Genomic DNA, 57,671 nt, shown 5'->3' with positions numbered 1-57,671 from the left:
GCGCAACATCGAACGCTACGAGTTCCTCAAATGGGGTTCAAAGGCACTCGACAATTTCCAGGTCGTGCCGCCGGGGACGGGCATCTGCCACCAGGTGAACCTGGAATATATCGGCCAGGCGGTCTGGTCGTCGGTGTCTTCGGGCGAGCACGGCGACGGCGGACTCGTCGCCTATCCCGACACCCTCGTCGGCACCGACAGCCACACGACAATGATCAACGGCCTGGGCGTCCTCGGTTGGGGCGTCGGTGGGATTGAGGCGGAAGCGGCGATGCTGGGGCAGCCCGTCAGCATGCTGATTCCCGAGGTCGTCGGCTTCAAGCTGACCGGCGCGCTTGCCGAAGGCATCACCGCGACCGACCTGGTGCTGACCGTCACCCAGATGCTGCGCGCGCGCGGGGTGGTCGGGCGGTTCGTCGAGTTCTACGGCCCCGGCCTGTCTGCGATGACGCTGGCCGATCGCGCGACGATCGCCAACATGGCCCCCGAATATGGCGCGACCTGCGGCTTCTTCCCGGTCGACGGCAAGACGATCGAATACATGCGCCTCACCGCGCGCTCGGAGGAGAATATCGCACTGGTCGAGGCCTATGCGAAGGCCAACGGCTTCTGGCGGCACGACGACGCGCCCGACCCGATCTTCACCGACACGCTCGAACTCGACATGGGGTCCGTCACCGCCAGCCTCGCCGGTCCCAAGCGCCCGCAGGACCGCGTTTCGCTCGGCAAGGTCGACGAGGTGTTCAACGCCGACCTGTTCAAGATCTATCACAAGGAACGCGCAGTCCGGGCTAACATCGCCGAGCTCGGCCACGACATCGGCGACGGCGACGTGGTGGTCGCGGCGATCACCAGTTGCACCAACACCTCCAACCCGTCGGTGCTGGTCGCCGCGGGCCTCGTCGCGCGCAAGGCGCGGGCACTGGGTCTGAAGCCCAAGCCCTGGGTCAAGACCAGCCTCGCGCCGGGCAGCCAGGTCGTCACCGACTATCTCGACAAGGCGGGCCTGAGCGCCGATCTCGACGCGATCGGCTTCAATCTCGTCGGCTATGGCTGCACCACCTGTATCGGCAATTCGGGCCCGCTCGCGCCCGCGATCAGCCAGGCGATCGCCGACAACGACCTGGTCGCCGCCTCCGTCCTGTCGGGCAACCGCAATTTCGAGGGCCGCATCAGCCCCGACGTCCGCGCCAATTTCCTCGCCTCGCCACCGCTGGTCGTCGCCTATGCGCTAAAGGGCAGCGTCACCAGCGACATGGTTCACACGCCTCTGGGCCAGGGAACCGACGGACAGGACGTGTACCTGAAGGACATATGGCCGACCAACGAAGAGGTCCACACGTTGATGGATTCGAGCATCGACGCGTCGATGTTCGGCAACCGCTACGGCAACGTCTACGAAGGCGACGCCAAGTGGCGCGGCATCGACGTGACCGGCTCGGACACCTACCAGTGGCGCGCGGGTTCGACCTACGTCGCCAACCCGCCCTACTTCGATGGCATGACGATGACCCCGGCCCCGACCGCCGACATCATCGAGGCCAAGCCATTGGCGATCCTCGGCGATTCGATCACCACCGACCACATCAGCCCGGCGGGCTCGATCAAGGCGGACAGCCCGGCAGGTGCCTTCCTGATGGAGCATCAGGTCGCCCGCCGCGATTTCAACAGCTACGGCGCGCGCCGTGGCAACCACGACGTGATGATGCGCGGCACCTTCGCCAACATCCGCATCCGCAACGAAATGGTCCCCGGGGTCGAGGGCGGCATGTCGCGCTACGGCGGCGAGATCATGCCGATCTACGACGCCGCGATGCGCTTCAAGGCCGACGGCGTTCCGCTGGTCGTCGTCGCGGGCAAGGAGTACGGCACCGGATCGTCGCGCGATTGGGCGGCGAAGGGCACCAACCTCTTGGGCGTCCGTGCGGTGATCGCCGAGAGCTTCGAGCGCATTCACCGGTCGAACCTGGTCGGGATGGGCGTCCTGCCGCTGCAATTCGCGGAAGGCGTCACGCGCCAGACTCTGGCGCTGACCGGCGACGAGACTTTTACGATCACCGACGTCGCCGCGCTCCGTCCGCGCCAGACGGTCACCGTCGAGCTGACGCGCGCAGATGGGTCTAAGGAGACGTTCGAGACCCGCTGCCGCATCGACACGGTCAACGAGCTCGAATACTTCCTCCACGGCGGCATCCTGCAATACGTGCTGCGCAACCTGGCAGCTTGAACCTCGGCGTCGAGGCGGCGGGATGGGCTGGCTCGGCCCTCGTCCTCGCCGCCTATCTGCTGGTCACGATCAAGAGGCTCTCGCCCGAGTCGGCGGTGTTCCAGGCGATGAACATGGCCGGGGGCGTCGGGCTGACGGTCAACGCCATCTGGCACGGCGCGATGACACCCGCGTTCCTTGACGCCGCGTGGGCGCTGATCGGGCTGGCGGCGCTGGTCCGCCTCTACTGGACCAAGCGCGCAAGCTCATAGTTAGCCGGTCGCAACCGCGCGCCGCCGTGCGTAGACGAAATAGACCAGCAACCCGAACGCGTTCCAGGCCAGAAAGTAGAGCTCGGTCCTCAGCGGCAGGCTGAGGAACAGGTAGAGGCAGCCAAGGATTCCTGCCGGGCCCACGAACCACGCCGCCGGTGTGCGGAAGGTGCGCGGGGCGTCCGGCGCGCGGCGGCGCATGATCAGCATGCATGCGCACACGGCGACGAAGGCGGCGAGCGTGCCCGCATTGGCGAGCGCGGCGATCTCTCCCAGCGGCAGCAGCCCGGCCAGCACCGCGACGATCGCGGCGGTGATGAGGGTGATGCGGACCGGCGCGCCCCGCTTCGACACGGTGGCCAGGCTCTGCGGCAGCAGCCCGTCGCGCGCCATCGTGAAGAAGATGCGGCTCTGGCCGAACAGGAACGCCAGCAGCACCGTCGGCAGCGCGATGACCGCCGACGCGCCCAGGAATACCGCGACCTTCGGACTGCCGATCTCGCGCAGGATCAGCGCCAGCGGCTCGGCGGACCCCGCGAAGCGGGTGTAGGACAAGGCCCCGACCGCGGTGACCGCGACGAGAATGTAGATCGCGACGCACGCAACCATCGACCCGACGATCCCGATCGCCAGGTCGCGGCCCGGATTCTTCGTCTCCTCCGCCGCGGTCGAGATCGCGTCGAAGCCGTAGAAAGCGAAGAAGATGATCGCCGCCGCCGCCATCACCCCGCGATCGACCCCGTCGGCACCCGGCGCCTTGGGGAAGCCGTAGGGCATGAACGGGTGGAGGTTGGCGGCGTCGAACGCCGGCAGCGCGACCGCGACGAAGACCGCCAGCGCGACGATCTTGACGACGACCAGGACGGCGTTCAGCGTCGCGCTCTCCTTGGTCCCCGCCGACAGCAGCAGCGCGACGACGCCGATGATGAAGACCGCGGGCGCGTTGACGACACCGCCGAGCGCGGGGCCCGCGGTGAACGCGACCGGGAAGCCGTATTGCGTCAGCAGCGGCGCGGCATAGCCCGACCAGCCGACCGCGACGGTCGAGACGACGAGCGAATATTCGAGGATCAGGCTCCAGCCGATCACCCAGGCGATCAGTTCGCCGATGACGACGTAGCTGTAGGTATAGGCGCTGCCGCTCGCAGGGATCATCGTCGCCATCTCGGCATAGGCGAGCGCGGCGCAGGCGCAGATCGCACCCGCGATGGCGAAGGACAGGATCACCGAGGGGCCGGCGAGGCCCGCTCCGACGCCGATCAGGGTCAGGATGCCGGTGCCGACGATCGCGCCGACTCCGAGCGCGACTAGGTGCGGCCAGGACAGGGTGCGAGCGAGCGCGTTGGCTTGCGGGGTGAGGTCGACGATCTTCTTGCGGAACAGACTGGCCATGCTTCCCCCGTGAACCCCTGCGGATGTCGTGGTCATGGGTGCCACAAGGACTCGCTGTAGGACAGCCCGAGATCGCGAACAGCGACGCCAGCCCCGCCTTCGTCACCCCGGGGCTTGACCCGGTGCCCGGCTTCTTTTCTCAGGCGTGCAGAAGAAGCGGGGCCTCGGCTCAAGGCCGCGACGAGGAAGGGCGACAGGGTGCGGCTACACCGTGAAGCTCTCGCCGCAGCCGCAGGCGCCCTTGGCGTTAGGGTTGGCGAAGACGAAACCCGCGGTGAAATCGTCCTCGACCCAGTCCATCGTCGATCCGATCAGGTAGAGGATCGACCCGCCGTCGACGAACAACGTGCCGCCCGGCGTGTCGATGCGCTCGTCGAACGGCTTGGCTTCGGTGACGTAGTCGACCGAATAGGCCAGCCCCGAGCACCCGCGGCGCGGGGTGGAAAGCTTGACCCCGATCGCGTCCGATGGCGCACGTGCCATCAGGTCCGCGATGCGGGCGTGCGCGGACGGGGTGAGGTTCAGCGCGGCGGGACGGGTGCGCAGAGTCGTGGCCATAATGAAACTCCAAACCGTTCGTGGTGAGTAGCCGCTGAGCTTGTCGAAGCGGCGTATCGACCCCCCCTGTCCTTCGATACACGCCTTCGACTTCGCTCAGTCGCTACTCAGGACGAACGGAGTTCTATAACATGCCCAATTCGAGCTTCGCGTCGTCGGACATCTTCTGCGGGTCCCAGGGCGGATCCCAGATCAGGTTGACGTCGGCGGTGGCGATGCCGGGGACCGAGGCGACGCGGAGCTCGACCTCCCCGGGCATCGACTCGGCGACCGGGCAGTTCGGGGTGGTCAGCGTCATCATCACGACCGCATGGCCGTCATCGATCTCGACACCGTAGATGAGGCCCAGGTCGTAGATGTTGACCGGGATTTCGGGATCGAAGATGTCCTTCAGCGCATCGATGACCGCCTCGTACAGCGCGCCGCCGGGTTCGCCCGGAGAGTCGCCCGCGGGTTTCTGCGCGAGGAAGCCGGATAGGTAATCGCGCTCGCGGGGCGCGTCCTCGACGCGGGCCTTTGCGGGCGGCGCGACGCCCTCCACTTCCTCGACGTCGTAGCTCATCCGAAAATCCTCGTTACTCTCTCGATACCCCGGACCAAAGCCTCGACGTCCTGCGCTCCGTTGTACACCCCGAAGCTCGCCCGCGCAGTCGCCTCTACCCCCAGCGCATCCATCAGCGGCTGCGCGCAGTGATGGCCCGCGCGGATCGCGACCTTCGCTTCGTCCAATATGGTGCCGACGTCGTGGGGATGCACCCCCTCGACCGCGAAGCTGACGATGCCCGCACTGTCCTCGGGACCGAACAGGCGGACGCTGTTGAGCGTCCCGAGCGCCGCGCGGGTCTGCGCGACGAGCGCGGTCTCGTGCACGTGGATGCGGTCCAGCCCGATGCCTTCGACGTAGTCGATTGCCGCCGCGAGCCCCAACGTGCCGACGATGTGCGGCGTGCCCGCCTCGAACCGGCCGGGCGGCTTGGCGTAGGTCGTCTTCGCGAAGGTCACCCGGTCGATCATCGCGCCGCCGCCCTGATAGGGCGGCATCGCGTCGAGCAGCTCGGCCCGGCCCCAGAGCACGCCGATGCCGGTCGGACCGTAGAGCTTGTGGCCCGAGAAGACGTAGAAGTCGCAGCCGAGATCGGCCACGTCGACGGGGAGCCGCGCGACCGCTTGGCAGCCGTCGAGCAGGATCTTCGCGCCGACCGCATGCGCCAGCTTCACCGCGCGGTGCGCGTCGAGGACCGAGCCGAGGACGTTGGACACATGGCTGAGCGCGACGAGCTTGTGCGCGGGGGTGAGCATCGCCTCGGCGGCGTCGAGGTCTATGCGGCCATCGGCGGTGAGCGGCACGACGTCGATCGCAGCGCCGACGCGCTCGGCTACCATCTGCCAAGGCACGATGTTGGCGTGGTGCTCCAGCATCGATAGGAGGATGCGGTCGCCGGGCTTGAGCGTCTTGCCTGCCCAGCACGTTGCGACGAGGTTGATCGCCTCGGTCGCGCCGCGGACGAAGACGCATTCGTCGGGCTTGCCGCCGATGAAGCGCGCGACCTTGGCGCGTGCGACCTCATAGGCGAGCGTCATGTCGGCGGAGCGCGCGTAGACGCCGCGGTGGACGGTCGCGTAGTCCTGCGCATAGCCGCGGGTGATCGCGTCGATGACAGGTTGCGGCTTTTGCGCGGTGGCGGCGGTGTCGAGGTAGGCCCAGCCTTGCGGGACCGCAGGGAAGTCGGCGAGCGTGTCGAGCGGACGGGCTGCGGCGAGGACGGTCATGCGGCGGTCCTCGGGTGAGTCGCGGGCGACGTGACGCACATGTCGCGCCCGTTCGGCAATTGCGTTGCGCGTGTTGGAAACTTTGTTGCGCGGGCCGAGACGGTGGAAGCAGGCGGCGTGACGTGCATGAACGCGTCGTGGCAGATCGCCGACGTGTAGGACAGCATGCCATTCGCCCCTTCCTGGAAGGCAGAGGCCTGGGCTTGCATACGGACCACGAGCATTTTCGCGTGCGGTATCGCGAGCAGTCCACCCACCCCCAGCCCCTCCCTTGCAGGGAGGGGAGCGTACCGCGCATCGTTCACAGTGCCGTCTCCAGCCACGCGTCGGCGTTCGCGACGAACGCCTCCCGCACGGCTTCGTTCGCGATCCGATCCAGCGAGTCGGCGACGAACGCCCGCGTCAGCAGCGCCTGCGCCCGCGCGTAGGGGATGCCGCGGCTTTGCATGTAGAATAGCGCGCGCGCGTCGAGTTCGCCGACGGTCGCGCCGTGGGCGCACTTCACGTCGTCGGCGAAGATTTCGAGCTCGGGCTTGAGGTTGACGGTCGCGGTACGCTTGAGGAGGAGGCCGCGCAGCGACTGCTCGCCGTCGGTCTTTTGCGCGTCGCGCGCGACCTCGACCGCGGCGGCGAGGCTGGCGGTGGAGCGGTCGGCGGCGACCGCGCGCCATAGCTGGTGCGACTGGCCGTTGGGTTCGGCGTGGCGGATGCGGACCGCGCATTCCTGCCGCTGCTCGCCCGCGGTGAGGAGGGCGCCGCCGTATTCGGCGAAGGCTCCGTTGCCTGCCGTGATCTGGGCGTCGATCCGGGTGCCGGCCTGGCCTGCGCCGAGGAAGGTGGTGACGAGGCTGGCACCGGTGCCGAGCGTGGCGTCCTCTCGCAGCGAGGTGAAGCCGCCGGACTGGAGGAGGCGCACGCTGCGCATCAGGCGGGCGGCCTTGCCCAGCGTGACCGACAAATGGCGGTTGGACCAGCCTGCGCCGACGTAGGTCTCGACGACCTGCGCGACCGCATCGTCGGCGAGGACGATCTCGGACGGCAGATGGTTCTCCGCGCCGGTGGCGACGTGGACGATCTGGACCGGATCGGCAGCGGCGTCCGCGGCGAGGCGGAGCGACCAGCCGCGGCCTTGCGCGTGGCGACCTAGGGGGTGGTCGCTTGCGGTGAGATCGGCGAGGGTTACGGGGCCGAGATCGCTGCGTGCCTCATCAAGGACGCCGTCGACGAACAGCAGGCGTGCGCCTGGGAGGTCAAGGAAGTCGACATGCGGCGCAGCGACTGGCGCAAGCGCGGCGGCGGCGGACAGCGCGCCGAGATCGGCCCAGCGCCACGCCTCGGCGCGGGTGGAGGGGAGATCGAGGAGGGTCATCTCCCTTCTCCCCTTGTGGGAGCAGGTGGCGCGGAGCGCCGGATGAGGGGTGCGAGCCGGAGGCTCGCGCGGTCGCTGCGCGACCGCCCCCTCACCCTCCCATCGCTGACGCGACGGGCCCCTTCTCCCACAAGAGGAGAGGGGCTACATACCCCGCTCACGCCGCCGTCACCTGGCCGTAGCCTTCACGCTCCAGCTCATGCGCCAGTTCCGCCCCGCCCGTTCGCGTGATACGGCCGTCGGCGAGGACGTGGACGAAATCGGGCTCCACATAATCGAGCAGCCGCTGGTAGTGCGTGATCAGCAGCACCGCCTTGTCGGCACGCCGCATGATCCGGTTGATGCCGTCGCCGACGATGCGCAGCGCGTCGATGTCGAGGCCGCTGTCGGTCTCGTCGAGGATCGCGAACCTGGGATCGATGACGCCCATCTGGACCATCTCGTTGCGCTTCTTCTCGCCGCCCGAGAAGCCGACGTTGACCGGGCGCTTGAGCATCTCGGCATCCATGTCGAGCTTGCGGGCCTCCTCGCGAGCGAGCTTGAGGAACTCGGCGCCCGAGAGCGGCTTTTCGTCGCGATGCCCGCGCTGGGCGTTGAGCGCCTCGCGCAGGAACTGGACGTTGGAGACGCCCGGGATTTCGACCGGGTATTGGAAGCCGAGGAACACCCCCGCAGCGGCGCGTTCGTTGGGGGCAAGTTCGAGCAGGTCCTGGCCGTCGAACGTCACCGATCCCGCGGTGACCTCATAGCCGGGTCGCCCGCCGAGCACATAGCCAAGCGTCGACTTGCCCGCGCCGTTGGGCCCCATGATCGCATGGATCTCTCCCACGTTTACGGTGAGGGTCAGGCCCTTGAGGATCGGCTTACCGTCTATCTCGGCGTGGAGGTTCTGGATAATCAGCATTAGTTATGTCCACGCATTTCTGGCCACCACTCGTCCCGGATACATTCGTCCACAGGAAATGGCGACAATTCCGGAAGGTGTTCTGGCATGCAAAGTTCGACCAGCTTATCGTCGCTGAAGTGACGCAGAGCATCCGTATAGCCTTCTTTAATCGCCTCGCTCAGCCGCGGCTTCAATGAGGGACTCTCACGGAGCAGCCTTGCTACTCGCGGGCGATGTCCCCGCACAGAAGACTTCCAGACATTCTCGCAGTCGAGGTGAGTCGAATAATGAAGTTTCAACAGATGAATCGCGATCTCCTCCAGCCGGCTAACGAGCTGGTGATAGTTGCTGCGACCCAAGCTATCGATCTCCTCCGCGATGTTTTCGATGTCGACGTCCAGGTTAGTGCGCTCGGCCATCAGTGCCCGCAGCTTAGCCGCTTGTTCCTGCGTCCAGCCGTAGAAATCGGTTTCGTATCGCGTCGCCATTAGCGCCTCCGTTCCGCCTTGCCGCGCTTCGACTTGCCCGCGCCGTTCGACCCCATGATTGCGTGCATTTCGCCCGCGTTCACCGTCAGGATCAGGCCTTTGAGCATCGGCTTGCCGTCGATCTCGGCGTATAAGCTTTCGTTTTGCAGCGTCACTTGGCTACTTCAGCCTTAATTTCCATCCAGTCCAAAGGCTGCAGGCGATCACCGGCGTCTTTCACATGATGAAGAATGTGGGTAACTCGGAAGATAGCTTCACGACCAAGTGCGCCTATAGTGAAACATTCACCCACGCGTGGCACGACCTCAAACTCATACCGGCCCTCCACGACCGGCTCGGATTCACCATTTTCAACTAGTATGAATATCCGGTGCACTATCCCACACTCCCCTCAAGGCTGATCCCCAGCAACTTCTGCGCCTCGACCGCGAACTCCATCGGGAGCTGTTGCAGCACCTCGCGGGCGAAGCCGTTGACGATCAGGGCTACCGCGGCTTCCGAGTCCAGCCCGCGGGACATCGCGTAGAACATCTGGTCTTCGCTGATCTTGGAGGTGGTCGCTTCGTGCTCGATCTGCGCGGAGGGGTTGCGGACCTCGATGTAGGGGATGGTGTGGGCGCCGCACTGGTCGCCGAGCAGGAGCGAATCGCATTGGGTGAAGTTGCGCACGCCCTCCGCGGTCGGGGCGACGCGCACCAGGCCGCGGTAAGTGTTGTCCGAGCGGCCGGCCGAGATGCCCTTCGACACGATCGTCGAGCGTGTGTTCTTGCCCAAGTGGATCATCTTGGTGCCGGTGTCGGCCTGCTGGCGGTTGTTGGTGACCGCGACCGAGTAGAATTCGCCGACGCTGCCGTCACCCGCCAGCACGCAGGACGGGTATTTCCAGGTGATCGCGCTGCCGGTCTCGACCTGGGTCCACGACACCTTGCTGTTCCGCCCCTGGCACAAAGCGCGCTTGGTGACGAAATTGTAGATGCCGCCGAGGCCGTTCTCGTCGCCGGGATACCAGTTCTGGACGGTGCTGTACTTGATCTCGGCGTCGTCCATCGCGACCAGTTCGACGACTGCGGCGTGGAGCTGGTTCTCGTCGCGCATCGGGGCGGTGCAGCCCTCCAGGTACGACACATAACTGCCCTTGTCGACGACGATCAGCGTGCGTTCGAACTGGCCGGTGTTCTCGGCGTTGATGCGGAAATAGGTCGACAATTCCATCGGGCAGCGCACGCCTTCGGGGATGTAGACGAAGGTGCCGTCGCTGAAGACCGCGCTGTTGAGCGTCGCGAAGTAATTGTCGCGCTGCGGCACGACCTTGCCGAGCCATTTGCGGACGAGGTCGGGATATTCCTTGATCGCCTCGCTGATCGAGCGGAAGATGACGCCCGCGGCCTCCAGCTCCTTGCGGAAGGTGGTCGCGACCGACACACTGTCGAACACCGCATCCACCGCAACGCGGCGCTGCGGCGTGGTCCCATCGTCGACGTTGGCCAGCATCTTCTGCTCGCCGATCGGGATACCGAGCTTTTCGTAGACGCGCAGGATCTCGGGATCGACCTCATCCAACGAGCCTAGCTTGGGCTTCGCCTTGGGCTCGGCGTAATAATAAGCGTTCTGATAGTCGATCGGCGGCACGTTCAGCTTGGCCCAGTCCGGCGCCTCCATCGTCTGCCACAGCGCGAACGCCTTCAGCCGCCAGTCGAGCATCCACTGGGGCTCGCCCTTCTTGGCGCTGATGTAGCGGACGGTGTCCTCGCTCAGCCCCTTGGGCGCGAATTCCTGCTCGATGTCCGAGCTGAAACCCCACTCGTAGGTCTTGGCGACCGCGGCATAGGCTTCGGCGTTCTTGGTGGCCATTATGCGAGTACCTCTGCACGCGTCGTGGCGCGCGGTGCCGGATTCAAAACCGGAGTGGTGGTGGCGAGGCGCGCGAGGCTGACCCCGGCGAGCGCGCCGCGGACGGCTTCGTTGACGATGCCCCAATGCGGCTTGACCGCGCAGTGGCCGTCGAGCGCGCAATCGTGGCGGGTGTCGTCGACACAGGTGGTGAGCGCGATCCTGCCCTCGACCGCCTCGATCACGTCCGCCAGGCTGATAGCGGAAGGAGAACGGGCGAGGCGGAAGCCGCCGCCGGTGCCGCGGGCGCTTTCGAGCAGACCGGCGGCGGCGAGGCGGCTGACCAGCTTCTGCGCGGTGGGCAGTGGCACGCCGGTTTCCTCCGACAGCTGGGTCGCGTTAAGGCGCGCCGCAAATCCTTGCTGCGACGTCGGGCAAAGCCCCGCCTGGGTACCGTGACGCGCGGCGGCGGTCATCATCACGACGGCATAATCGGCCAGGCTGGACAGGCGCATCTGCGAACGATTCTCAAATCGGACCGCTTTGGTCCGATTGGCAGATGGTGCGCTACGCGTCTCTCGTCAAGCGGTTAGGTATCGCTGATGATCGGCGCCACCTGACCTTCGAGAGCCCGGCGTTGCGCGATCGTCAGCTTGGCGAGCACCCCCGGATCGCGCATCCGGCGCGGGGTGAGGCCGGTGAACTGCTTGATCTCGCGAATCATGTGACTCTGGTCGTAGAAGCCGTCGTGCGGATCGTGCCCGTCGGCCAACGCGACCGCGGCGCGCAGGGCGCGGTATTTGCGCGCGAGCAGCTTGGGCGGGGCGCCGTACAGCGCGTTGCAGCGGCGTTCGACCTGGCGGCGCGACAGACCGGTGGCGGCGGCTAGCGCATCGATCTCGGGCGACGGTCCGTCGACCAGCCAGGCATCGACCGCGCGGACGAAGCGCAGCGTCGCCGCGTGGCCCGCACCGATCAGCGCGGCCAGCCGGGGCTCGGCGACCGCCGCCATCTCCTCGGCCGTGGTGCAGGCGTCGAGCGCAACCGCGATGTCGGCCGCGACCAGCCCCAGACGGTCGGCTGCGTCGACGATCCGATTCAGCGCGGAGGCCGCATCGATGCCGGTCAGCGCCTCCCACCCCGCCGGGGTCAGCCCCATGCCGAATACGCGCAGCGGCCCGTCGGCGCGGGTGCGGACCGCGCTGCTGGTCGCGCCGACGAAATGGTTCGGCGTCGCCGACACGCAGCGGCCGTCGGCAAAGCGATAGTCCGACGTGCCGCCCGACAGGCGGAACCGGAGCTGCGCATGATCGGCGCGTTCGACATCGTCGAATTCGGGAATGTCGGCGCGAAAGAGATAGAACAGGGTGACGTACGGTGCGAGCGCGGCGCTTGGCACCACATAGTCCAGCGATACGTCGGTCATCGCGTCGCACCCCCATGCGTCGACGACACGACTATCATGGTGCACCCGCGAAGCACAGGCGTGCCCGCGTGCAAGGTACGTAAACGACACCGAAAGGCGGGGCCGGCCGATCGCTCGTCCAGCCCCGAGTTGAGCGGTCATCCCTCAAAGAGACATCCGCCCTGGGTCGCGGGGCTGTTCAACCACGTCCCGGCTACGCGCGTATTGCATGGATACGACGTCTTTGACGCGGACGCTGCGGGATGCGAAGGCGGCACCGATGGCTAACCTCTTGTCTTCGCTTGTTCGTGCGCCGCTGTTCGCGGTGGATGCGGAGCGTGCGCATACGCTGACGATTTCGGCGTTGGCGGCGTGGGGGCGGGTTGGCACGCCGCTGGCGCGCGATGCGGCGGTGTCACCGCGGCTGCGAGCCCGAGTCGCGGGGATCGACTTCGCCAATCCGGTCGGGCTGGCGGCGGGGGTCGACAAGGATGGGCGGGCGATTGCAGGCTTGTTCGGGCTCGGCTTCGGCGCGGTCGAGATCGGGACGCTCACCCCCCTGCCCCAGCCCGGCAACCCGCGCCCGCGGCTGTTCCGGCTGGTCGCGGACCGGGCGGTGGTGAACCGGATGGGGTTCAACAACGGCGGGGTCGCGGCGGCGCTGGCGCGGGTAGCGGCACTGGGAGCGCGGCCCGGGGTGCTCGGTATCAACGTCGGGGCGAACAAGGACTCGGTCGACCGGGTGGCCGATTACGTCGCCGGGGTGACCGCGGCGGCGGCGCTCGCGGACTATTTGACGATCAACATCAGCTCGCCCAACACCCCCGGCGTGCGCGACCTCCAGCACGGCGCGGCGCTCGCCGAGCTGCTCGCCGCGTGCATGGCGGCGCGCGGGACGACGCCGTTGTTCCTGAAGGTCGCGCCCGACCTCGACGCGGCGGCAGTGGACGATGTCGCGCGCGCAGCGATCGAGGCGCGGGTCGATGCGCTGATCGTCGGCAACACGACCGTAACGCGCGACGGGCTGCGCTCGGCGAATGCCGCGGAAAGCGGCGGACTGTCAGGGGCGCCGCTTGCCGGTCTGGCGCGCGCGCGGCTGGCGGATTTCCGGCAAGCGACGGGCGGCGCGATGCCGCTGATCGCGGTGGGCGGCATCGCGAGCGGAGCGGAGGCGTATGCGCGATTCCGTGCGGGGGCGAGCCTGGTGCAGCTCTACACCGGGCTGGTCTACGAAGGACCGGGACTGCCGGCGCGAATGCTGCGGGACCTCGACGCGCTGCTGGCGCGCGACGGTTTCGAATGCGTGGGGGACGCGGTCGGCGCTTGATTCCTGGTTCACGCGAAAGACGTTTGTTCGCGCGGAGAAGACGATGACGAACGATGCCTGCGGCGCTTGGATACCCGGAGCCCGTCAGTGCTTTCCCGACATCGCGAGCGGCTGACAGGACGACCGTCGTCCCAGGCACAACACCGCCGCGTCTCCGCGCCTCCGCGTGAACCCTCTTCTTCGCGGCTTCGCGCCTTCGCGTGAACACCTTTCCGGACCGGCCGACCGGTGCAGACGCTTGCACGCATCACGTCAGCCGTTACGGTTGGTACGACATGATCCGGTTGCTGCTCGCGCTTGCTGCGCTCACCCTTCCCGTCACCGTCTCGGCCCGGACCAAGGGGCCGTCGCCCCGGCCTGCGAAGGCTCAGGGCGTGGTCAGCGCCGCCGACCGCCGCGCCGCCGCCGCCGGGGTCGAGATGCTGCGCGCCGGCGGCAGCGCGACCGACGCGGCGATCGCGACGATGCTGGCGCTGAACGTCGTCGAGCCGCAGAGCTCGGGTATTGGCGGCGGCAGCTTTTGGGTGAACCACGCTAGCGGGGGCAAGCTGACGACGATCGACGCGCGTGAGGCGGCGCCCGCGGCGGCGGACGCGCACTGGTTCTACGCCGCCGACGGCACGCCGCTACGTCACTCGGACGCGGTGCCGGGCGGGCGCAGTGTCGGCGTGCCGGGGGCGCTGCGCGGGATGGCGCTGGCGCACCGGCAGTCGGGCAGGCTGCCCTGGGCGCGGCTGTTCGTGCCCGCGATCCGGCTGGCGCGCGACGGCTTCCAGCTGACCCCGCGGCTGATCGACGGGATGGCCGCTTACGGCAGGCACGTCACACCCGAGACACGGGCGCTCTACAGCGACGCGCAGGGCAATCTGCTGAGCGTCGGCGCAACCGTGCGCAATCCCGCTCAAGCGGCGCTATTGGAGCGGATCGCCGCCCAGGGGCCCGACAGCTTCTACGTCGGCCCGCAGGCGGCGAAGATCGTCGCGGCGGTCAACGGCGCCGCGCGCAACCCGTCGCGGATGACGACCGGGGACCTGGCGAGCTACGACGCCAAGCCGCGCCCGCCGGTGTGCCTGATGTACCGGGTGTACCGAGTCTGCGGGATGGGGCCGCCGTCGTCGGGTGGGATCACCGTGCTGATGATCCTCAAGCAGCTCGAACGGTTCGACATGGCCAAGCTGGGCAAGGATTCGCCGGTCGCCTGGCACCTGTTCGCCGAATCCTCGCGCCTCGCCTATGCCGATCGCGACCTGTACGTCGGCGATCCCGATTACGTGCGCGTGCCGGTGAGCGGTTTGTTGGACGAACGCTATCTGGCCTCGCGATCTGCAACGATTTCACCGGGTGCGACGCTGGCGAGCGTCGACGCGGGCATGCCGCCGGGCGCGCCGCAGCGGATGCGCGCGAAGGCGAGCGAAACGCCCGGCACCACCGATCTCGTCGCGGTCGATGCCAAGGGCAACGTCGTCGAGGTGACGACAACGGTCGAGGGCTATTTCGGATCGGGGTTGAGCGTCGACGGGACGGTGCTCAACAACGAACTGACCGACTTCGACATCGTCCCCGAGAAGGACGGTGCGCTGGTCGCCAATCGGGTCGAGGGGGGCAAGCGGCCGCGCAGCTCGATGGCGCCGACGATCGTCTACGGTCCCGATGGCACCGTCCGCATCGCGCTCGGCGCCGCGGGAGGCCCGACGATCATCGCGCAGATCGCCAAGGCGCTGATCGGGGTGCTCGACTGGAAGCTGAGCGCGCAGGACGCGATCGGCATGGGACTGATCTTCGCTCCCGGTCCGGTCATCGCCGAACAGGGGACGCAGGCCGAGACGATGGCGCCGGCGCTGCGCGCACTCGGGCAGCAGGTGCAGATCGCGCCGCTGGGGCTGAAGGCCAATGCGATCGAGCGGGTCGGCGGACGCTGGGTGGGCGCGGCCGATCCGCGCAGCGAAGGGGTGTCGATCGCCCAGGACGGTACGGTTACCGAACCGCCACGCGCGACGCTGCAGCGCGCGCCGGAGTAAGCCATGGCCCGCAGGCTCGAACATTTCCCCAACCTGATCGCGATGTTCTTCGCGCGCGCCGCCGAAAATCGCGCTGCGCCGTTCCTCTGGCGCAAGCAGGCGGGCGCTTGGGTGCCGACCAGTTGGGCCGACGCGGCGCGGCAGGTGGCGAGCCTGGCCGCGGGGCTGCGCGCGATCGGGCTGAACCCCGGCGACCGGGTGATGCTGGTCGCCGAGAACCGCCCCGAATGGTGCATCAGCGACCTCGCGATCGTGGCCGCAGGCTGCATCACCGTGCCGACCTACACGACCAACACCGAGCGCGACCATGCGCACATCATCGAGACTTCGGGCGCGCGCGCGGTGATCGTGTCGACGCAGAAGCTCGCCAACGCGCTGATGCCCGCGGTGCTGAAGTCGATCCATGCCCAGCACGTGATCGGCATCGACCCGGTGCGGCTGGGCCAGTCGGGCGTCGAATGCCACGACTGGCGCACGCTGATCGCGCGGCACCCTGCCGAACCGAAGGACGTCGCCGCCGATTTCTCGCGCGAAGACCTGGCGTGCATCATCTACACCAGCGGCACCGGCGGTTCCCCGCGCGGCGTAATGCAGCACCACGGCGCGATCCTGCACAATTGCGCCGGCTGCACCGCGGTGATCTCGGAGGATTTCGGCTGGGGCGACGACGTGCTGCTGTCGTTCCTGCCGCTCAGCCACGCCTACGAGCACACCGGGGGGCAGTTCTTCGCGATCGCGCTGGGTGCTCAGATCTATTACGCCGAGAGTCTCGACAAGCTGGCCGCGAATATCGAGGAGGTACGCCCGACCGTGATGTTCGTCGTGCCGCGGCTGTTCGAGGTGCTGCGGACGCGGATCACCAAGGCGATCCAGAAGCAGGGCGGCGCCTCGGCCTGGCTGCTCGCGCGTGCACTCGAGATCGGCGCGCGTCAGTACGAAGGGCGGCTGCGGCTGATCGACCGGCCGACGCAATTGCTGGTGAACCGGGTATTCAAGCCGAAGATCGCGAAGAAGTTCGGCGGGCGGATGAAGGCGATGGTGTCGGGCGGCGCGCCGCTGAACGCCGAGGTCGGGCTGTTCTTCCATTCGCTGGGCCTGAACTTCCTGCAGGGCTATGGCCAGACCGAGGCGGCGCCGGTGATCTCGTGCAACCGCCCGGCGGCGGGCATCCGGATGGATTCGGTCGGGCCGCCGCTGATCGACACCGAAGTGCGGATCGCCGAGGACGGCGAAATCCTGGTCCGCGGCGAGCTGGTGATGCACGGCTATTGGCGCAACGAGGCGGAGACGGCGAAGGTCTTGCAAAACGGATGGCTCCATACGGGCGACATCGGCGAGATCGATGATCGCGGCCGGATCAGGATCACCGATCGCAAGAAGGACCTGATCATCAACGACAAGGGCGACAATGTCGCGCCGCAGAAGGTCGAGGGGATGCTGACCCTCCAGCCCGAGATCGTCCAGGCGATGATCGCGGGCGACCGGCGTCCGCACATGGTCGCGCTGATCGTCCCCGACCCCGATTGGACGCAGGAATGGTGCGCGGCGAACGGGACGTCGTGCAAGTTCGAACGATTGGCGCAAAACAGCGCCTATCGCACCGCGCTAGGTCACGCGATCGAACGGGTAAACAAGGACCTCTCCGCAACCGAACGCATCCGCCGCTTCATGCTCGCCGACGCGCCCTTCGGAATCGAGAACGAGCAGTTGACGCCGAGTTTAAAGATCCGGCGGCATGTCATCCGGCAGGTGTACGGCGAGCGGCTGGACGCTCTGTACGGGAGTTAAAGCGGTCCGTGCAGCGTGAAGATCGCCGCGACGATCGCGGCCGAGATCCGGCGCGAATAAGATATGGTCTCGCCGCGGGACTGCAATTGAGGTGGAGGATGTTGAGCGTCATCGTGACTCCTTATTCATTCGACACAGCGTCATTGCGCGTGGCGTCTGCACGGCGCTTACAGACCGCGGGTGACCGCCTCAGGTTCGGGTAGGCCGATGTTCGGGATCGCGTCGGGCACGAAGTCGCCCTGCCGCATCGCGGGGCTGAGCGCCTCGAAGCTCCTGCCACCGCGATGGGCTTCGAGCACCTTTTGCGGATCGAAGAAGGTGCCGATCGGATTGCCGCGGAAGTCCTCGGACGTGCGCATCCACTCGGTCGACTTGGCCCAATCGCCAAAAGCGTCGGATTGCAGCTCCACGTAATTGCCTTCGGGATCGCGGTAGTAGATCGAGATCGTCAGGCCGTGATGCAGCGAAAAGGCCGGCATGATCCCCTCCTCGTCCCGCATCCGCTCGTAGGACGCCATCAGGTCGTCGAAGCTGTCGTACTCGAACGCCGTATGATGGAGACCGTTGTGGCGCACCTTCTCCGGGTCGTCGCTGAGTTCGGGCACCATCAGAAAAGCAATGCGGTGATTGGCGGCGTCGTTGGTGGTCCAGGCGTTGTTCGCGTCTTGAAAGGTGACCGTCACCCCGATCACCTTCTTGTACCAGTCGATCATCTCCTGCAGCCGGCTGGTCTTGAACGTGGCATGGTGGAACACGGGTTTGATGGTTGGCACCGTCTCGGTCCTTTGATGGTGGCGGAGGCTCAGGCTACCAACGTCAGGGCGGCGAGCCGGGTCCGGTTCTCCCGCCTGAACTTCTGACCAGATGGGGTCAGAAGGTCGCGCCCGGCCACTCGAGGATCGCGGTGCGGATCGCGGGGATGCCGCGCGCGGCGGCGAGAAAGCGCGCGACGTGCGGCAGCCGACCTTCCCAGAAGTGCGCGGCACCGACATTCTCCATGCGAAGCAGCTCGATCCCCCAGAACAGGTCCGCCATCGTTTCGCGGTCGCCGAAGAGCCAGGCGGTGCCCGCCGCGGACAGCCTGCCCTCCAGCGCGACCAATGCGATCTCGGCGTTGGCATAAGCGGCACTCATGGCTTCGGGCGAGAACAGCGCCTGGGCCGCAGACAGCTCCTTCGCGCGCTTGGCCGTGTAGGCCGCGACAAGCGCCGGATCGTCGCTGTGCTCCTGGAGGTAGCGGTCGCACCACGCGACCTTGCGTTGCGAGAAGGCGCCACCGACGTCCTTGCTGCTGGCCGCGGATTCGCTGCCCTTGACGGTCCGGCCCATCAGCATCTGGTAGTTCGGCAGCTCGTCGACGATCTGGAGCTCGGCATCGATCGCCGTTGCGAGCGTATCGGGGCGCAGCCGGTCCTCGGGCGCGACCTGGTCGTCGAGGTACAGGCAGATGCGCTTGGAATCGACGACGACGTCTCCCGCCTGCCAATCGATCAGCGTGGGCACGACCGCCCCGTCGCACCCGCCGGCACTCGCCGAGGTGCTGCCGCTATGATGCGAGACGAGCGCGCCGCCGAACCGCTCGCAGCCCAGCATTCGCAGGCGGACGTAACCGGGCAGGTACGTCTGCCCGGTGAACATGTCGAGGGTATGCTCGACATATGCCAGCCCGTGATGAGCGAGCACGGTGCGCACCTTCTGCGAACAGATCGAGGTGGCGGCATGGAAAAGTTCGAAGCGGGGCTGCTCGCGGGTGGCGACGCCCTGCGTCTCGCCTGTCTTCAGCGCCTCGCGTGCGGCGGCCGCTGTTGCGGCAAGGGTCTGGTCCATGATGCTCTCCAAGCGATTAGGTGTTTGGTCCCGGTGATTGGTGGTGCGGGTTGATGGTGAAGCGGTGGGGCTGGTCGGCCTATGCCTTGCAGATGAACTCGTAAGACGTGAAGCCCGCAATGTCCTCACCCGCTGGGCGTAGTTGTAGGCGGCGATGGGTCGAGCTGCCGCTGCTCACCGATTCAATAGAGCCGCTGGCGCTGCCTGCAAATCCTGCCGCACCGATCGCGATCGTCCGGCGCAAGGGTATGCCGCTCACTCCGGTCGCCGAATACCTTTGCGACATGATGCGGCAGGTGGCCGTGCAGCACGCGCGCGCATATGGCGACGCTGTGGCACCCCGCTGAGCCGTCCTGCCTCCGTCCATGCATCGACGATCGCCTGACCCGGCGTCAGACGCTCTTGCGCCGCCTTGGCCAACGTGCTACCTCCACTGAGTTGCAATTACAAATGATGCAATTTCGTTGGGGGAGGATGAGGGATGCGCACCACGTTGCTGCTGTCGACGGCTGTCGTCGCATTGATATCGGCCTTTGCCGGAGCGCAGGTCCAGGAGACCGTCGACCCGACACCATCGGAGTCGGTCAGCGCCGCCGCGGCGCCCGACCGGAACGGCCTGGGCGACATCATCGTCACCGCCCAGCGCCAGTCAGAGAACTCGCAGCGCGCCGCCGTGCCGCTGAGCGTGATCGAGGGCGGGGCATTGCTGGCTTCGGGCATCACCCAGGTCGATCGGCTGAACAGCCTCGCGCCCGCGCTGTCGATCGTGCCGACCAACACAGGCAACGCCGCCTTCATCCGCGGCGTCGGCAATTTCACCCTTGCGCCGAACAGCGATCCGGCGATCGCGTTCAACTATGACGGCGTCTATGTCGGCCGCCCGACGTCGACGACCGGCGTGTTCTACGACCTGGAGCGGGTCGAGATCCTGAAGGGTCCGCAGGGCATCCTCTACGGCCGCAACGCGACCGGTGGCGCGATCAATGTCCTGCCCGCGCAGCCGCGGATCGGCGAGTTCTCGGGCAACGGATCGCTCACCTACGGCAATTACGATACGTTGAATGCCGAAGGCGCGATCAACCTGCCCGTCGGCGATCGCGGCGCGATCCGCCTGTCGGCATCGCGGGCAAGCCACGATGGTTATCTATCGGACGGCACGTCCGACGAGAAGACCTGGGCGGCGCGCGCGCAGATGGAGGCCGAATTGACCCCGGACCTGAGCGTCCGCGTCGCCGGCGATTACGCCCACAACGGCGGATTCGGCGCGGGCATCGACTATGTCGGCTCCTTCGCGGGCACCACCCTCACGCCGTCGAACATACCGATCGGCACCGGCATCAACGCACCCGCGAGCCAGGCCTTCCGCACGGCCCGGGTGTTCGCGCCGATCGGCAATCGCCTGACCGCGCTCGGGCGGCCCTTTCAGGACAACACGTTCCTGGCTTCAATGCCCAAATCGATTGGAACACCGGCGCCGGTACCCTGACCGTCATTCCGGCGTGACGCTATGCCAAGCTGAACTTCCTCGCCAACGCCGGCGGCAGCCCCTATTACAACCGGGAACAGACACCCAGTCCAGCGTCGAGGTCCGCTTCGCCGGAACTCGGATCGGTCCGTCCGATTATCAGATCGGCGGCTATCATTTCGACGAGTTCCTCGACGTCACCACGCAGCTGACGTCGGGCAGCACCGCCAATTATCAGCGACCGAAGTACAACACAAAGTCCTACGCCGGTTTCGGGCGGCTGACGCTCAACGTCTCCAACCGGCTGCGCCTGGTCGGCGGTTTGCGCTACACCGAGGACAAAAAGCGGTTCAGCACCACCCAGCTTACCGCGGTCATCTCGTGCACCCGTCCACTCGGACCAGGGCTGGGGAATTGTCCGAATGTGCCGGTCGTGCCGCTGTTCAACGATCCCTCGCAGCTCGGCTCCCCGTTCCCTGCTGCTGGCGGCGCGCCGATCATGGTCTTCGTGGGCGGCGTGCCGACGGGCGCGCTCAGCATCCGCCGGGACATTATCGTCAACGACCGCCGGCTCTCGAACGACAAGATCACCTATCGCGGCGCGGTCGAGTTCGATGTCGCCCCGCGCTCGCTACTCTACGCCAGCATCGAGAGCGGCTATCGCTGGGGCGGCTTCTCGGTAGCGACAGGGTTCGAGACCTACCAGCCCGAGACGATCACCGCTTATACGGTCGGCATGAAGAACCGTTTCTTTGGCAATCGGTTGCAAGCCAATGTCGAGGGCTTCATCTGGAAGTATCGGAACCAGCAAGTCAGCCGCGTTGCGCCGGACCTCGCCACCCCGCCGAATAACGCGAATTACGTCCAGAATATCGGCTCGTCGACGATCCAGGGCTTCGAGATCGACGGCAAGTTGCTGATCATGCCGACCACCTTGGTCGGCGCCAACCTGCAGTACCTGGACACCGAGCAGAAGGACTATGCCTTCGCCGCCGCGATCAATCCCCCGCCTATCACCGGCTGCCCGGTGACGCCCGCGACGGCCACGCAGGTCCGGATCGATTGCAGCGGATACCCGTCGTACAACTCGCCGAAATGGACCCTCAATCTCTCGGGCCAGCAGACGATCAAACTCGACGGGTTCCAGGTCGTGCTAAGCGCCGACACCCAGCACCGTAGCAGTCGGTACATCGGCTTTGCCTATCTGCCGCAGCAGCTGATCGGCTCGACCTGGACGTCGAACGCGCAGATCCAGTTGGGGCCGGACAGCGAGCGCTGGTCGGTCGCGGCCTATGTCCGCAACATCGAGAACGACCGCATTCCGATCTATTCGATTGTCGGCTCGGGCAACTTCCTGACCTATGGCGCGACCGCGCCGCGGACGTATGGGCTCCGGCTATCGGCGAAGTACTGAACGCGGGGGCGGCGCCATACTGCGAGTTGTGAAGTCGCGCTCGTAGTGAGCGAAGCAGCCTATTGCCGATCGCGGCAATCCGTTGCGGTCGTTCTCGCCCATCACGGGATCGATGCAACGCGACCGAGGCGACGGCTCAGTTCGAACGAGGATCGCATGGGCCGAGCCCGAGCGTCCTCCGTTCTGGCCTCACAACAAGTGCTCGATCCGGATCGGCAGCTCGCGAATGCGCCTGCCTGTGGCGTGGAACACCGCGTTGGCGATCGCCGCAGCGGCGCCGACCATTGCGACTTCGCCCAGCCCCTTGACCCCGACGCTATTGGCGAGCGGGTCGGGCTGGTTGATGAAGTCGACCTCGATGTCGCCAATGTCGGCGTTCACCGGCACGACATAATCGGCGAGATCGTCATTGAGCACGCCGCCGTAACGCGGATCGACCTCTCCCGCCTCGCGCAGCGCCGCGCCGAAGGCCCCGACGACGCCGCCCTGCACCTGGCTCCTCGCGGTACGCGGGCTGACGACGCGACCGCAGTCGGCGATGCTCACCACGCGCGGCATGCGGATCCGGCGCGTCGTGGGTTCGATCCGCACCTCGACGAAGTGCGCGATGTAGCTGAACGTGGCAAAGCCGGGATAGCGCGGGCCCCAGATGGCATATTGCCCGGCCTTGAGAGCCTCAAGCGCCTCGGGCTTCTGCCCCGGGCCGAGCTGCGAGACTTCGATCTCCAGGAAAGGCCGGCGGACCACGGCGAGCTGCCGGTGGAGCGTGCCCGCGATCTTGCGGGTGCCGAGCAGTTCGGCAACCGCCGCGCGCATCTTCGTTACCGCCGCGGCGGCGACGGGGACGCTGCTGAAGGTGCCCCACGACCCGGCGGTCAAATGCTGCGGCGCCGCCGACGTGTCGCCGATGCGGATGTCGAGCTTGTTCGGATCGGCGCCCAGCTCGTCGATCAGCACGGCCGCAATCGCGGTGCGAATGCCCTGCCCCATCTCGTGGCCGGAGGTCGCGAAGCGCGTGCTACCGTCCGCGCCAATGCGCAGCGTCGCAATAGCCGGCGTCACCACCGCCGGGTAGATGCCCGAGGCCACGCCCCAGCCGACCTGCGTTCCGTCCGGCGCCGTCATCGAGCCCGGCGCTGCCGAGCGCTTTTCCCAGCCGAAGCGGCGGGCGCCCTCGGTAAGACATTCCTTGAGCCAGCGGGAGGACAGCGGCTGCCCCGACTCCGGATCGACCCGGGTATCGTTGGTGATGCGGAACGCAACCGGATCCTGCCCCATCTTGAAGGCGAGTTCGTCGATCGCGCTCTCGAAGGCAAAGCAGGAGGGGTGCTCGGCCGGCGCGCGCATGTAGCCGGGCGCCTGGGTGTCGATCGCGATGTTGGCGTCCGAACCGCCGTAATTCGGGATGGCGTAGAGCCCGCGCGGTTTCTGATGGTAGTCGGGTCGGAAGAAGCCGGCGCGCGCTTGCTGCTGCTCGGTGTCGTAGCGTGCCGCGACCAGCTTGCTGCCCGCATCCGCGCCGAGGCGCACGTGATGCCGGCTGTTCGGCCGGAAGGTAGCGATGTGGAACACCTGGCCGCGCGGCACCACGAGCTTGACCGGTCGGCCGATCAGGATGGCAGCGCGTGCGACGATCGCCGTCTGGCGCTGGACGCCGCCCTTTTGGCCGAACGCGCCGCCCACGGAAGGGCTCTTCACCTCGACGACCGCCGGATCGAGGCCAAGCGTCTTCGCCACGACGACCTTGACGGTGCCCGACACCTGCGAGCCCTCGTGGATCGTGAGCCGACCATTCGCCCAGATGGCCGTGGTGGAGATCATCTCCATCGGGTTGTGGTGCTGCTTCGGGCTCTCGTAGGCGGCATCGACCGTCGCCGCGGCGCCGGCAAGGGCCTGAGCCGGATCGCCTGTCACCTTGTCCTTGCCGAGCTGCTTCTGGCCACCGGGCGAATCGATCGTCGCGGCGAAACTCTGAGTAGCGAAAACAGGTTTGACCGCCTCCGCCCCCTGGATCGCCGCCTCCAGCGTCTCGGCGACGACCAGCGCCACCGGCTGGCCGCAATAGGCGATGGCTCTCTCGATCGTCGGTACCGGGTTTGTGGCGGCGGCGCGCGCCGACGCGGCCGGTCCAGCGGGAGGCAGCGGCGGGAAATCGTCGGCCGTCAGCACTCGCACGACGCCCGGCACGCGCATCGCCGGCGCGGTGTCGAGTGTGGTGATCGTGCCTTTGGCCGCGGTCGACGGCACCAGCATCGCGTAAAGCAGACCCGGCACCTGGACATCAGCCGCGTAGACGTTGGCGCCGCGCACCTTGTCGCGCGCGTCGATGCGGGCGCGGTCAGGGAAAGCTGTGTTCGTCACGCGCGATTCCTTGCCGAAGCGATGAGTAGCGCGTCCGCCACCGTGCGGGCGCCGAGCTCGACCTTGAAGCCGTTGGACTTGCCGGGGCTCGCCCCCTTGAGCGCGATGCGCCCGGCAGCGAGCGCGGTTTCGGGGGTCAGCGCCTGGCCGATCACTGCCTGCTCCGCCTCGTGCGCGCGCCACGGCTTGGTCGCCATCCCGCCCAGCGCGATACGGGCGATCGTTACCCGCTCGCCCGCCATCTCCAGCGCGACGGCGGCCGAGGCGAGCGCGAAGGCATAGGATTCGCGGTCGCGAATCTTGTGATAGGTCGACCGCCGCCCCGCCGGCGTCTTCGGCACCGTGATCGCAGTGATCATCTCGCCGGGTGCGAGCGTGAACTCCAAATGCGGGGTGTCGCCCGGCAGCCGGTACAATTCCGCAATCGGCAGGGTACGCGTTCCCGCCGGTCCCAGCACCTCGATCGTTGCATCCATCGCGGTGAGTGCGACCGGCCAGTCGCCCGGCGACACGGCGGTGCACGACGCGCTGGTGCCGAGCACCGCCTGGCCGCGGTCTAGCCCGCCGATCGCTGCGCAGCCGCTGCCGGGCGCGCGCTTGTTGCAGGGGTAGACGCCGACGGTCGACGTGCTGCCCGCGCCGTTGCGGAAGTACATGCACCGCGTGCGCTGGAGCAGGTTGCCGCCGACCGTCGCCATGTTTCGCAGCTGCTGCGATGCCGCCTTGGTCAGCGCCTCGGCGAGGACGGGGTAGTCGCGCAAGACTACGGGATCGGCCGCGACCGCGCTCATCGGCGCCAGCGCCCCGAAGCGCAGCCGGTCGCCGCCGGTCTCGATCACGTCGAGCCCGCGGATGGCGGTGACATCGATCAGATGGCCGGGCTGCTCGATGCGCAGCTTCATCAGGTCGTAGAGGGTGGTGCCCCCGGCGATAAAGCGGGCGCCCGATCCGGCCGCCGCAAAGGCGCCGACCGCATCGGCCGCGCTGGCAGGGCGGACGTAGCTGAACGGCTGCATCAACCGCGTCCCATCTTGGCGGCGGCGTCTTCGATCGCTGCGACGATGCCGGGGTAGGCGCCGCAGCGGCAGATGTTACCACTCATATATTCGCGGATGGTCGCGCGATCGGTCGCGTGCCCCTCGGCGACGCAGGCGACCGCCGCCATGATCTGGCCGGGCGTGCAATAGCCGCATTGCAGCGCGTCGTGGTCGATGAAGGCCTGCTGCATCGGGTGAAGCGTATTGCCCCTCGACAGGCCCTCGATCGTGCGCACCTGCTTGCCATCGGTCTTGGCTGCCAGTGTCAGGCAGGAGACCACGCGATGGCCGTCGACGTGCACGGTGCACGCGCCGCATTGGCCATGGTCGCAGCCCTTCTTGGCGCCGGTCAGGCCCAGGCGTTCGCGGAGCAGGTCGAGCAGCGAGGTGCGCGGATCGATCTCGACCGTCATGCGCCGGCCGTTGATCGCAGGGCGAATGGTGAGCGTCTGGGCAGGCTTTACCCGTAACGGCCCGACCTGCGCGGCAGCTTCCTGCGCGGGAACCGAGACGGCGACGGCCGCGCCTGCCGCGAGGCCGATCGCCGTCCGTCGCGATAGGGCAAAGGCCGCTGCGTCCTCGTGAGTATCCTTGTGTTCGCTCATGTTCGCATCCTGAACCGCTCCTGCCGGGATACCTAGAATTCGATTTCGTCCAGCTGAACCGCCAGCGTTATCACACCTTAGGCTCCGGTGATCGACTTCCATCTTTTCGTCAGGCGTTCCGCCGTGCGCCAGGCGAGTGCCTGGATCGTGAGCGTTGGATTGCGCGAGCCGCTGGTCCCCGTCACCCCTCCGCCGAGGATCGCCAGGTTCTCGACTTCGTGGCTGAAGCCCCAGCGGTCGACCACGTTGGTGGCGGGATTGTCCCCCATCCGCGTGCCACCATAGGCATGCGTAGACGGTCCCATCGTGCCGACCGGATTGCGGTCGGTCGCGATCGCCCCGCCGGCCTTGAACCACGCGACAGCCTTGTCCTGGGTGTAGGCAGCGATCTTCTTTTCATTGTCCTTGTAGTCGGCGGTGATCCTGACGACCGGCACACCGAAGGGGTCGGTTACGGTCGGATCGAGATCGAGGTAATTGTCCTCATATGGCAGCGTGGTCTTTTGGATATAGATGCGGCTCCAGCGGTCGGCGTTCTCGGCGACGAAGGCTTTCCACGCCGATCCCCAAAGCGGCGCCTTGCCGAAGGTCGGCATGTTCGCGGCCGCGATCGGCCGCTTGTCCGACCCGATCGCCAGCGTGCCGCCGCCGATGAAGTCTAACCCCGCATGGTCGAAATTATCGTCGGCGTAATCGTCGAGGAAGGTCGCCTGCGCGGGCGTGCCGTACCAGGTGTTGATGTCGTGCGGGAACAAACCGACCACCGGCGCCCAGCTGTTGTGACTGAAATAGTGGCGGCCGACCTGCCCTGCGTTGTTCGCCAGCCCCTTCGGGAACTGCTTCGATTTCGACAGCAGCAGCAGCCGCACATTTTCGTAGACGTGCGCCGACAGCATCACCGCCTTCGCCGGCTGGAAAAGCACCTCGCCGTTGCGGACGTAGGTGACGCCAGTCATCCGCCCCGTCTGCAGATCGGCGACGAGCTCGGTAACGCGCGCCAGGTCGACCACCTTCAGCCGCCCGGTATCGACCGCCTTCGGGATGGTGTTGAACAAGGTCGAGTTCTTGGCCTGCACCGGGCATCCGCCCTGGTTGCAGAAGCCGTGGTACATGCATGCCGGCTTGCCGTTGTAGACCACCGAATTGATCGCCGCGGGCGCCGCATAGGGGTGCCAGCCCAGCCCCTTGGCGGCCCCCGCCATGGCGTCGAGATACTCCGTACTGCGCAGCGGCGGCATCGGGTATTCGCGGCGGCGCGGGCCTTCGAAGACGTTGCCCGCGGGATCGATCTTGCCGCGGACGTTCCCGGCCTTGCCGGACACTCCGATCTCATACTCGACGGCGTCGTAATAGGGCTCGAGTTCCTCGAGCCCAAACGGCCAGTCCTCGACGGTGGAGCCCGCGGGCAAGCGGTGGGCGCCATAACGGCGGGTGGTTTCGCTCACCACCTTGAAGTCCCAAGGGCTCAGCCGCCAGCTCGATGCGTAATAATGGAGCGAGGTGCCGCCGACCGCGTTCATCATCGGCGCCAGCGGCATGCGTGGCGAGTAAGGAGATTCGGAGCTTCGACGATGTGTCGGCACCTCGTTGTTGGCCTTCTGCACCGCTTGCGGCCAACCGCGGACGTTGTTGCGCAGCTCGTCCGGCGGGAAGTCGCGGGGGCTGAGCCAGCTGCCCGCCTCCAGCGCGACGATGTCGAGGCCGGCGCGCGCGAGCGGTAGCGCGGCGATGCCGCCGACCGCGCCAAGTCCGACGATCACCACGTCGACACTCTTGAGCGTCGTGACCATCAACCGCGACCGAACAGGCTGGGGCTGTAGGCGGACTCGCGCAGCGGTTTCGGCTTGACGAAGCGCTGGTCTTCCGCCTGCACCATCATCCGCAAGCCCGGATAGCCGACGAGATCCCAACCGACGAACCTTGCATTGCCGCCGTAATAGGGATCGCAGAACGTCCCCTCGATCGTGTGCGCGCGCACCAACCCGAAGAAGGCGGTCGCGCTCGCCACCTTACCCGCCTCCAGTTCATGCAGCATCGCGTCCTGATCTGCAGGGTCCAGTTCGCTGAACGGCTTGCTTTTAGCGCCGCGGGCATGCGCGTCGAGCGCCGACAAGCCGACTGTATAGGCCGCGCGCTGACCCGCCATCGGACCTGCAAGAGCGCGGTCGATGTAATAAGCGGCGCGCGCGTCCTTCGCTCCGCGCCCGCGCTCGTCGGTGGGGATCAAGCGAGCGCATAGGGCTTCCAGCGCTTCCATTTCGCCGACGGTCAGCGTTTCAAGCGCCAGCAACTCGGCGGCGGGCTCCCCCGTCGCGGCGGGCGCGTGCTCCGCATGGTCCGCCGCGGACGCGGGTGCCTGCTCCGCCGCGCTTGCGGCCGAGGCTAGCCCGACCGGGAGCACGGCACCTGCGGCGAGCATCTCGCGACGCGAGAGCCCGACTTTCCGATCCGTTTCCCGTTCAGCCATGCCGCTCCCCTGCCCTATTTCTTTGCGGTCGCGGGCTTGGCCGCCGCCGAGACATAGGCCCAGAGCTCTTCCGCCTGAGCCGGGGTCACCGCGCCCTTCCAGGCCGGCATCGCGCCCTTGCCGTTCAGCACGGAGCGGATGAAGCGATCATGCTGGTCGGCCGGGAACTTGCGCAGGTCAATGGCGAAGCTCTGCGGCTTGGTCATGTTCTGGCCGTGGCACGCGGCGCAATACTGCCCATACACCTTGGCACCACGCGCGGCGGGTGCGTCCGCCGCAAGGCCCGAAACCGCGAAGCCCGCAATGGCGAGACCGGAACCCACCAAGCCGCCTAGCATCTTGCCCGCCGCGCGGTTCAGCGCGGCGCCGCAGAGCGCAGCACCGATCCGTCCGCCTTGACCGCGCTGACGAATGAGCCGCCGTCCGAGCCGTCCCGCAGCGGATGGACCGTCGCTTTCATGCGTTCGCCGATGACGATGGATTTCCGGGTCCAGCCCGCGCGCGACATCACGTTGAGGCTGCTGAGTTCGATCGCATAGTCGATGGGTTTGCCGTCCCGCATGGTCGTGAGGATGATCTGCCCGTGCGGATTGGCCCAGCGAAACGATCTAACCGTACCATCGAAGGTCACGTCCTTGGCGTTGTCGTACATGGCGAACGAATGATGCGCGAGGGCGGGTACGGCCGGCACGGTCGCTAGCATCGCGGCCGTGAGCATGGCTTTCATCTTGCTGTTGGTGTTGAACATGGGCTTTTCCTTTCACGCCGGCGTTCCAGCCGACCGCAGCGGGAGAATGGACGTCTACTCGATTTCGCAGACGTATTCCTTGAGCTCCCAGGTCGGTTGTAGCTTGTAGAGACGCTTGATCTGCCAAGGCTTGGTAAAGGCCTTCGGATCCTCGATGGTCATCTCGTCTTCCAGCGTGTCGCCGACCCGGCGGATGCGCTCAACGATGTGGAGGGCGTCGCTGTGCGGCGCAAAGGAATAGTCGAACAAGAGGTCCTCGCGGATGCCTACCGTATCGACGACGAGCGTGTCGCCTTCCCAGTGACCGATCGACTCTCCGCTGTACGTCGGGTCCAGCTCGTCCGCGGCCGTATGCTTGCGTCCGTCGGTGTTGATGATGCGTCGCTGCTGGTCCACCTCGAACAACAGGATAACGCGCTTGGACTGGACGACGATGTCGATCGGATAGCCGATCACCATCATCCTGGGCATGCCCTGGGGCAGGCAGCGGGCGCTACCATCCTTGAGCTTCACGCCTGCGCGAAGATCGGCCGTGGTCTTGTCGTAGCGGGCCTGCCAGTCCGGCTTGTACGGCGGGAACACGGCGAGTTCCGGCATCGAGCGGCCCTTGTTGCCGGGCATGCCGCGCGCGAGCGGATCGAGGATTGCGCCGCCCTGCGGCTCCCAAACGCCCTGCAGCGCCAAGTGCCCGGCCGGAATCGGCGTGTCCGCCGCCATCGCGGGTTTCGACTGCGTCACCCCGGGCTGGGTAGCGAGCAGCCCGCCGGCAACCGCCAGCGTCAGGCCGCTCATCAACCGAAAGCGCTTTCTGCTCATCGTTGGGTCCTCACCTCTCACGCGCTAAGCCGCCATCACCGCCGGCGCGATCTGCTCCGGCGTCACGCCCAGGTTCAGCTTGAATAGCGCGTCTGCGTTGGTCCGGCCGATCTTGCGCCGGTCCGCCTCGCTGATCGACGCATGGTCGAACCAGATCGCCGCATGATCGATGTTCTCGAACGGCCAGTCGGCCGAGAACAGGATGCGGTCCGATCCGATCTCCAGCATCGTGTCGACCAGCGACTGGGTGCGGAAATTGCCCGACGTCGTGATAAAAAAGTTGTTGTGGAAAAAGTGGGCGATCGGCTGCTTCGCAGGATAGCTCGGCGGCACCATGTCCTTGGTCCAACCGTTACGGTTGTCCACCCGCCACATGGAGATCGGCAGGCCCTCGCCCATGTGACCGATGATGATCGTCAAGCGGGGATGATCATCGAACAGGCCCGATCCCATCAGACGGAGGGCGTGCACCGCCGTCTCCTGTCCGAAGGCCCAGGTCGGTCCTAACAGCCAGGGATGTCCGGCATAGATCTGCGCATGCTGCGGCAGCGGGTTGCGTGGGTGCAGATAGAAAGGAACCTGGAGCCGCTCGAGCTCCGCCCAGAACGGCCTGAACATCGGCAGGTCGTAATAGAGCATGTCCGGCCCGTCGCTCGTTTCCGAGAAGCCGTTGGCGAGCGCGCCCCGAAAGCCGAGCTCGTCCACGCAGCGGACGAGCTCGCGCGTCGCCGCGTCGGGATCCTGCAACGGCAGCGCGGCGAATCCCTGAAATCGGTCGGGGCGCCTCGCCACCTGCTCGGCCAGATAGTCGTTCGCGCGGCCGGCGAGGTCCACCGCGGTGGCCCGGTCGCGTATACCCTGGATCGCGGGTGCGTTGAGCGAGAGCAGCATCATCTCGATGCCATGGGCGTCCATCTCGCGTAGCCGCCGATCATGGATGTCGAGCAGGCGAGCGCTCAGCTCTCTCCAGGACTCGTCGGGGAGCACGCCGGCGGAATCCGCCAGCGTCTCAGGAATCGCGAAATGCTCCTCGAGAGCGATTTTACCCTGCACACCGCTCTCCATCCGACTTAGGGGTCCGGCGCGACGCGCGCCGGCAAGGTCGCGAGTTCATTCGGACGACCTCAGCTGATCGAGCCGCGCGCCCAGCGTGCGGCCATTGGGGAACACCACCGCAAGAAGGCTTCCGCCCTGCTCGCCGTTCTTCAGCGGAGAGTAATAGACGGTGACCTTGTCACCCTCCTTCAGCGCGTTCTTGTCCCAGCCCTGACGGCGCAGCAGGCCGGTGGAGCCGCCCTCGATCGAGTATTTGCCGGCGCCCTTCTTGCCCGGGGGCACGATGACGAACAGCCAGATGTGCGGGTTGGTCCACTCCCATTTTGCGACAACCGCGTCCTTGAGCTGGATCTCCTTGGTCCGATCGAACATCGCGAAGCTATGGTGCGCCTGCGTTGTGCCGGACGTGGCCAGCGAGGCGGCCACGATCGACAGCGCCAGAAATCTCTTCATGGTCTTGGCTCCCGGGGTCATTGCACGAAGAGTTCGGGGTGAAACCCCGTCTTGGGCGTGCATGTCAGGTCCTGTAATTCCCAGCGCGGATCGGTAACGGCCTTGTAGGTGACCGACGTGCGCATCGGCTTGCTCAGCGCCAGCGAGTCCCTGACGTTCACGTCCACTTGCAGCGTCGTATCGCCGATGCGGCGATAGCGCTCCTGGATGACCACCCTGTCGCTGTGCGGCACGCCGGTCGCGTCGATCGGCTCGTCCTTCACGCCAATCGTATCCACGATCAGCGTCGCGCCCTCGTAATGCCCGACCGAGTTACCCGAAAAGAACTGCTCCAGATTGTCCTGGGTCGGCAGCGCCCGACCATCGAGCCAGACGCGTCGCGGCGGTCCGTACTCGCGGGTCATGGCGACGCGGCCGGGGGTCTGAACGATAAGTAGCGGCCCCTTCATGCCGGTGATGAACCGCGGCACGCCCGCCGGCACGCAGGCGACGACCGGATCGTCGGTCCGCGTACCGGCCTTCGCCTCCGCGACCCGCTGCTTCCAGGTCGTCGCAAACCTGCCCTTGAGCGGCGGCGGCCAAGAGGTCCACCCTTCCTTGCTGCTCCCGGCTACCTCGGCTGTGTCGGCCCGCGTCCACACGCCGCTGAGGTTCGGGGCCGAGGGGTCGCCGTACCAGCTCAGCCGCTCCGGCGGCAGGACAGCGGGCGGGGTTTGCGCCAGGATCGCGCTGCCGGGCATGATCGCGAGCAGTGCTATCGCGGCCTGGATGGCGTGCCTAGAAATGCTTGAATCCGCTCTCATCATTCTCGTCCGGAAGGTTGCGGTTGTTCTCGAAGCAGGATGCGTCGTCGATCATGTCCATGCGCGGCTCGGTCAGCAGCTCGTAGATGATCGTGGTCGACAGCGGCTCCCTGAATGCCTCGGCGTCGTAGAGCGTCATACGCGCGTGGAGGTGTGTCGCATCGACCCGCTGGACCTGCCATTTCAGGTGCAGGCCCGAACCGTGTGGGTGATAGGCGGCGTCGATCGCGGTGCTGGCGATGATCCCCACCGTGTCGACGTAGAGCGTGTCGCCGATCCAATAGCCGATCGAATGTCCATCATAGGTCGGCTTCAGGTCCGCCGGGTGCCCGCGCCCGTCGGTGTAGACCACCATCGGCCGATTCCCGCCCCAGAAGCTCACTTGCCCCGGCGTTTGGATCACCTCGATGGGAAAGCCGGGGTTGACCGTGATCTTCCACGGCATCCCGCTCGGCAGGCAGCGCACGCCCGCGTCGCCGATCACTCGGCCCGACTTCGCCGCCTCGGCGCGCGCCTCGACCTTCTTCTGATACTCCGGCGTCAGCGGAAGTGGCCACGGGTACCACCGCGTATACTTGCGATCCGGGATGGGTGTCTGGGCGCGCTGGCCCGGCGCGGTCGTGAAGGTTCCGGACCAGAGCCCAGAAATGTCCGGCGCGCTCGTGTTGCCCTTGAGTTGATAACGGGAGGCCGCAGACGGGCCGTCCGCGAACGCCGCATCGGCACCTGCGACTGCCCAGAGGGACACTGCGATCAGCCCCGCTGCACGGCGGCGGCGCAAATTCGAGACACGCCTCCTCGCTATCCTCGTCTCTCCCTCCGGCAGCGCGCAACTACGTCGCTGCGTTCGAGAGCGTCATTCAGAACTTCCACCTTGCCAGCCGTTGGTGATTTCGCCCAATAACTATTGGTCATGCACTCGCTCGAGACATCTCTGGGTTTCCTGCTGAACCGCGCCGGTGTCGCAGTGGGCAACGCCTTCTCGCAGGAATTGAAGATGTCCGGCATGACGCTGGCCATGTGGCGCGTGCTGGCGGCGCTGCACGACACCGGCCACCAGAGCCTCGGCGGCCTGGCGGAGTTCATCAGCGTTGAAATCTCGACGCTCTCGCGCCAAGTCGCCACGCTCTCCGGAAGGGGCCTGATCGTCAACCAACCGTCGGGCAAGAACTGGCGCTCGGTGGATCTCAGCCTGACGCCAGCCGGTCAGGCCGTCGTCCAGCGCCTGTTACCATCCGTCGAGCGTCATGAGCGCGCTGCGCTCGATGGGATCGATCGCGACGATATCGATGTACTCAAGCGGTTGCTGGAGAAGGTGTATCGCAATTTGCGCGCGCTCGACGTTATTGCTCCGGTCCTACAGGACAACGAGCCTGCATGATCACCCGCTGTTCTGAACAGTAGGGGGTAGCACTGGCATCCGAGCATCGCGTCGAGTTCCGCGACTCGCGCTCCGCCACCAGCAATCCCGTTTGAACTACCTTCTGAAGCCGGTCGCTCTATTTGCGGAGTGCTGACGCCCATGGGAGAACCGGCCTGCCGATCATCGCTGCAATCCGCGATCGGTTAGGAGCGCCGCAGACATATCGGTGATGGTGCGTTGGCTTCCTTACCGGCGACGCGTTCCGCTATGACGCTGAGCCCGTCGCGTACCGCTGCCCGGCCGACAAGCCGCTCACCTGTCGCGGCACCGCGCGCTCAGCCGAACATGCCGTCACCGCCCGTCCCTTCACACCGACATGGGCGGTTCGAGCGTCCCGAGCCATGCCACCAGCGCCAGGATCGCGACGATGCACGCCGTCTCGACCGCGAGGCTTCGCCGCAGCGCACCGAGCGCGCCGCGATGATCGGCCGCGGCGATCGACGCCTCGAAACGCGGCGTCAGCCTAAACCGGTTGAGCGCGGCCAGACCCAGCATGGCGGCGAACAGCGCCAGCTTGGCGAGCAGGAGCTTACCGTAGAGCGTCATTCCGAGCGCCGCGACGTTGCCAGGGCCGACCAGCAACCAGGCATTGATGAGGCCGGTGATGACGAGGATGGTAACGATGATGGTCCCGACCATGCCGAACCCGTGGATCGCGCGATGCGTGAGCGCGAGATGGGCGGCATCGGCTCGCCGCAACGGCCGGGCCGCCAGCAAGATGAGTCCAAGCAGCGCCCCTACCCATGCCCCTGCAGCGAGCAGATGAAGAATATCCGCAATGCGGTGCACCCAGCCGATCGCGCCTTCGTCCATCGCGCCGTGCCCGGTCCAGGCGAGCGTCGCGAGCGCGATCCCCGAGGCGAGCGCAACCAGGCCGAGGCGTGAAGCACGGCCAGCCGCGACCAGCACGACGATCAGCGCCCACATACGCGCTTCCCATGCCGCGCCCGTCGCCGACCCGGAAAGCAGCATCCCGATCGCGTCGCGGTCGATCGGCCACGGCGGCCTGCCCGCCATCGAGGCCGCCAGCAGCGGGAGGGCGACGGCCGATAGCAGCAGGCCCACCACGGCGCTCCCGATTAGCCAAAGCTTGAGCGCGAGCGCGTCGCGGCGCTCGCCGGCCCGCAACCCGTAGATGCTGAATGCCGACAGGCCGAACGACCCGCCCAGCGCCCCGTAGAGGGCGAAGCGGACCGCGATCATCGGCCAGTCGGCATCCACGTTACTTCACCGCGAAGGCATAATTTCCGACGGCCCGGTGCGTATCGACCGAAACGACGTGCCAGGCGACGCTGTAGCGCCCCGCGCCGAGCGGTGACTTAGGCGCGACAACGAGCGTGCGACCGTCCGCGCCGACCGTCGCGGTGCCCGCGACCTTCATCGGCGCATGGGACTTGCCGCCATGCGCCGTTATCATCAGGTCCGCGCCCGAGAACTTCGGCATCAGCTTTTCGCTGAATTGCAGCTCGATCCGGCCGGGCGCGGTGACCGTCGCATTCGGTGCCGGTGTCGCGGACACGAGCTTGGGATGGGCATCGGCTCCGCTGGCGAGGCCGACGAGCGCAAGGGCAGCGGGGATAACGAAGCGCATGGCAGTTACTCCTTGGTGTTCTTACCCGTTCTACGCGGCCCAGGCGTTCATCCCTGACCCGCGGCCATATGAGGGATGATGGGCAGCACTACGTAATAAATGATAGAGGGGGACGGGCGTGGACAGCATGGACGACCCGGACGGAGCATTGCAAGGCTGGCGGGCGCATCCGCTCGGGCCGCGCTGGACGGACTGCAAGCACGAGTGCTCGCGCGGCGTCGCGCGGTCAACGGTGGCAAGGACCGGCTTCGGGACGCGCGTCGCGACGACGATGGCGGCGCTGGCGATCGGGGCGGTAGGCGGAGGAATGTTACAGAAGGCGACGCTGGCGCAGATCTTGGCCATGCGTCAACTCTTGCGGTCCAACCAGACCGCTGCATTCGATCAGGCAGTGGTAAAGGCGCTCACCGACGATCAGCAGTGAGCCTCGACGCGCTCGACGGGACGCTGCCGTGGGAGCCGGACGACCCCGCGCCCGTCGGGCCCGCCCATATGTCGCCGACCGAACCGCAAGCCGCGTTCACCTGCAAACACGGTCCGGGTCGCTTCGCCTAGGCCGTCGACGCGTTGCTCGATCTCGACACCGACTGCATCTTGACGTGGAAGCGACGCGCGCGCGCTTTTCGGCCGAGGTCGCGAGGCTGCGTAGCGTCATCTGCTCTATCGCGCGCTGCTGGCCGTGACGGCGGGGCTGCTCAGTCCAGCTGCTGCAACCCGGTTTGCCGTTCGCGCCCGGCGATCCGGAATCGTCGCGCCGTCGCCTCGGTGAACGGCTTGGCGAAGACCGTCGAAACAGTGCGGAACTCGGCCACCGCCTCGGTGGGCGTGAGCGTCAGCAGCGTGTACCCCTTGCGGTCCTGATCGCAGAAGCGGACTTCCTGCGGGTTCGCTGCTGCGATCAGGTCGCCGATGCCGGGCAGCAGCGAGCCGTAGGAGGTGCTGGTGATCGCGGTGCAGCCGAACTCCGCTGCGACCAGCCGGCCCGCGTCGTCGTGCAGGTCGTTCGCCCAGCCGGCGTGGCTGTCGCCGGAAAGCACGATCGGCCGTGACCCGGCGCGACGGAAGGCGGCGTAGAGCCGCTCGCGCGCCGCCGGATAGCCGTCCCAGCTGTCGAGATTGAATGGCAGGCCGGCGCGATAGGAGGCGATTGTCGCGGGCAGTCGCGTGCGCCACTGTGTCGGTAGCTTGGCCATTGTTTCGGCGAAGCGCGCGGGCCCGAGCTGGCGTTCGATGTCGGGGCCGGCGACCTTGGCCATGATCACCTGGTTGCCCAGCACCTGCCACGGCTTGCCTGCCGCGACCGATGCCGCCAGCGTCCGCTCCAGCCATGCCTGCTGCTTCGGCCCCAGCAACTCGCGCTGCGATTCTGCGCGTTCGGCGATCATCGCGGCATATTCGTCCGGCGCCATGTCGGCGCCCTTGGGCGCGACCTGTCGGCTACGCGCGAGCAATCGTGTCTCGACCATCGCCAGCGTCGCCAGCTCGCCGAACTCGAACGCGCGGTTTATCGCGGCCCAGGGCTGACCGGGCCTGGGGTCGCGGATCGGCATCCATTCGAAATAGGCTTGCATGGCTGCTGCCTTGCGTTTGCGCCAGTCGCCTTCGGTTGCGGGTTGGTGGTTCTCGGCGCCGTCCATCCAGTCGTCGTTGGCGATCTCGTGATCGTCCCATACGCAGATGAACGCCGCACGGGCGTGCGCGGCCTGCATGTCGGGATCGCGCTTCACCTGCGCGTGGCGTTGGCGGTAGTCGGCGAGGCTGACGATCTCGTGCCGCGGCTCGACATTGCGTCCGGTGCGGCGCGCGATCTCGCCGCCGTAGCCGTCCTCGCCATATTCGTAGATGTAGTCGCCGAGGTGGAGCACCGCGTCGAGGCGATCGAGCCGCGCGATCGCTTCATAGGCGTTGAAGAAGCCGGCATAGACCTGGCAGGAGACCACCGCGAACACGATGTCGGTGGCGACCCCACGCGGCAGGGTGCGGAAGCGGCCCGCGGGCGAGCGCCCGCCTGTTCCCGTGACGAACCAGTAATGATAGTCGCGTCCCGGCTTCAGTCCGCTCGCCTCGACCTTGACGATATGGTCCCGTGCGGCGCGCGCGACGGCGCGGCCCGAGCGGATGGATGCGCCGTCCGCGCGCTCGGCGACATGCCAGGTCAGCGCCACGTCGCCCCCGCCCGCGACGGTGGCGCGGGTCCACAGCACCGCGCCATCGACCGCAGGATCGCCGCTGGCGACGCCGTGATCGAAGCGGACGGAGGCAGATACGGCCGCAGGGACGGCGACGGGAACGGCCGCGACCGCGCCCGAGCCGAGAAGCGCCAGTGTGTCGCGGCGGGTGATCGTCATGGCGGTCGGTCCTGTCGATGGTCTCGCCTTCGCTAGTCGCCGCCGGAGACAATTTGGCGGCACCGGTGTGACTGACGTGTGACGATTTCGTCATAGTCCTTTCATCGTCGCGCCACGGACCTGTCACGCGCGCCGCCTACTGCCGCGTTCAACGATCTCGGGGGTTCTTCCATGACGACTTTCTTCGCGCGGGCAGTGCTCGCGGTGCTCGCCTGCACCTGCTCGACCACGGCCCTGGCGCAGTCCACCGCACAGCCCGATACCGCGACGAACGACGAGGTGGTCGTCACCGCGCAGAAGCGCGAGCAGCGGATCGAGGACGTGCCGGTCACCGTCACCGCGCTCACCGGCGCACGGCTCGCGGACATCGGCGTGTCCGAACTCGACGAGGTCGCCGCATTCGTCCCCGGCCTGCAGGTGCAGGAGCAGAGCGCCAACAATCCCGGCTTCGTGATCCGCGGCATCACGTCCGACAACGGATCGGCGCAGCAGGGCGCGCGCGTCACGCTCTACTATAACGGGGTCGACATCAGCCGGTCGCGCGGCGCGTGGCAGGACCTGTACGACCTGGAGCGGATCGAGGTGGTCAAGGGGCCGCAGGCGACGCTGTTCGGCACCGCCGCCGCGGTGGGCGCGATCAGCCTGATCTCCGCGCGGCCCCGGCCAAACCTGTCCGCCGCGATCGACGGCTCCTACGGCAACTTCGATCGCACGCAGGTGTCGGGATTCGTCAACGCGGGCAACGACGTGCTCGCCGGCCGCATCGCCTTCGCCTACAAATACCGCAAGGGCTATGTGCGCAACATCGCCGGCGACCCGAACGTCCCCAACCAGAACCAGGGGGGCGTCGACCAGGACGATCTGAACGGACAGGACCAGCGCGGCATCCGTGGCTCGCTGCGCTTCCGGCCGGACGACCGGATCACCGCCGATCTCGTCCTCACCTACGACGGCCAGCGCAATCCCGGCACCGCGTTCAAGAGCCGCGCGCACGCGCCCACTGGCGGGCAGACCGGCGACTATGGCTATGCCGAACTGTCCGGCTCGCCCAACAGCCTGGCCGTGCTCGGCGCGCGCAAGCTCGGGCTCGACCGCAACGTCTATGACGCGAACCTGACCGCCACGGTCGATCTGTCGCCGGGCATCACGTTCACTACCGTCAACGGCTATCGCCGCTTCGACGCGCTGGAGATCTTCGATGCCGACGGTGGCCCCGCCGCCTATCTCGAATTCGCCGAGGATGCCGAAGGCGACCAGTGGAGCCACGAGGGCCGCTTCGCCTTCGACGGCCCCGCCTACCGTGCCTCGTTCGGTTGGAACGCCTTCTTCGAAAACGGCTTCCAACGGGTGCCTTTCGCCACCGAGGAAGGGACCTATCTCGCCTGCTCGGTCGCGGGCGCCTACGCGCAGGTTCGTGCCGGCCTGAACGCCGCCGGCATCCCGACCGGTCCGGCCTGCGTTGCGCCGAACGGCACGATCCCCGCGCTGCGCGCCAGCGCGGTGCTGAGCGGCGGCCGCTTGGCGTCGGTCCCCTACCAGTCGGTGTTCACCAACTTCGGCAACAACGACACCTATTCGGTGTTCGCCGATGGAACGTGGATCCCGACGCCGCGGCTCGAACTGACCGCAGGCGCACGCATCCTGATCGAGGATCGACAGTCGGGCTACAGCTCGGTCCAGCCCAATTCGGTGCTGCTCGCGGGGCTCGGCGTGCAGACCAGCCTGCTCGGCACCGCCAGCACCAACGGCAACCGCTTCGTTGCGAAGCGCAGCTTCACCGCGGTGTTGCCGCGCTTCAACGCGCTGTTCCGGCTTGGCGACGGGCTGAACCTCTATGCCACGATCAGCAAGGGCCGCCGCTCGCCGGTGGTCCAGCTCGCCGCCGCGCGCACCGCCTTCGGCGTCCGCCCGAACCTGCAGGTCGTGCCGGAGGAGAACGTCTGGAACTACGAGGGCGGCATCAAGGGACGCGTCGGTCCGTTCACCGGCGCCGCCTCGGTTTTCTATCAGACCTATGACGGGTTCCAGGTCACCGTGACCGAGAATGGCGTCGCGACCACCCGCAGCGCGGGATCGGCCAAGAACGTGGGCGTCGAGCTGGAGGGCGACCTGCGTCTCGCCGAATACCTATCGCTGTTCGGCACCTTCGGCTACATCGATGGCGGGATCGGCAAGGACGCGTCGAACGGCGTGTTCGCGGGCAACCGCTTCCGCCTCCAGCCCGAGACCACCGCGTCCGGCGGGGCGATGCTCCGCCTGCCGGTCGGCAGCGCGACGCTCTATGCGACACCCAGCGTAACCTACCGCTCCAAGGTGTTCTTCGAGCTGCCGAACAACCCGGCGATCAGCACGCCGGGCTACACGCTGGTCAATTTGCGCGCAGGGATCGAGCTCTTCGGCGGGCGCTATCGCATCGGCGGCTTCGCGCGCAACCTCACGAACAAGCGCTACCTGATCGACGCGGGCAACACCGGCGGGGGCTTCGGCATCCCGACCTACATCGCGGGCGAGCCGCGCTTCTACGGCGTCGAGCTCGGCGCCAAATTCTGACCATCGAACATATTCCGGGGGAACGCACATGACCACCGACCTGACCTATACCGACGGCGATATCGACACGAACAGGACCGGTGCGAGCCCGCACCTCAACGAGCTTATCGAGGCGCGCTACTCGCGCCGCCAGACGCTGATGGGCGGGCTGTCGGCGGCGACCGCGGCGGTGTTCGGCGGCATGCTGCTCGCCGGCTGCGACGACGACGACGGCGCGAGCCCGCTCACCGTGACGACGAGCACCGGCGGCAGCTCGGCCGCGGGGCGTGTCGCAACGCTTACCGCGACCGCGATCGGCCAGGTCGACAGCGTCCAGTGGACGCAAACCGGCGGTCCCAGCGTCACGCTGATGAACGCCACCGCACCCACCGCGAGCTTCGTCGTGCCCGGCGCGGCGGTGGGCACGACGCTGGCCTTCAGCTTCAGCGCGACGGGGGGGAGCCAGACGGCCACCGCGACCGCAACGGTCACCGTTGGCGCCACCGCGCTGGGCTTCGCCGCGACCGCCAAGAGTCTCGCCGACACGGTCGCCGTGCCGCCAGGCTATTCGGTCACCGTGCTCTACCGGCTGGGCGACCCGATCGCGAGCGGCGTCGCCGCCTTCGCCAACAACGGCACCGACACGAACTTCGCGCAGCGTGCGGGCGACCACCACGACGGCATGACCTATTTCGGCCTGTCCACCGCGGGCGCGCCCGACACGATCGGCAACACGCGCGGGCTGCTGGTCCTCAACCACGAGAACATCACGCAAGCCTATCTCCATCCCAACGGGCCGACCTCCACTGGCGGCGTGCGGCCCGAGGCGGAAGCGATCAAGGAGATGGAGGCGCATGGCGTGTCGGTGATCGAGGTGACGCGCGCGACCGCGTGGAGCTATGTGCCGACCTCCACATTCAACCGCCGCATCACGCCCATCACGCCGATGACCTTTAGCGGCCCGGTCGCGGGCAACGCGCAGCTCCGCACCGTCTACTCGCCGACGGGCACTGCGGGGCGCGGCACGATCAACAATTGCGCCAACGGCACCATGCCGTGGAACACCTATCTCACCAACGAGGAGAATTGGGTCGGCTACTTCCGTCGCAACGCCGGAGACGCGGCCGTGCGCACCGCCGCGGGGCTGGCCAAGCAGAACATCTCGCTGACCCGCTACGGACGCAGCGAGGGAGGCGCCGGCAATTACGGCTGGACCACGGTGGTGCCGAGCACCCCCGGCGACACGCGCTTCGCCAAGTGGAACATCACGGCGAGCACCACGCTTGCGGCGGACGGCACCGCCGACTTCCGCAACGAGATCTTCCAATACGGCTGGGTGGTCGAGATCGACCCGTTCGACCCCGCCTCCACCCCGCGCAAGCGCACCGCGCTCGGCCGCATGAACCACGAGGGCTGCCAGATCGGCCGCACGATCGCGGGCGTGCGGCCCGCCTTCTACATGGGCGACGACGCGCAGAACGAATATATCTACAAGTTCGTGTCGACACAGCCCTGGGTCGCGTCCGATGCCGCCCGCACCGATCGCCTGGCGGTCGGCGACAAGTATCTCGACGCCGGTACGCTCTACGTGGCGCGGCTCAATGCCGATGGTTCGGGTCAGTGGCTGCCCCTCGTCTTCGGCCAGAACGGCCTGACAAGCGCCAACGCGACCTACCCCTTCGCCGACCAGGCCGACGTGCTGATCAACGCCCGCCTCGCCGCCGACGCGCTCGGCGCCACGCGGATGGACCGGCCGGAATGGACCGCGGTCAACCCCGCGACCGGCGAGATGTATTGCACGTTGACCAACAATTCGTCGCGCACACCCGCCACCACGGACCCAGCCAACCCGCGCGCCTATACCGATCCGAAACTGCCGCAGGGCGACGTCGTCAACGCCGATCCGCCGACCACCGCTCAAGCGACACGCGGCAACGCCAACGGCCATGTCATCCGCCTGCGCGAGAGCGGCGACACGTCGGAAGCGACCGCCTTCACCTGGGACATCTACGCTTTCGGTTCGGGCGCGAACCTCGATCCGACCAACATCAACCTGTCGGGGCTGGACGCGACCAACGACTTCTCGTCACCCGACGGCCTGTGGTTCGGCCTGCCGAGCAACGCGTCGGGCACGATTGCCCCGGTCATGTGGATCGAGACCGACGACGGCGCCTATACCGACGTCACCAACTGCATGCTGCTCGCCTGCATCCCCGGCACCGTAGGCGACGGCAGCACGCGGGTGGTCAACAACACCCTGACCACCGCCGCCAACGTAACCACCACGAGTACGGTGACGACGCGCATCGGCAAGGCGCCGGGAGGGACGCTTCGCCGCTTCCTGGTGGGTCCGAAGGAGTGCGAGATCACCGGCATCCACTCGACGCCCGATGGCCGCTCGCTGTTCGTCAACATCCAGCACCCCGGCGAGAACGGCGGACCAACCAACATCACCAGCAGCTGGCCGGCGAACCAGGGCAGCGCGACCATCACGGGCGTGCGGCCGCGATCGGCGACGATCGTCATCACCAAGGACGACGGCGGCGTCGTGGGGCTGTAAGGCGGTCGTCCCATGGCGAGGTGACGGACGTGGCCGACGGCAATGCGCAGGAAGTCGAACTGAAGCTGGAGGCGGCAGCCGCGGATCTGGAGTCGATCGTCCAGGCGCTGAAAGATGCCGGTTTCACGCTGAAGAAGCAGGACCAGCAGGCGATTTATTTCGACACGCCGGGCGCGGACCTGCGCGCCGCGGGCGTGTCGCTGCGCATCCGCACGGTGCGGGGCAAGCGGATACAGACCGTGAAGGCGCAAGGGTCCGCCGCAGCCGGCCTGTTCGCAAGGCCCGAATGGGAGATCGCGGTACCTGACGATACGCCCGTGCTCGACGACAGCGCAGCACCGTTGCGCGCGCTGCTTCCCGCAGCGGCGCTCGCCGCGCTCGCCCCGGCCTTCTCGGTTCGGGTCAGCCGGCGCAGCGGCGTGGCGACCTGCGGCGAGGCAAGGATCGAGGCGGCGGTGGACCAGGGCGAGGTCTCGGCCGGTGGTGCGGCCACGCCCGTCGCCGAAGTCGAGCTGGAACTTCTGTCCGGGCCGCAGGATGCGCTGTTCGCACTGGCGCGAAAGCTCGGCGAGGCTGCCTCTATCCGCCTCGGCGTGCTCACCAAGGCCGAGCGCGGCCACCGCCTGCTGGACGAAACGACCGACGCGGTCGTCAAGACCGAGCGTGCCGCGATCGCTTCCGACGCGTCGGTCGCCGATGCGTTCGGCGCGATCGTGTCCGCGTGCCTGCGCCAGTTCCGGCTGAACGAGGACCTGCTCGGCCGCACCGGCAGCGCCGATGCGCTCCACCAGGCCCGCGTGGCGGTCCGCCGACTGCGCTCGGCCATGTCGATCTTCAAGGCACTGGTCGCCGATAGCCGCTTCGATCACCTTCGTGCCGAGCTGCGCTGGCTCGCCGCAACGCTGGGCGAGGCGCGCGACGTGGACGTGCTGATCGAGCGCGGAGAGAACGGGCCCACGCTCGCCGACGCGCGGACGGCAGCCTATGCCCGGGTCTCCGAGGCGCTCGCGTCGTCACGCACCCGCGGGCTGATGCTCGATCTGGTCGAATGGGCCGCGATCGGGCCGTGGCGCACGGCGCCCATCGATGCGGCTGCGCTCGAGCAACCCGCCATGCACTTCGCCGCCGGGGCGCTGGAGCGATCGCAGCGCCGGCTGAAGAAGCGCGGCCGACGGTTGGCGACACTGGACGACGACGCCCGCCACCAGGTGCGGATCGACGCCAAGACGCTGCGCTACGCCGCGGAGTTCTTTGCCGACCTGTTCGCCGGCGCGAAGGCCCAGCGCCGTGCACGCCGATTTATCGCCGCGATGCAGGACCTGCAGCAGCACCTTGGCGACCTCAACGACATGGCAACGGAGCCGGTGCTGCGCGCCAGGCTGGGTTTGCCCGAGCGAAGTTCGCCGAGGAAGCGCCACAGGATGCGGCTGATCGAGAAGGCGGCCGAAGCCTTCGAAGAGCTGATCGATCTGAAACCCTTCTGGCGCTGAGAGGCTCGCAAACTCACGCTGCCCGGAAGCGGGGAGGCTCCGGCTATCCTCGCACATCGATGTTCATCGCCACCGAGATGCGATCGCGCGAACCGCCGTGCGGGCGAACGCCATGGCGAAGCCACGCGGGGAACAGCACGAGGTCGCCGGCCCGGGTCGGCCAGCGTCGCTCGTGAACCTGCGGCTGGCCGTCGATCCCCAGCATGCGGAAACCCGGCATGCGCATCAGCGGTACGGGGAAGCGCGGATCCTCGAAGAACAGCTCGCCGCCATCCTCGGCCGAGGCGCCGCCCATGTCGACATAATAGACCGCCGCCCAGAGGACACCCGGGTGCGCGTGGCTCATGTTGAGCGCGCCCGGCGGCGATATATTGGCCCACATCTTCACGGTCCAATCGAGTGCCTTCGCGTCGCGCCCCTCGAAGGTCGACAGCCGGACCGCCGCCTTTGTCGCCAGATCGGCGAGCTTCGCGGCCGCCGCCCCGCCCCGGTCGAGCATGTCGGTCGCCGAATGCCGGCGGCCGACGTTGGAGCGCCCGACGCCCGGCTCCGCGGCGCGGCGTGCTCGGATCGCCTCGGCGAGTTCGGCGTCGAGCCCTGAACGAGACGTTTCGCGAGCGTCCTCCCGCGATTGGCCTTATACGAGGGCCATGCCGATGTTCTCCGCACAGATTCGCGACTTGAGCGAACTCGAGGCGCAGGACCGCTTGCGCAGGTTGGTCCCTCGCGCAGGGCGTGACTTCTCGTCCAACGATTATCTCGGGCTGGCGGGGTCTTCCCGGCTTGCGGCGGCGGTGACCGATGCGATCGGCCGCGGGGTTCCGCTGGGATCGGGCGGATCGCGGCTGTTGCGCGGCAACCACCCCGAGCATGAGGCGCTGGAGAAGGAAGCGGCGCGGTTTTTCGGCAGTGAAAGCGCACTGTTCTTCTCGAGCGGCTTTGCGGCCAATGCGGCTCTGCTGTCCACGCTGCCGCAGCGCGGCGATCTCGTCGTCCATGACGCGCTGGTCCATGCCAGCGCGCATGAAGGCCTGCGGCTGGGTCGCGCCGATCACCGTCGCGCCGGGCATAACGATCCGGACGCGTTCGCGGACGCGATCGCCGACTGGCGCCGCGCGGGCGGGACCGGACGGGTGTGGATCGCGGTGGAGAGCCTGTACAGCATGGACGGCGACCGCGCGCCCTTGCCGGCGCTGGCCGCGATCGCGGCGCGGCACGACGCCTTCCTGCTGATCGACGAGGCACACGCGACCGGCGTGTTCGGACCCGACGGGCGCGGGCTCGCCGCCGCTTGCGACGGCGCGGAAAACGTCATCACGCTGCGCACCTGCGGCAAGGCGCTGGGCTGCGAAGGTGCGCTGTTGTGCGGGCCGCGGGTCATGCGCGATTTCCTGATCAATCGCGGCCGCGCCTTCATCTTCTCGACCGCACCCTCGCCGCTGATCGCGGCGGCGGTGCGCGCCGCGCTCAGGCTGCTGGTCGACGAGCCCGAGCGCCGGGCGCGGTTGCGGACGTTGATCGAAGTGGCGGAACGGGCGCTTGGCGCGCACGGCACCGCGGCGACGGGATCGCAGATCATGCCGATCCTGCTGGGCGACGACGCGCGAACGATGCGCGCGGCCGAGCATCTCCAGGCGGCGGGGTTCGACGTGCGCGGGATCCGCCCGCCGACCGTCCCGGCCGGCACATCGCGGCTGCGCATCTCGCTGACGCTGAACGTCGGACCGGAGGACGTGAACGCCCTGGGCAGCGCATTGAGCGAGGCGCTCGCATGAGCCGCGCGCTGATCGTCACCGGAACCGACACCGGCATCGGCAAGACGGTGTTCGCCGCCGCGCTGGCCGGTGCGCTGGGCGGCGCGTATTGGAAGCCGGTGCAAGCGGGGCTCGACGAAGCCACCGACAGCGAGCTCGTGGCACGGCTGGCGGGTCTGCCCACGGACCGCATCCTTGCCGAAGCCTATCGGCTGCGAACGCCCTGTTCGCCGCACCGCGCCGCCGAGATCGACGGCGCCGCGATCGATCCGGCGCGGCTTGTCCCGCCGGCCTGCGATCGCCCTCTCGTCATCGAAGGAGCCGGCGGCGTTCTCGTTCCACTCACCCGCGATCTTGTCTTCGCCGACCTTTTCGCGCGCTGGGCGCTGCCGGTGGTGCTCGTCGCGCGGACATCGCTCGGCACGATCAACCACAGCCTGCTGTCGATCGAGGCGTTGCGCGCGCGTGGCATCGGCATCGTCGGCATCGCGTTCGTCGGCGATCCGAACGAGGACAGCGAAGCCACGATCGCGGCGATCGGCGGAGTCCGGCGGCTGGGCCGGCTCCCCCTTCTCGACCCGCTCGATCGCGACGGCCTCGCCCGCGCGTTCGCGGCGCATTTCCGCCTGCAGGATTTCGCCGCATGACATCGCCGGTCTGGCATCCGTTCACCCAGCACGGTCTGGGCGAGCCGATCCCGCTGGTCAGCCATGCCGAGTGCGCCGCTTTGTTCACCGCCGACGGCGGCCGCATCGTCGACGCGATCTCGTCCTGGTGGGTGACGACCCACGGGCACGGCCATCCCAGGATCATGGCCGCGATCGCCGAGCAGGCGACCAAGCTGGACCAGATCATCTTTGCGGGCTGGACCCACGAGCCAGCCGAAACGCTGGCGCGCGCGCTCGTGACGCTGATGCCCCCGCCGCTCGCTCATGTGTTCTTTTCCGACAGCGGATCGACCAGCGTCGAGGTCGCGCTGAAGATGGCGCTCGGCTTCTGGGCCAACGGCGCGGGCCCGCGGCACCGGATCCTGGTGATGGAGCACAGCTATCACGGCGATACGATCGGCGCGATGTCGGTCGGCGCGCGCGGCGTGTTCAACCAGCCCTATGCGCCTTTGCTGTTCGATGTCGGCACCGTACCGTTTCCGGAAGCCGGTCGCGAGCAGGCGACGTTGGACGCGCTCGAGGCGCATTGCCGCCAAATGCCCGCCGCCTTCATCGTCGAGCCGCTGATCCTGGGTGCGGGCGGCATGCGTACGTATTCGCCGGCGACGCTGGCCCGGATGCACGCGATATGCCGCCGGCACGACGTGCTGTTCATCGCCGATGAGGTCATGACCGCCTGGGGCCGCACCGGCACGCTGCTCGCGTGCGAGCAGGCCGGCATCGTGCCCGACATACTGTGCCTGTCCAAGGGGCTGACCGGAGGATCGCTGCCGCTCGCCGTGACATTGGCGACACGACCGATCTTCGAGGCGCACCGATCCGGGGATCGCGCACGCATGTTCTTCCACTCGTCCAGCTACACCGCCAACCCGATCGCCTGCGCCGCGGCCAACGCGAATCTCGCCATCTGGCGCGACGAGCCGGTGCTGGAGCGGATCGCCGATTTGGGGCAGCGGCAACAGGCGCGCCTCGACCGCATCGCCCGTCACGCGTCGGTACGGGGCGCTCGCCGCCTGGGCACGATCGCCGCGTTCGAGATCGATGGCGGCACAGCCAGTTACCTTTCCGCCGTAGCACCGCGGCTGATGGGCTTCTGCCGGGACCGCGGCATCTTGTTGCGCCCGCTCGGCAACACGGTTTACGTCATGCCACCCTATTGCATCGACGACGCCGACCTGGACGCCATCTATGGTGCGGTGGAGGCGTTCCTCGCGTGATGCCGCGTCGCGTTCGCCCGCAAGCGGTCCGAACGGCGTGACCGTACCGACCGACGTGCGCGTTGGCCCGAGGTCTTCTTCGAGGCCGGACGGCCGCATGCACGTCACCCCCAGCGATGTCCGGAACAGCGAATGGCGCACACCCGGAGCCCCGCCGCCGATCCGGACAGCGCGGTTATCGGCCGCAGAAATGGGGCACGTACGTTCAATGACGTATGACGCGCACGCGGCGTTCCGAATACCGCCATGTCCATGCTCGACTGGCAGGAATGGTCATGAACGGAACACGCGTTGGCAAACGGCTGATCGGCACGCAGGCGCCGGTGACGGTCGGTTGGGAAAACCTCCCCAAGGTCGAGGGCGGTCCGGTGAAGCGGTTCGTCTTCACCTGGTTCCAGCCCGTCATGCTGCTCGGCCTGATCGCCTTCTGGTTCTACGCGCCCAATTCGATCGCCAAGGCATCGACCGCGATCGGGGTCGGGATCGGGTTCAAGGTATTGCTGCTCGCGCTGGAATGGGTGAACCCGCGCTTCGACAGCTGGCGCCTGACCTGGAAAGAGGCGGTCACCGACCTGTTCTACGTCGGGCTTGGCTATACGGTGCTGCGGCTCGTCGACGATTATGTCGGCAGCGATGCCGTTGCCGAATATATCCAGCAGGGCCTGCACTGGGACAAGCTGAACTGGTTCATGACCCTGCCGCTACTGGTTCAGGCCCTGACGATCTCGTTCGTCTTCGACTTCGGCCAATATTGGATGCATCGCGGCATGCACAATTGGCATCCGCTGTGGCTGACCCACGCGCCGCATCACTACATCACCCAGCTCAACATCAACAAGGGCGCGGTCGGCAACCCGGTCGAGCTGTTCCTGATCGGACTGGGCATCGGCGGGTTTTTCGACTTCCTGCCGAGGGCCGCGCTGCTCGCGGGGACGTTCGGCCTCGCGGTCGGCACCTACCAGCACATCAACGTCCGCTTCAACACGCCGCGCTGGTGGCGCTTCCTGTTCAACACCACCGAGCATCACAGCGTGCACCATTCGCAAGATTACGAGGCCAGCCGCAGCAATTACTCGGGCACGTGGATCATCATCGATCGCATGTTCGGCACCTGCGTCGATGGCGAGGCGGAATTGCTCGGCATGGAGGGCGGGCGCCCGATGTCGATCCGCGAGACGATGACCTATCCCTTCGTGGAAGGCTGGAAATCGGTCAAGGAGCGCGTCTCACGTACCTTTGCGGGCGGGCAGATCGCCGTTCCCGCCGAATAACGTGTCGCCGTCGGCCTGCCTGCCCGTCCCTCCGCCTTTGGTGCGCGAATGAGCAGCGTCCCGATCGAACACCGCAGCCTGGTACGAGGAGATCGCGTGAACCTGCGCTTCATCGACTGGATCTGGCACGTCAGGGGTAGCCTGACGCTCGCGCCCGAGCTGTCGCGCGACGATGCCTTCGACCGGCTCGATCCGGTGTTCCGGCAGACCGGCACGAGCAAGGAGCGCCGCGACGACACGCTGGTGTTCCACAAGAGGGACCAGGCGGCGCAGGACAAGATGTCGGTGTTCGACAGTGGCGTCCTTCGGCTCGAACAGGGTGTGCCCGGTATCGTGCTCCACTATCATCTGATCAGCCGGGCGTTGCTGTTCTGCTTTCTGGCACCGCTGTTGTTCCTCGGCATCGCGCAACTGACCGTCGCGGTCGGCAACCACCAGAAAGCGGTAGCCGACGCCGCAGCCAAGGCCGGAAAGGCGCCCAAGAAGAAGCCCGAGAAAGCGGTCTTCCCGTTGAACCCGATCGACAAGGCGCTGGGCGCGCCCGCGCCCGAGAAGTCGAAGAAGAAGAAGGATGACAAGCCCTCGCCCACGCCTGCTTATGTCCTCGCGGCGCTGTTCGCCACGCTCTATGTCGTCGGGCGCGTGCTTGAGGATCGGCTGGTCAGATCGCTGTTCAGGAAACGCCTGGCCCGTGCATAGCCCCGCCGGGCCCGTTGCGCCGGTCGGCAGACCGTCGGGGCATGGCCTCCTGCCCGATCACCGGTCCCGGAGCGCGAACGGCGTGTCGCGGATGTTGCGCGCATTCCCGTATAGGACCGCCGGCGCATCCGTAGCATGACCCATCACAACATGATCGGTCGAACGATGATCCGCAGCCGGCGCGGCGGCGACAGGCGATGGCACCTGCCGTGTATCGCCATGCTCGCACTGTTGCTGTCGGCCTCCGCACCCGCCGACCCCGGCCCGCATTTCGCGCACTGGATCGACGGCACCGCCAAGACCGAACCCGAAACGCAGGTGCAGCGGATCGACGCCGATACCTTTGTCATCCGCCAATCGGTACGCACCAATTTCGAGGCGCCGTTCCTCTACCTCCTGTTCGGCAAGGATCGCGCGATCCTGATCGACACCGGTGCCGGTGGCCTGTCGATCCGGCCCGTCGTCGACCGGGTGATCGCGCAGTGGCGTGCACGCCACGCGAATCGGCCGATCCGGCTCATCGTCGCGCATTCGCACGGCCATGGCGATCATCATGCGGGCGATGGCGAATTCCGCGAGCGCCCCGACACGGATGTCGTCGGATTGAAGGCCGCCGACGTGGCGACCTTCTTCGGCATTCCGGGCTGGCCGAACGGGATCGGTCGCTACGACCTCGGCAACCGTGTCATCGAGGTCGTGCCGACCCCCGGCCACGAGCCCGCGCACATCATGGTCTACGACGCACGCACCCGCCTGCTGTTCTCCGGCGACATGCTGTACCCGGGCCGCCTTTACGTTCCGACAGACCAGATCGCGGTATTTCGTGCGAGCGCCGACCGGCTGGCCGTATTCGCCGGCCAACGCCCGATCCGCGCCCTGCTCGGCGCGCATATCGAGATGACGACGACGCCCGGTCGGGATTATCCCAGGGAAGCCCCGGCGCATCCGGACGAACACCCCCTCGCCTTGCCCGCGTCCGCAATCGAAACGCTCCGGCAGGCCGCAGCCGACCAAGGATCGCCCCCGACGATCGACCGCCGCCCCGACTTCATCCTCTACCCGGTCGCGCCGAGACCGCATTCGTGAGCGCCGCGAAAACCGGCGTCATCCGAACGCGCGGGGCATGTCGGGACAATCGTCGGGCGTAATCGCCGGGCGTAATCGGCGGTGCGGTGGAGCGGGTGGATCGCGGCCCGGCGCGATCCGCACCGCCGAACCGTCCGGTGCCGGACAAAGGCGCTCTGCCACGAGAGGCGGATATCGCTTCGCACCGATCGGTGCCGTCGAGCGGCACGCCTGCGTCCCCACGCATCGGCGTCATGCGGTCGGCATAGGCGCGATCGACGCGAACGTGACGTTGCAGCTGCCGCACGGCGCGGGCAGCCTATCGAAGCCTGAGCGACAACACGCCCGGCGGGACGACACGCGCCAGCCAGGGCGTCCCGCGGGTGACGGCCGCAGGTCCGTGCTTGGCCGGCGGCTTCGCATTCAATAGTGGAAGCGGAACTCGATACCTGCCCGCCGCGGGGTCAGGACCGATCGTGCATAATAACGCTCGATCACGCCGGTCCGGGCCTGGTTGAACGAACTCAGGTCGTTGCTGACACTGGTATAGGCGTATTTGTCGAAGATGTTGTCGATGAAGGCCCCGACCTCGAACGGCTTGGTGCGATAGGTGATCGCGGCGCGGTGCGTGACATAGCCGGGGATCTTCTCACCGAAGCCGCGCAGGCCGACCCGCGAATAGATGTTGCCGGTGTAGGTGCTCGCCCAGCTCGCCTCGATCGCGCTTCCGTCACCCAGCGGCCGGGTGTAGAACAGCTGCGCACTTCCCGAATTCTTGGCGGACCCGGGTAGACGGTCGCCGGACAGCGCATCGTACCGCACCCCCTGGCTGACCACGAGGCTGCGGAAGTCCTCCGTCAGATGCGCGTCGACGTAGGAATAGGTCCCCTGGAGGACGAGTTCCGGTACGATCCTGAACGAGCCGGAGACTTCTATACCCTTCGAGATCGCCCCGCCGGCATTGGTCGTGATGCCGACCGCGCCATTGACCGTCTGGCTGGGCACCTGGACGTCGCCCCATTTCACGCGGAATCCGCTGACGGTGAACTGCAGCCGCCGATCGAACAGTCCGGCACGTACGCCGACCTCGAGGTTGCGCGTCTTGTCCGGACCATAGACCAGCTCGTTGGCCAACGCGCACACGTTCTGACCGGCGGGTAGCGGCACGACGCAGGGCGCGACGCGATTGACGCCGCCGATACGGTAGCCCGTGCTGTACGTCGCATAGGCGAGCAGGTCGGAGCTGAACTTGTACGACGTGTTCGCCTTCCAGACGAACCCGTCGTCGCCGGTGCTGCCCGATCGGACGCGGCTCGGGGCGAACTGGATCAGCGGATAGGGCGTGCGGGTCAGGCCGCCGCCGAACAGCGGGGTATCGGTCCCGCCCGTCGCGGTGGCATCGTATTTGAAGTAGCGCAGGCCGCCCGTCACCTGCCACGCCGGGGTGAAGTGCACCGTCGCCTCGCCATAGGCCGCCTTCTCGACGGTCTTGGTGTTGACGAACGAGATATATTCGAGATCGTCCGGCCGGTTCACGCCGGCGAACGCCGCAAAGCCGGGCGTATATTCCTGTCGGTCGCTCTTATACTTCAAACGGTTGTAGAAACCGCCAAGCACCCAGCTGAACGGGCCGCCGTGCGATGACACGAGGCGAACCTCCTGGTTCAGCTGTTTATAATCCCGGTTGCCGTTGGCGAAGGACGAGAAAGCCGGAAACGCTTCGTAGCCGTAATCGAGATCGAGCAGCAAGTCGGTGTTGTCATCGGTGCTCTCGATGTTCTGCTTGGTATAGGCGGTGGTGCTGACCAGCTGCGCGACGTTGAACAGGTTGATGTTCAGTTCGGCCGAGAACAGGTCGGCGCCGCGACGGAACGGCTCGAGGTACCGCCACGGCCCCTCGTATCGACCGGTGCCGAGCACCCCTGCCCCGTTGGCCTGACGGCCATCGGTCTTGGTCTCCTGATGCGCATAGGTCAGATACGCCTTCACGTCGGGATTGTATTCGAGGAGCAGGGTGTTGCGGGTCGTGAACGTATGTTCGAAGTTGACGTCCGCCACCCGCCGGAAATTGGCGGCATAGTCCGCGGTCGACCCGAGCGACCCTTGCGCCGCGGTGGCGCCGCGAACCGGTTGCGCGTTCGACACGCCGGGGTTTCGCAGGATGTAATCGTAATCGATGAAGCCGGGATTGTCGTAATAGCCGACCACCGATCGCAGCGCGACATGGTCGCTGACGATCGGGATATTGACGGTCACGTCGCCGATCCGGCCGAAATCGCCGCTGTGCGATTGCGCAAAGGCGCGGCCGTGGAGATCGACCGAGAAGCGGCTCGTGTTCGGGCGGTTGGGGATATAGCGCACCGCACCCGCCAGCGTCCCGAGGCCGTACAGCGTGCCCTGCGGCCCGAGGAGGGTCTCGACCCGGTTGATGTCGATGAGCTTGAAGTCGAGATAGAGAGGGACTTCGCCCAGATACACGCCGACGGCGTTGTTTTCGGCCGATCCGAACACGCTGGTGTCGCCAGACTCGATGCCGCGCAAAATGATGTTGCCGGTGCTCGCAGGGCCGGTGTCGACGACGGTCACGCCGGGCGTGAACGCGGCCAGTCCGCGGATATCGTCGATGCGCTGGCGCGCGATCGTCTCTTCGGAGACCGCGCTGATGTTGATCGGGGCATCCTGCAACGTGACCGTGCGACGGCTGCCGGTGACGACGATATCGTTGTTGCTGCCGCCGCTACCGTCCGCGGTCGCCTGCTCTTCGGTTGGAACGGTCTGGGCCCGGGCCGGCGTGACGGCGAGCCCCGCAAGCGCCGTCGCACCGAGCAGCAACGAGCGAGAAATTGATCGTGCCAATCTATACCCCCTTTGGAATCCGGACAGCGCCAACACGCGCGCCCTTGTGCCGTCAGCCACGCTGTTTTTGTGCATGTGCTAACACGCAACGTTTGGGGAATCGGGCCGAACCGCCATGGGGCGTTTGACGTAGCGTGCCGGACGCGCCGCCGATCGGCACAGAATACGCGTCCCGACCGCCAAACGCCGACGATCGCGGACGCCCGCGACCATCGGACATACCGCGCAGACGGCGGCTCAGTTCGGCGGCGTACCGGGTGCCTTCGCATCGGGCTGGGGAGCCCACCAGGAAAGCGTGTGGACGTCATGCGCGCTGGTCCACAGCCCGTGGGAGGCATAGCGGAGCGCGCCGCTGCCACTCGCGCTGCCGAGGCGCGCAACGATCGCCAGCGAGGCCGGATCGATCATGACGAACGTCTGGTCGGCGGTCGTGCGGAGCCAGACCGCTCCCCCGCCGGTGTCGATGTCGCCGTAGAGCAGGTCGGCGCCGACCTTGACCCGGCCGGACACAGCGCCGGTGGCGGGATCGATCCGGGCGAGCGTGCCGTCGCCCTGCTCCTGCACCCAGACGGCACCCTCTCCGGCGGCGAGAAAGCCGGGCTGCTTGCCCAATCTGGTGCGGCGAACGACGGTGTTGGTCGCGGGATCGATCCGCTGCACCGATTGCTGTTCGCTGCTGACCGCCCAAAGCGCGCCGGACCCGAAGGCGAGGAAAAAGGTGCCGGGATCGACCGCGATCGAGGCGACCACGCGGTTGTCGGCGGGGTCGATCCGGGCGACCTTGCCCTTCGCGTCGCTCGCCACCCAGATCGCTCCGGCGCCGGCAGCGACATTCAGCTCGCCCTTCGGATTGGCGATGCCGGTCGGGATGGAAGCGACCAGCTGCGCGGTTTTCAGGTCTATGCGGTTAACCGTGCCGTTCTGGCAATCCGCGACCCACAGCGATCCGGCAGCGATCGACATCGCGCCACACGGATGCGCCATCGTCACCTCGGCCAGCTTGCCGGTCCGCGACCAGCGCTCGACGCGCCCCTTGTTGGTCGCCCAGACGCTGTCGCCGTCGACCGCGAGGAAATCGGCGAAACCGGGCACGGCGATCACCTGCGCCTCACGCGGCTGGAGCACGGTCGTGCCGGCGGGCGTTGACGGGGCTTGCGCGGCTTGCGCGGTAGCGGCCTGAGCACCCGTGGCGGCGCAGAGCGCGGCGGCGATCATGTTGACCCAGGCGATCATCACCCTGCCACCGCATCGATCGACGTCGCCGTTGCGATCGGTGCCGTGCGCCGCGCCTTCAACCGGGCAACGAGCGGCTGGGCGGGGAACAGGAATTGTTCGGGGATCGACAATCGCCGGCGATCGTCCTGTCCCACGACGTTCGCTTCGCCGTCGCGGTAGGTGCCGAAAATCCGGTCCAGCAGGATCAGCGAGTTGCCGTAATTGCAGCGCGTATCCTCATGGACCGTCGAATGATGCAGGCTGTGGTGGCGGATGGTGGTGAACACGAAGCCGTACCAGATCGGCGGATCGGCCCGGACGTTGGCATGCGCGAAGGTCGAGACGACCCCGAGCACGTTGAGCCCGCAGAATACGGCAGCCAGTGGCAGATCGAACAAGGCGACGACGCTGAGGCTGATCAGGAACAGTTCGATCGGGTTACCGACATAGCCCTTCATCGCGTTGAGCTGCGTGATGTGATGATGCGGTGCGTGCACCAACCAGAATGGCATGACATTGTGCATCAGCCGATGCATCCAATATTGGCCGAATTCGATCAGCACGACGACCAGCGCGACTTGCGCCAGGAATGGCACGTGCATGGCCCATGCGGTGGTCAGCCCGAGCGATACCTTGGCGGCGTGCAGCGGCCCCTCGGCCAGTGTCGTCGTTGCCCAGGCGATCACGGTCGATCCCAAAACGACATAGAAGAGGTCGGTAAAGAATTCGCGCCGGTCGAGCCGCCAGCCGGTGTGCCGTTCGGCCACCCATTCGAGCGCCTGGACAAAGGCCGTGATCAGCGCCGAGGTGACGACAAGAAGCCAGGGCTTGGCGAGCAGGGCCGCCGGGGCGAAGGCCCAGAAGCTGACGACCGCCGCGACGGTCAGCGGCGGCAGCAGGTTGACGACGGTCTTTTTCATGGTTCGTCCCGATCGAATATGCACAGGCGGGACACAACTCTGCCTGGATGATCGTACCCACTCCCGCCGTCCTCCGATCATAGGATTGCGAGCGCCGTCGTGCAGGTGGCCGAATGACGTAGGTGCTATCGGAGGACGAGGCGATCATCGTCGCCGTCCGCCGCCACATGCTGCTGCCGCTCGATGACTGTTTTTTACGCGCTACAGGCGACGATCCGCATCGGACACGCTCGTCGCGACACCGCTGTGGGCAACGACACGGCATCGGCCGGGTGCCGGAGGCGGCCGGCGACAAGCCTGTTCCGAGCAAGGCGATGGGGAACCGAAGCGCGACTTCGAGACCTGCCGGATCGGCTACTTCCACATCGACATCGCCGAGGTGCGGACCGCCCAAGGCAAGCTACGCCTGTTCTTGGCGATCGACCCTCTCGGCAAGTTCGCGGTTGTCGAACTGCAGATCGGCTTCGAGGGCGGCCATATTCGCTCTCTGTCCCAAGAACTTCGGTGACAAGGCGTGGCCAATCGGGTCGGGCGGCCGTGGAGGGGGGAAATCCGGGATATTTGAGCTGGGCTCCGGGCCCGTTGACGTTCTTGCGGAGGCGGCGATCGGTCGGTTCAATGACGGCGCAGGAGGCGCTGTCATGAGTGAGCGCCCCGGTTATCGGAGCCGTGGATGCACCGGATCGAGCCACATTTTGCGTTGGCGCACGGGCGTGCCGAGGGTCGAGGACCGGCGTATCGTCGGCGGCATCATCTTCGTCACCCGCGGCGGTTTGCGCCCGCGCGACGCGCCGGCCGAGTACGGCAGCACAAGACGATCTCCTACCGTTTCCTCCGCTGGAGCCGACTGGGCGTATTCCATTGGATCGTCGCAGCGGTGGCGGCCGAAAGGACGGCAAGCCGGCGCATCCACACGCTACGATTGACGCGCCCACACCTTCATCTCCGCCCTCGCGCTCGCCGCAACCGTCGTCTTTGGCTTGACCAACGAGTCCTGAGCCTACGCCGAGATGAAGTCCCGACCCACGGCCATGCCGAGCGAGCGGAGATCGATCGCAGGCTCGAGAATGCCGAGGTGGGGCCCGCAATGGCGCTGCGTCCCGGATTGGCGGAGTCAAACCGCCGGAACGTCGCAAAGCTGGCTATTGCCCTCAACGCTCCCGAGTTGGAGGCGAGCGAGACGCGACGGGCGCCGCGCAACCTCATCGAGCTGATCGTGGCGAAGCCGGAGACTGAGGGCCAAGGCTTGGATCTCGTCGCGCCCGGTCGACTGGCGCAGATCCTCACCGTAGCAAACAACCGCCCTGAGCTGAATCATGGCGGTCGTATGTTCGATGTGGTTGGGAGTGGGGATACAGCCCGAAACAACAAAGGCGCCCGAAGGCGCCCATCGTATGTTCGAGGTGGTTGCGGGGACAGGATTTGAACCTGTGACCTTCAGGTTATGAGCCTGACGAGCTACCGGGCTGCTCCACCCCGCGCCAATCCGTTGAACGGACAAAGGCCCCCTCGATTCGAGGGGGCTGAACATGTGAATGGGTTCGTTGAACTGCTTGTCTCGATGCACACCGGCTGCAATGCCTGGCGACGACCTACTCTTCCATCGCTTGAGCGATAGTACCATCGGCGCAGTCGGGTTTCACGGCCGAGTTCGGGATGGGATCGGGTGGGACACCGACGCTATAGCCACCAAGCAATGAAGCC

The 57,671-nt window shown here is 67.1% G+C and carries 49 protein-coding genes, 1 tRNA gene, 1 rRNA gene and 2 pseudogenes (1 of these 53 running past the window's edge); 19 read left to right on the top strand and 34 right to left on the bottom strand.

Translation table 11 applies throughout. The annotated features are described in order from the left end of the window. Together acnA and ACE5C1_RS13630 are read left to right on the top strand one after the other, a co-directional pair. Positions 1-2,227: the 3' portion of an aconitate hydratase AcnA gene (gene acnA, locus ACE5C1_RS13635; RefSeq protein ID WP_374944615.1), read on the top strand. Its footprint begins 458 nt before the window's first position; only the last 2,227 of its 2,685 coding nucleotides appear in the window; its start codon lies off the left edge, out of view; the stop codon is at positions 2,225-2,227. Continuing rightward, a complete protein-coding gene (locus tag ACE5C1_RS13630) occupies positions 2,224-2,478 on the top strand; it encodes a hypothetical protein (protein ID WP_374944614.1) in 255 nt (84 codons plus the stop codon). The genes acnA and ACE5C1_RS13630 overlap by 4 nt, the downstream gene beginning before the upstream one ends. On the opposite strand, the gene ACE5C1_RS13625 is transcribed toward ACE5C1_RS13630, so the two are convergent. From ACE5C1_RS13625 to ACE5C1_RS13575, 11 genes and pseudogenes are all read right to left on the bottom strand, one after another. Next, positions 2,479-3,870 carry an amino acid permease gene (locus ACE5C1_RS13625; protein WP_374944613.1) on the bottom strand — a complete coding sequence of 464 codons (1,392 nt, stop codon included), beginning with the start codon at positions 3,868-3,870 and terminating at the stop codon, positions 2,479-2,481. 204 nt (positions 3,871-4,074) lie between these two features. Further along, positions 4,075-4,428 carry a HesB/IscA family protein gene (locus ACE5C1_RS13620; RefSeq protein WP_374944612.1) on the bottom strand — a complete coding sequence of 118 codons (354 nt, stop codon included), beginning with the start codon at positions 4,426-4,428 and terminating at the stop codon, positions 4,075-4,077. 124 nt (positions 4,429-4,552) lie between these two features. After that, positions 4,553-4,990: an SUF system Fe-S cluster assembly protein gene (locus ACE5C1_RS13615; protein WP_374944611.1), complete on the bottom strand. Its 438-nt coding sequence runs from the start codon at positions 4,988-4,990 to the stop codon at positions 4,553-4,555. Then, positions 4,987-6,198 (bottom strand): cysteine desulfurase, encoded by a 1,212-nt coding sequence (locus ACE5C1_RS13610; protein WP_374944610.1) that lies wholly within the window; start codon positions 6,196-6,198, stop codon positions 4,987-4,989. The genes ACE5C1_RS13615 and ACE5C1_RS13610 overlap by 4 nt, the downstream gene beginning before the upstream one ends. A 301-nt stretch (positions 6,199-6,499) precedes the next feature. After that, complete coding sequence (locus tag ACE5C1_RS13605) at positions 6,500-7,567, bottom strand: SufD family Fe-S cluster assembly protein (protein ID WP_374944609.1); 1,068 nt, start codon at positions 7,565-7,567, stop codon at positions 6,500-6,502. Between the two features lie 157 nt (positions 7,568-7,724). After that, on the bottom strand, positions 7,725-8,471 hold the full coding sequence (gene sufC, locus ACE5C1_RS13600; RefSeq protein WP_374944608.1) for a Fe-S cluster assembly ATPase SufC: 747 nt from the start codon (positions 8,469-8,471) through the stop codon (positions 7,725-7,727). Then, entirely contained in the window at positions 8,471-8,941 is a 471-nt protein-coding gene (locus tag ACE5C1_RS13595) for a DUF29 domain-containing protein (RefSeq protein WP_374944607.1), read from the bottom strand. The genes sufC and ACE5C1_RS13595 overlap by 1 nt, the downstream gene beginning before the upstream one ends. A 20-nt stretch (positions 8,942-8,961) precedes the next feature. Next, a pseudogene (locus ACE5C1_RS13590) lies at positions 8,962-9,048 on the bottom strand (ATP-binding cassette domain-containing protein); the annotation flags it as partial. Positions 9,049-9,316: 268 nt separating this feature from the next. Continuing rightward, positions 9,317-10,792 (bottom strand): Fe-S cluster assembly protein SufB, encoded by a 1,476-nt coding sequence (gene sufB / locus ACE5C1_RS13585; protein WP_374944606.1) that lies wholly within the window; start codon positions 10,790-10,792, stop codon positions 9,317-9,319. After that, a complete protein-coding gene (locus ACE5C1_RS13580; protein WP_374944605.1) occupies positions 10,792-11,286 on the bottom strand; it encodes an RrF2 family transcriptional regulator in 495 nt (164 codons plus the stop codon). The genes sufB and ACE5C1_RS13580 overlap by 1 nt, the downstream gene beginning before the upstream one ends. A 74-nt stretch (positions 11,287-11,360) precedes the next feature. Beyond that, the gene (locus tag ACE5C1_RS13575) at positions 11,361-12,197 is read right to left on the bottom strand and encodes a helix-turn-helix domain-containing protein (protein WP_374944604.1); all 837 of its coding nucleotides are present in this window, start codon (positions 12,195-12,197) and stop codon (positions 11,361-11,363) included. A gap of 259 nt (positions 12,198-12,456) precedes the next feature. Between ACE5C1_RS13575 and ACE5C1_RS13570 the strand changes: the two genes are divergently transcribed. The 3 genes from ACE5C1_RS13570 to ACE5C1_RS13560 all read left to right on the top strand — a co-directional run bounded on the left by ACE5C1_RS13570 (position 12,457) and on the right by ACE5C1_RS13560 (position 17,309). Next, positions 12,457-13,503, top strand: a complete 1,047-nt coding sequence (locus tag ACE5C1_RS13570; protein ID WP_374944603.1) for a quinone-dependent dihydroorotate dehydrogenase — start codon at positions 12,457-12,459, stop codon at positions 13,501-13,503. Positions 13,504-13,778: 275 nt separating this feature from the next. Then, on the top strand, positions 13,779-15,521 hold the full coding sequence (locus tag ACE5C1_RS13565) for a gamma-glutamyltransferase family protein (protein WP_374944641.1): 1,743 nt from the start codon (positions 13,779-13,781) through the stop codon (positions 15,519-15,521). Between the two features lie 3 nt (positions 15,522-15,524). Further along, a complete protein-coding gene (locus tag ACE5C1_RS13560; RefSeq protein ID WP_374944602.1) occupies positions 15,525-17,309 on the top strand; it encodes an AMP-dependent synthetase/ligase in 1,785 nt (594 codons plus the stop codon). 167 nt (positions 17,310-17,476) lie between these two features. Here the strand turns inward: ACE5C1_RS13560 and ACE5C1_RS13555 are convergent, their stop codons facing one another. Further along, positions 17,477-18,082 carry a VOC family protein gene (locus ACE5C1_RS13555; RefSeq protein ID WP_374944601.1) on the bottom strand — a complete coding sequence of 202 codons (606 nt, stop codon included), beginning with the start codon at positions 18,080-18,082 and terminating at the stop codon, positions 17,477-17,479. A gap of 97 nt (positions 18,083-18,179) precedes the next feature. Further along, positions 18,180-19,136 carry a glutathione S-transferase family protein gene (locus tag ACE5C1_RS13550; protein WP_374944600.1) on the bottom strand — a complete coding sequence of 319 codons (957 nt, stop codon included), beginning with the start codon at positions 19,134-19,136 and terminating at the stop codon, positions 18,180-18,182. A gap of 481 nt (positions 19,137-19,617) precedes the next feature. Between ACE5C1_RS13550 and ACE5C1_RS13545 the strand changes: the two genes are divergently transcribed. Next, positions 19,618-20,622 carry a TonB-dependent receptor plug domain-containing protein gene (locus tag ACE5C1_RS13545; protein ID WP_374944599.1) on the top strand — a complete coding sequence of 335 codons (1,005 nt, stop codon included), beginning with the start codon at positions 19,618-19,620 and terminating at the stop codon, positions 20,620-20,622. Positions 20,623-20,635: 13 nt separating this feature from the next. Next, positions 20,636-22,015 carry a TonB-dependent receptor domain-containing protein gene (locus ACE5C1_RS13540; protein ID WP_374944598.1) on the top strand — a complete coding sequence of 460 codons (1,380 nt, stop codon included), beginning with the start codon at positions 20,636-20,638 and terminating at the stop codon, positions 22,013-22,015. A gap of 189 nt (positions 22,016-22,204) precedes the next feature. Here ACE5C1_RS13540 and ACE5C1_RS13535 read toward each other — a convergent pair whose 3' ends face one another. The 12 genes from ACE5C1_RS13535 to ACE5C1_RS13480 form a co-directional block, all read right to left on the bottom strand. Next, positions 22,205-24,376 (bottom strand): xanthine dehydrogenase family protein molybdopterin-binding subunit, encoded by a 2,172-nt coding sequence (locus ACE5C1_RS13535; RefSeq protein ID WP_374944597.1) that lies wholly within the window; start codon positions 24,374-24,376, stop codon positions 22,205-22,207. Then, positions 24,373-25,392, bottom strand: a complete 1,020-nt coding sequence (locus tag ACE5C1_RS13530) for an FAD binding domain-containing protein (protein WP_374944596.1) — start codon at positions 25,390-25,392, stop codon at positions 24,373-24,375. Before ACE5C1_RS13530 ends, ACE5C1_RS13535 begins: the two co-directional genes overlap by 4 nt. Beyond that, positions 25,392-26,018, bottom strand: coding sequence for a (2Fe-2S)-binding protein (locus ACE5C1_RS13525; protein ID WP_374944595.1), 627 nt, complete (start codon positions 26,016-26,018; stop codon positions 25,392-25,394). The genes ACE5C1_RS13530 and ACE5C1_RS13525 overlap by 1 nt, the downstream gene beginning before the upstream one ends. A gap of 77 nt (positions 26,019-26,095) precedes the next feature. Further along, complete coding sequence (locus ACE5C1_RS13520; protein WP_374944594.1) at positions 26,096-27,808, bottom strand: GMC oxidoreductase; 1,713 nt, start codon at positions 27,806-27,808, stop codon at positions 26,096-26,098. Next, the gene (locus ACE5C1_RS13515) at positions 27,808-28,485 is read right to left on the bottom strand and encodes a gluconate 2-dehydrogenase subunit 3 family protein (RefSeq protein ID WP_374944593.1); all 678 of its coding nucleotides are present in this window, start codon (positions 28,483-28,485) and stop codon (positions 27,808-27,810) included. The genes ACE5C1_RS13520 and ACE5C1_RS13515 overlap by 1 nt, the downstream gene beginning before the upstream one ends. Before the next feature lie 14 nt (positions 28,486-28,499). Next, a complete protein-coding gene (locus ACE5C1_RS13510) occupies positions 28,500-28,808 on the bottom strand; it encodes a c-type cytochrome (protein WP_374944592.1) in 309 nt (102 codons plus the stop codon). A gap of 32 nt (positions 28,809-28,840) precedes the next feature. Next, a complete protein-coding gene (locus ACE5C1_RS13505; protein WP_374944591.1) occupies positions 28,841-29,233 on the bottom strand; it encodes a DUF6152 family protein in 393 nt (130 codons plus the stop codon). A gap of 54 nt (positions 29,234-29,287) precedes the next feature. Next, on the bottom strand, positions 29,288-29,950 hold the full coding sequence (locus ACE5C1_RS13500) for a hypothetical protein (protein WP_374944590.1): 663 nt from the start codon (positions 29,948-29,950) through the stop codon (positions 29,288-29,290). Positions 29,951-30,073: 123 nt separating this feature from the next. Then, on the bottom strand, positions 30,074-31,102 hold the full coding sequence (locus ACE5C1_RS13495; RefSeq protein ID WP_374944589.1) for an amidohydrolase family protein: 1,029 nt from the start codon (positions 31,100-31,102) through the stop codon (positions 30,074-30,076). Positions 31,103-31,159: 57 nt separating this feature from the next. Then, positions 31,160-31,558 (bottom strand): DUF6152 family protein, encoded by a 399-nt coding sequence (locus ACE5C1_RS13490; RefSeq protein ID WP_374944588.1) that lies wholly within the window; start codon positions 31,556-31,558, stop codon positions 31,160-31,162. Between the two features lie 17 nt (positions 31,559-31,575). Next, positions 31,576-32,298, bottom strand: coding sequence for a hypothetical protein (locus ACE5C1_RS13485; RefSeq protein ID WP_374944587.1), 723 nt, complete (start codon positions 32,296-32,298; stop codon positions 31,576-31,578). Positions 32,299-32,335: 37 nt separating this feature from the next. Continuing rightward, a complete protein-coding gene (locus ACE5C1_RS13480) occupies positions 32,336-33,109 on the bottom strand; it encodes a hypothetical protein (protein WP_374944586.1) in 774 nt (257 codons plus the stop codon). A 165-nt stretch (positions 33,110-33,274) separates the two neighbouring features. Here ACE5C1_RS13480 and ACE5C1_RS13475 point away from each other — a divergent pair, with 165 nt between their 5' ends. Beyond that, positions 33,275-33,742, top strand: coding sequence for a MarR family winged helix-turn-helix transcriptional regulator (locus ACE5C1_RS13475; protein WP_374944585.1), 468 nt, complete (start codon positions 33,275-33,277; stop codon positions 33,740-33,742). A 348-nt stretch (positions 33,743-34,090) separates the two neighbouring features. Here ACE5C1_RS13475 and copD read toward each other — a convergent pair whose 3' ends face one another. Together copD and copC are read right to left on the bottom strand one after the other, a co-directional pair. Further along, positions 34,091-34,987, bottom strand: a complete 897-nt coding sequence (gene copD, locus ACE5C1_RS13470) for a copper homeostasis membrane protein CopD (RefSeq protein WP_374944640.1) — start codon at positions 34,985-34,987, stop codon at positions 34,091-34,093. A 19-nt stretch (positions 34,988-35,006) separates the two neighbouring features. After that, positions 35,007-35,375, bottom strand: a complete 369-nt coding sequence (gene copC, locus ACE5C1_RS13465; RefSeq protein ID WP_374944584.1) for a copper homeostasis periplasmic binding protein CopC — start codon at positions 35,373-35,375, stop codon at positions 35,007-35,009. Between the two features lie 118 nt (positions 35,376-35,493). On the opposite strand from copC, the gene ACE5C1_RS13460 reads away from it, so the two are divergent. Next, complete coding sequence (locus ACE5C1_RS13460; RefSeq protein WP_374944583.1) at positions 35,494-35,799, top strand: hypothetical protein; 306 nt, start codon at positions 35,494-35,496, stop codon at positions 35,797-35,799. Positions 35,800-36,070: 271 nt separating this feature from the next. Here ACE5C1_RS13460 and ACE5C1_RS13455 read toward each other — a convergent pair whose 3' ends face one another. Continuing rightward, positions 36,071-37,723 (bottom strand): alkaline phosphatase D family protein, encoded by a 1,653-nt coding sequence (locus ACE5C1_RS13455; protein WP_374944582.1) that lies wholly within the window; start codon positions 37,721-37,723, stop codon positions 36,071-36,073. Between the two features lie 171 nt (positions 37,724-37,894). On the opposite strand from ACE5C1_RS13455, the gene ACE5C1_RS13450 reads away from it, so the two are divergent. From ACE5C1_RS13450 to ACE5C1_RS13440, 3 genes are read left to right on the top strand one after another with little or no spacing between them, the layout of a single operon-like run. Then, a complete protein-coding gene (locus ACE5C1_RS13450) occupies positions 37,895-40,273 on the top strand; it encodes a TonB-dependent receptor (protein WP_374944581.1) in 2,379 nt (792 codons plus the stop codon). A gap of 28 nt (positions 40,274-40,301) precedes the next feature. Next, positions 40,302-42,812, top strand: a complete 2,511-nt coding sequence (locus ACE5C1_RS13445; RefSeq protein WP_374944580.1) for an alkaline phosphatase PhoX — start codon at positions 40,302-40,304, stop codon at positions 42,810-42,812. Positions 42,813-42,841: 29 nt separating this feature from the next. After that, positions 42,842-44,302, top strand: a complete 1,461-nt coding sequence (locus tag ACE5C1_RS13440) for a CHAD domain-containing protein (RefSeq protein ID WP_374944579.1) — start codon at positions 42,842-42,844, stop codon at positions 44,300-44,302. A 43-nt stretch (positions 44,303-44,345) separates the two neighbouring features. On the opposite strand, the gene ACE5C1_RS13435 is transcribed toward ACE5C1_RS13440, so the two are convergent. Beyond that, a complete protein-coding gene (locus ACE5C1_RS13435) occupies positions 44,346-44,801 on the bottom strand; it encodes a TIGR02466 family protein (protein WP_374944578.1) in 456 nt (151 codons plus the stop codon). A 151-nt stretch (positions 44,802-44,952) separates the two neighbouring features. Here ACE5C1_RS13435 and ACE5C1_RS13430 point away from each other — a divergent pair, with 151 nt between their 5' ends. From ACE5C1_RS13430 to ACE5C1_RS13405, 6 genes are all read left to right on the top strand, one after another. Next, on the top strand, positions 44,953-46,077 hold the full coding sequence (locus ACE5C1_RS13430; protein ID WP_374944577.1) for an 8-amino-7-oxononanoate synthase: 1,125 nt from the start codon (positions 44,953-44,955) through the stop codon (positions 46,075-46,077). Further along, complete coding sequence (bioD, locus tag ACE5C1_RS13425) at positions 46,074-46,703, top strand: dethiobiotin synthase (RefSeq protein ID WP_374944576.1); 630 nt, start codon at positions 46,074-46,076, stop codon at positions 46,701-46,703. Before ACE5C1_RS13430 ends, bioD begins: the two co-directional genes overlap by 4 nt. Beyond that, complete coding sequence (locus ACE5C1_RS13420) at positions 46,700-47,941, top strand: adenosylmethionine--8-amino-7-oxononanoate transaminase (RefSeq protein WP_374944575.1); 1,242 nt, start codon at positions 46,700-46,702, stop codon at positions 47,939-47,941. Before bioD ends, ACE5C1_RS13420 begins: the two co-directional genes overlap by 4 nt. 275 nt (positions 47,942-48,216) lie before the next feature. After that, positions 48,217-49,212 (top strand): sterol desaturase family protein, encoded by a 996-nt coding sequence (locus ACE5C1_RS13415; RefSeq protein ID WP_374944574.1) that lies wholly within the window; start codon positions 48,217-48,219, stop codon positions 49,210-49,212. Positions 49,213-49,308: 96 nt separating this feature from the next. Further along, the gene (locus tag ACE5C1_RS13410) at positions 49,309-49,911 is read left to right on the top strand and encodes a hypothetical protein (RefSeq protein WP_374944573.1); all 603 of its coding nucleotides are present in this window, start codon (positions 49,309-49,311) and stop codon (positions 49,909-49,911) included. 165 nt (positions 49,912-50,076) lie between these two features. After that, positions 50,077-50,997, top strand: a complete 921-nt coding sequence (locus ACE5C1_RS13405; protein WP_374944572.1) for an MBL fold metallo-hydrolase — start codon at positions 50,077-50,079, stop codon at positions 50,995-50,997. A gap of 402 nt (positions 50,998-51,399) precedes the next feature. On the opposite strand, the gene ACE5C1_RS13400 is transcribed toward ACE5C1_RS13405, so the two are convergent. The 3 genes from ACE5C1_RS13400 to ACE5C1_RS13390 all read right to left on the bottom strand — a co-directional run bounded on the left by ACE5C1_RS13400 (position 51,400) and on the right by ACE5C1_RS13390 (position 55,967). Further along, the gene (locus tag ACE5C1_RS13400; RefSeq protein ID WP_374944639.1) at positions 51,400-53,805 is read right to left on the bottom strand and encodes a TonB-dependent receptor; all 2,406 of its coding nucleotides are present in this window, start codon (positions 53,803-53,805) and stop codon (positions 51,400-51,402) included. 264 nt (positions 53,806-54,069) lie between these two features. Continuing rightward, complete coding sequence (locus ACE5C1_RS13395; RefSeq protein WP_374944571.1) at positions 54,070-55,065, bottom strand: YncE family protein; 996 nt, start codon at positions 55,063-55,065, stop codon at positions 54,070-54,072. Beyond that, positions 55,065-55,967, bottom strand: a complete 903-nt coding sequence (locus ACE5C1_RS13390) for a sterol desaturase family protein (protein ID WP_374944570.1) — start codon at positions 55,965-55,967, stop codon at positions 55,065-55,067. Before ACE5C1_RS13390 ends, ACE5C1_RS13395 begins: the two co-directional genes overlap by 1 nt. Before the next feature lie 128 nt (positions 55,968-56,095). Between ACE5C1_RS13390 and ACE5C1_RS13385 the strand changes: the two are divergent. Beyond that, a pseudogene (locus ACE5C1_RS13385) lies at positions 56,096-56,421 on the top strand (IS481 family transposase); the annotation flags it as partial. A gap of 950 nt (positions 56,422-57,371) precedes the next feature. Here ACE5C1_RS13385 and ACE5C1_RS13380 read toward each other — a convergent pair. Further along, positions 57,372-57,448 (bottom strand) — tRNA-Met (locus ACE5C1_RS13380). A gap of 98 nt (positions 57,449-57,546) precedes the next feature. Then, positions 57,547-57,661, bottom strand: a 5S ribosomal RNA gene (gene rrf, locus ACE5C1_RS13375). Positions 57,662-57,671: the final 10 nt, after the last annotated feature.

Origin of the sequence: Sphingomonas sp. (assembly GCF_964263785.1) — a bacterium.
GTDB lineage: Bacteria > Pseudomonadota > Alphaproteobacteria > Sphingomonadales > Sphingomonadaceae > Sphingomonas.
This window is presented reverse-complemented; position numbering and strand designations above follow the sequence as displayed.

Coding starts and splice junctions, on each gene's coding strand:
- ACE5C1_RS13625 (WP_374944613.1), bottom strand. CDS start 3,870: ATGGCCAGTCTGTTCCGCAAGAAGATCGTCGACCTCACCCCGCAAGCC.
- copD (WP_374944640.1), bottom strand. CDS start 34,987: ATGATCGCGGTCCGCTTCGCCCTCTACGGGGCGCTGGGCGGGTCGTTC.
- ACE5C1_RS13520 (WP_374944594.1), bottom strand. CDS start 27,808: ATGGTCACGACGCTCAAGAGTGTCGACGTGGTGATCGTCGGACTTGGC.
- ACE5C1_RS13485 (WP_374944587.1), bottom strand. CDS start 32,298: ATGCCCGGCAGCGCGATCCTGGCGCAAACCCCGCCCGCTGTCCTGCCG.
- ACE5C1_RS13620 (WP_374944612.1), bottom strand. CDS start 4,428: ATGGCCACGACTCTGCGCACCCGTCCCGCCGCGCTGAACCTCACCCCG.
- ACE5C1_RS13420 (WP_374944575.1), top strand. CDS start 46,700: ATGACATCGCCGGTCTGGCATCCGTTCACCCAGCACGGTCTGGGCGAG.
- ACE5C1_RS13605 (WP_374944609.1), bottom strand. CDS start 7,567: ATGACCCTCCTCGATCTCCCCTCCACCCGCGCCGAGGCGTGGCGCTGG.
- sufB (WP_374944606.1), bottom strand. CDS start 10,792: ATGGCCACCAAGAACGCCGAAGCCTATGCCGCGGTCGCCAAGACCTAC.
- ACE5C1_RS13430 (WP_374944577.1), top strand. CDS start 44,953: ATGCCGATGTTCTCCGCACAGATTCGCGACTTGAGCGAACTCGAGGCG.
- copC (WP_374944584.1), bottom strand. CDS start 35,375: ATGCGCTTCGTTATCCCCGCTGCCCTTGCGCTCGTCGGCCTCGCCAGC.
- ACE5C1_RS13610 (WP_374944610.1), bottom strand. CDS start 6,198: ATGACCGTCCTCGCCGCAGCCCGTCCGCTCGACACGCTCGCCGACTTC.
- ACE5C1_RS13525 (WP_374944595.1), bottom strand. CDS start 26,018: ATGAGCGAACACAAGGATACTCACGAGGACGCAGCGGCCTTTGCCCTA.
- ACE5C1_RS13490 (WP_374944588.1), bottom strand. CDS start 31,558: ATGAAGAGATTTCTGGCGCTGTCGATCGTGGCCGCCTCGCTGGCCACG.
- ACE5C1_RS13505 (WP_374944591.1), bottom strand. CDS start 29,233: ATGTTCAACACCAACAGCAAGATGAAAGCCATGCTCACGGCCGCGATG.
- ACE5C1_RS13395 (WP_374944571.1), bottom strand. CDS start 55,065: ATGATCGCCTGGGTCAACATGATCGCCGCCGCGCTCTGCGCCGCCACG.
- ACE5C1_RS13545 (WP_374944599.1), top strand. CDS start 19,618: ATGCGCACCACGTTGCTGCTGTCGACGGCTGTCGTCGCATTGATATCG.
- ACE5C1_RS13435 (WP_374944578.1), bottom strand. CDS start 44,801: ATGCTCGACCGGGGCGGGGCGGCGGCCGCGAAGCTCGCCGATCTGGCG.
- ACE5C1_RS13515 (WP_374944593.1), bottom strand. CDS start 28,485: ATGGCTGAACGGGAAACGGATCGGAAAGTCGGGCTCTCGCGTCGCGAG.
- ACE5C1_RS13595 (WP_374944607.1), bottom strand. CDS start 8,941: ATGGCGACGCGATACGAAACCGATTTCTACGGCTGGACGCAGGAACAA.
- ACE5C1_RS13570 (WP_374944603.1), top strand. CDS start 12,457: ATGGCTAACCTCTTGTCTTCGCTTGTTCGTGCGCCGCTGTTCGCGGTG.
- ACE5C1_RS13405 (WP_374944572.1), top strand. CDS start 50,077: ATGATCCGCAGCCGGCGCGGCGGCGACAGGCGATGGCACCTGCCGTGT.
- ACE5C1_RS13500 (WP_374944590.1), bottom strand. CDS start 29,950: ATGGCGGCGGACACGCCGATTCCGGCCGGGCACTTGGCGCTGCAGGGC.
- ACE5C1_RS13530 (WP_374944596.1), bottom strand. CDS start 25,392: ATGCAGCCGTTCAGCTACGTCCGCCCTGCCAGCGCGGCCGATGCGGTC.
- ACE5C1_RS13390 (WP_374944570.1), bottom strand. CDS start 55,967: ATGAAAAAGACCGTCGTCAACCTGCTGCCGCCGCTGACCGTCGCGGCG.
- bioD (WP_374944576.1), top strand. CDS start 46,074: ATGAGCCGCGCGCTGATCGTCACCGGAACCGACACCGGCATCGGCAAG.
- ACE5C1_RS13565 (WP_374944641.1), top strand. CDS start 13,779: ATGATCCGGTTGCTGCTCGCGCTTGCTGCGCTCACCCTTCCCGTCACC.
- ACE5C1_RS13615 (WP_374944611.1), bottom strand. CDS start 4,990: ATGAGCTACGACGTCGAGGAAGTGGAGGGCGTCGCGCCGCCCGCAAAG.
- ACE5C1_RS13550 (WP_374944600.1), bottom strand. CDS start 19,136: ATGGACCAGACCCTTGCCGCAACAGCGGCCGCCGCACGCGAGGCGCTG.
- sufC (WP_374944608.1), bottom strand. CDS start 8,471: ATGCTGATTATCCAGAACCTCCACGCCGAGATAGACGGTAAGCCGATC.
- ACE5C1_RS13455 (WP_374944582.1), bottom strand. CDS start 37,723: ATGACGATCACCCGCCGCGACACACTGGCGCTTCTCGGCTCGGGCGCG.
- ACE5C1_RS13450 (WP_374944581.1), top strand. CDS start 37,895: ATGACGACTTTCTTCGCGCGGGCAGTGCTCGCGGTGCTCGCCTGCACC.
- ACE5C1_RS13475 (WP_374944585.1), top strand. CDS start 33,275: ATGCACTCGCTCGAGACATCTCTGGGTTTCCTGCTGAACCGCGCCGGT.
- ACE5C1_RS13580 (WP_374944605.1), bottom strand. CDS start 11,286: ATGCGCCTGTCCAGCCTGGCCGATTATGCCGTCGTGATGATGACCGCC.
- ACE5C1_RS13445 (WP_374944580.1), top strand. CDS start 40,302: ATGACCACCGACCTGACCTATACCGACGGCGATATCGACACGAACAGG.
- ACE5C1_RS13415 (WP_374944574.1), top strand. CDS start 48,217: ATGAACGGAACACGCGTTGGCAAACGGCTGATCGGCACGCAGGCGCCG.
- ACE5C1_RS13560 (WP_374944602.1), top strand. CDS start 15,525: ATGGCCCGCAGGCTCGAACATTTCCCCAACCTGATCGCGATGTTCTTC.
- ACE5C1_RS13575 (WP_374944604.1), bottom strand. CDS start 12,197: ATGACCGACGTATCGCTGGACTATGTGGTGCCAAGCGCCGCGCTCGCA.